Here is a 57,671-nt window from a genome sequence, read left to right as displayed (position 1 = left end):
CTGGAAGTGGGAAAACACGGGTACTTACATCTAGAGCGGGATATTTAATTACAATAAAAAAAGTAAGCCCAAAACAAATCATGCTAGTTACCTTTACAAAAAAAGCATCTGAGGAGATGAAACAACGAATCAGTCAACTATCCGGACTGAATGCGCAAATGGTAAATTCGATTACGATTGGTACATTTCATTCTATCTTTTTCAGACTTTTACGAAGTAAAGGTTTTAATCAACAAGTACTAAGTAATGAAAAACGAAAACAATTAGCAATCAAATTAATATTAAAAGAAAAACAACTACACGAAGCCTATGAGCCTGAAACATTACTAGCCATCCTGTCATCTTTTAAAAATAAATTGAAAACAGTAAGTGATATGCCATCAAAGACAGCGATAGAAAAAGAAATCAAAGACATCCTTAACCATTATGAGGACTGGAAAAAACAAAATAATTATATAGATTTTGATGATATGCTCACAGAATGCTATCACTTGCTCATTAACGATCAGCAACTGTTACAATCGATGCAAAAAAGATTTCAATATATTTTATGTGACGAATGGCAAGATACAAACCCAGTTCAATTCGAATTAATCAAATTAATTGCTAAACCACATAACAACTTATTCGTTGTTGGTGATGATGACCAAACCATATACAGTTTCAATGGAGCAGATAGTTCAATTATCCTTAACTATGAATCTCTGTATCCAACAGCAAATTGTCTAACACTAGATATAAACTATCGATCTACTGCAAGTATTCTTGGACTTGCCAACGAAGTAATTCAACTTAATACACAGCGCCATAAAAAGACCTTAAAAGCTACCAAAACGAGTGTGGAGTCACCACTTTATTCAAGACCAACTACAACGGACGATGAAGCGGTAGCTATTCTCAAAAAAATCACCGATGACGTTCAATCGGGAAGGCGTGACTATAGTGATTTTGCAATTCTACACCGCACAAACAGTAGTTCGCGTGCGATTTTCGATCAACTAGTTGTTCAAGGCATCCCATTCATTTCCTTTACAAAAGGAGAAACTTTTTATGAGCAACCGCTTGTAAAGCCTGTGATTGATTACTTAAGACTCTCCATACAACCTGACAACTTGAAGGCTTTACCTAGTATTTTACCTACTCTTTTTCTAAATCGTGAGAAAGCGATGTATCATATTGAGGCAGAGCAGTTGATTAATCCTAGACGTAACCCGCTTAAGCACCTCACTTCGCTTCGTGGGTTACAGCCGTTCCAAAAAAAGCAAGTGGAAGAACGGATTAGTATAATTAAAACACTTAAAGAAATTAAACCTACGCAAGCTATAAAAATGATTCGAAGATTTTATGATAATTACTTAGACGCAAATGAAAGAAAAAATGTCACGTTGCATAGGGAGATCATAATCGAAACGTTATCTGAGATTGAAGCGGCCTCTAGTAAATATACGACTGTAGCTGAATTCATTGAATTTGTTGATAATGTGATTGATAAAAATAAAGAAATGGAAACAATAAGAAGAACCCAAGACCCAAATGCTGTTTCGTTAATGACGATTCATCGCACAAAAGGACTTGAATATCCAGTGATTTTTTTAATTGGTGCTTCAGAAGGTATTCTGCCCCATAGTTCCGCAATAGAGGCAAGTGACCGAAAAGATTTAATTTCTGATCAAAAAGGTAAACATAAAATCGATGCAGCTATAGAGGAAGAACGGAGGCTAGCCTATGTTGCCATTACACGAGCTGAACAAGAACTGTATATAAGTTCCCCTAGTTACTACCGTGGTGAACAAGTCGAAGTCTCAAGGTTTCTTACAGATCCGTTTATGCCAAAAGCAGAGCAAACAAACAACAACACTAGTAAGAGTCAAGAATTAGTTTGGGATTGTACAAGCACTACTTGTAAATGTTGGATGCGTATCACAACGCAAGAGGAAACAGTACAAAACACAAGAGAGTGTCCCATGTGTAAAGGTGTCATGAAACACGCTGTTCGTAACCTTTAATTTACCACATAAATACTAGCAATAAATGAGCATAGAAAATCATTTCTATGCTCATTTTTTTAAATTAATAATTACTTTTATAAGTTATTTCGAAAACATCTGATTGACTAGGTTAGTATTTTTTCTATCCATGAATAATAAAACAACTATGGAAGAAAATATGACTAACTTACATAAAGGAGACAGTATTAATGAGAAAAACAACTTTATTATTTATCACATTAATTACGTTTAGCACATTGTTATTTGGTTTTAGCAATGAGACTTCCACGAATCAATATCATCCAGAAAAGGTGATGGAAGCAGAGGGCGATAAGGAGAATAAAACTAGTTTAGAAAAGGGAACAACAATTGTTTTGGCTACCATTAATGAGTTACACAACGTAGTAGAACGATCTCCTGAAAACACTAAAAAAATCAATACATTTGGCAAAGTATTAGATGAAAATTGGGACTTAATTGAGAAAAAGGTTGAAAAGAAATATCCTGAAGATTATAAAAACATTGAAGAAAGTCTTTACCCATTAATTGGGGAAGCACAGAAAGAAAAGCCTGACTTAACAAAGTTAACACAGTTAATTAAAGAAACAAGTGCAAAACTACTTACTTTCAAAGATAAAGTATCTGAATAAAGCAAACTTTAAAAACAGTGTGTGGCTATCCTCCTCGCACTGTTTTTTAGTACGTTAAAAAAAGCGCGGGGGGCCTTATAAACAAGGAAAAATCTTATTTTTGCGATGTCCGTCTATGTAGCAATCCTAAGACGAACATCTATGTGGTGCTCATTACCACATAGATGATTGACTCTAGGACTCAGTCGGGGTAGGCACTGGAAGCTTGATATCCCCCAAGATCAAATACTATCTCACTTGATTGCATCCTAGCTCAATACCGTTATTCTCCACATTCGACAAAACCATGTTTTTGTAAATTTTCTATTAAGAAAGCAGTTTTTGAGAGGGATTTCATATAATTAAAAGAAAGGTACAGTTGAAAGATTGATATAATCTGGGGGGGATTTCATTGAAAATATTAACATCTTTAAGGAAGCCTTTTATCATGAGAATATGGGAAAGTCATCCTAAGTTTTGGAAGTTTTTGATTGATTTTGGAATTTTAATTAAATATAAAACATTAAAAATACATAAGATTCCACAAAAAATTACGTTACCTAGTGCTCGTATCCTTTATGTAAATGCAAAAGAGAATCGTGGAAGAGCTCTGCTTATTAGCAACGGAACGACACAAAAAAGGCTACATCATTTTTGGACACATGCGGTAAAAGAATATAGGCCAGATTTAGTAATAGATGTCGGAGTTAATTACGGTGAGTGTATATTTTCTGCTACATATCCGTTAGAATCTAATATAATTGGTATTGAAGCAAACCGGAACCTTTTAAAGTATATTAACCGATCTAAAGACGCCCATCCTAACAAGGCACAAATATCAATCATAAATGCGATAGCATCAGATAAGGAACTAGATGAGAACTTTTTTTACATTGATAAGCATTGGTCCGGAACATCAACTGCTTCTTATATCCCTAAACATTCTTTAGTTGAAAAAGTTCCTGTCAGTTCTATAACTATTGATGGGTTCTTAGATAAAGATAAAAATAGATCCTACCGTTCTGTACTTTTCAAAGTAGATGTTGAAGGCTACGAAGCTTTTGTTCTAAAAGGAATGACAAACTTAATTACCAATAGTCCTTCTCTATTAGGTTTTATTGAATTTAATAGTGAATATATTACGAAATCTGGATATGATGTCGAAGTTTTTTTGAATTTTTTGCAAGAAATTTTACCGTTTATGTTTATAAAGAAAATGATACAGTTTTAAACGCAACTAATTTTAATTATCAAGACCTGATAAATTTGTTTGATACCAACTATATCCATACAGACTTTTTATTAATAAAAGACAATTCAATTCTTAGCAACCTTAAGCTTACAATTGACAAAAACTAACTAGAGTGTCATCTAGTTGATTTTTTCTATTTCCGAGTACATGTGATTTGTATCAATTCCATTCCACATCAAATAAAGATTAAGAAATGAACATAAACTAATCTAGATAAAACTCCAGTTAGATTCAATTTATTCACAATGCTCGCTATACTAATTAAATTCATATAAAAACTTAAAATTGCTAATCCTAAGCATAGTGTTCTAAGCAAATGATTGAATTGTTGTTGATTATTATTTTTTTCTTATTAAAAGAGTTTATACTCCATTTATACATGTGAATATAATAAGACTTTTGATTTGCTAACATCATATTCATCCTCCTAATATCAATGATTTACCCCTATATTTCACTAGGGGTAAATATAATAATGAAAGTTTTTCAAGTTTTCATTGTAAAAGTCAACCTATTTATGTTGAAATTAGTATACAATCATTTTAACTACCGTTTTAGAGAAAGGATGTAGATTGAATGGCGCGTTCTAATATGCATGTAATTTTACGGATTGAAATTGATAGACAACAAGTTACTTTTGGAAAGATCGCAACTGTAGTAAGTGAAGCAGGTGGTGATATGGTTGCTATTGATGTAATTAAAGAAGGACCTACGATAACCGTCAGGGACCTAACAATTCGTGTCAATGACGAAAATAATCAAAAACAAATCGTTAACGAAATCGATGCACTCCCCGGGGTAAGTGTAAAGCATGTATCAGACCGTACATTTTTAGTACATCTAGGTGGTAAGATTGAAATAAAATCTAAAATTTCTATTGACAACAGAGAACAACTCTCTCAAGTATATACTCCTGAAGTGGCAAGGGTTTCTAAAGCAATTGATGAAGACCCTATGCTTGCATATAACTTAACAATCAAAAAGAATTCAGTGGCAGTCATCTCAGATGGAACAGCTGTTTTAGGGTTAGGAAAAATTAAGCCCGAAGCAGCAATGCCTGTAATGGAAGGAAAGGCAATGTTATTCAAACAATTTGCGAATATAAATGCCTATCCTTTATGTTTAGATTCACATGATACCGAAGAAATAATTAGAATTGTTAAAGCACTAAGCCCTACTTTTGGTGGGATTAACTTAGAGGACATTGCTTCTCCCCAATGTTTTGAAATAGAAGAAAGATTAAAAAAAGAAATGAATATTCCAGTCTTTCACGATGATCAACATGGAACTGCAATTGTTGTTCTTGCAGGAATATTTAATGCTTTAAAGCTAACCAAAAAGAAATTAGAAGAGTGTAAAGTAGTCGTATGTGGAATTGGTGCTGCTGGGACAGCGATTACAAAAATGCTATTAAATGCTGGGGCGCGAAATGTAGTTGGTGTAGACCGAAATGGCGCAATTTCAAAAAAAGAAACATATGAAAATAAAATGTGGAACTGGTATGCGGAAAACACTAATCCATTTGAACAACAAGGTGATTTGTCTACTGTTATCGAAGATGCGGACATCTTTATTGGCGTTTCTTCGGCTGGGATACTGAAAGTAGAAGATGTTAAAAAAATGGCTAAAGAACCAATTGTCTTTGCATTAGCAAATCCTAATCCTGAAATTTCTCCTGAGGATGCAAGCCCATATGTAAGAATAATGGCAACAGGAAGATCAGACTATCCAAACCAAGTCAATAATGTCTTATGTTTTCCTGGAATTTTCAGCGGAGTCCTTGATTGCAGAGCAACATCAATTAATGAAGAAATGAAACTAGCCGCAGCGAAAGCAATCGCCTCGACGATTTCTGATGATGAACTAAATGAAGAATATATTATTCCGGGTGTGTTTAATACTCAGGTTGTACCGAAAATAAGGGATGCTGTAATACAGGCTGCATATGACACCGGTGTAGCACAAAAAGTCTAGCAGTCTAAATTAATCAATTGATATTGAATTTTGGATTGGATTTATCGTGGCCTTAATTGCTGTTTTCAGCATTTTCTTTAGAAATAGTTCACAATCTAGAAATAGAAAATTCTTATTCAGGATTGCTCTAATTGCTACCTTAATTGGGTTCGTTGGATTCACATTCTTTGGTTGGGGATTTTCTGAACTAATAGAGAAAGGGAAAATCGGTTTTATTATGCCGTCTTTCCCTTTTTTTCACTAAATTAATTTATACACTCTTGCCTCATACGGTCTTAAGCTAACCTCTCCTAATTTTTCCTGGGGATTAACTTCGTAATTACTTATTAGTAATTCATTATTCCTATCCGTTAAATGCTCTGGTAAGGTGAACGCAGCTTCTTCTGAAAACAGATTTGTTATAATTAGTATAATTTCACCTTCTAATGTCCTTGTATAAGCATAAATTTGATTATGGTCTTCCATTACCAAATCATAATTTCCATAAACAAGGGCATTTTCATTTTTTCTCATTTGTGCAAGCTTTTTATAATAGTGATAAATAGAATGTTCATCATTTAATGCAGTTTCTACATTGATTTCTGTGTAATTAGGATTCAACTTTAACCACGGTGTTCCTGAAGTGAAACCTGCATTTTCATTACCATTCCATTGCATTGGAGTTCTGGAATTATCACGTCCATTCTTCCAGATAACCTGCATCACTTCTTCATGTGTTTTACCTTCTTCTATTTCATTTCTATAAAGGTTTTTTATCGCTACATCATTATAATCGTCAATTGAATCAAACTTGACGTTAGTCATACCAATTTCTTGACCTTGATAAATAAAGGGGGTTCCTTGCATTAAAAAGTACATTGTCGCTAGACATTTAGCAGACTTTTCCCAATACTCCTTACTATCTCCCCAAGTAGAAACAGACCTTGGCTGATCATGATTTTCAAGGAATAGTGCATTCCATCCTAAATTTTCAAGTCCCTTTTGCCACTTTGTTAAAGTTTCTTTAAGCGTATGAATATCAAGACCACCATCTACGCTTTTCCCCCAAAGACCAAGATGTTCAAACTGAAAAATCATATTAAACTTTCCATTTTCTTGTCCTACCCATTCATCTGCTTGTTCAACTGTCACACCGTTTGCTTCCCCAACCGTCATGATGTCATACTTATCAAACGTTTCTCGTTTTAGTTCCTCAAGAAAAACTTGAATACCTTCACGATTCATATGCCCTTCAAAAGAAGGAGCATACTTTTTACACTCAGGATTAGGTACATCTGGAAATCCTGGAACTTTTTTTATATGTGAAATTGCATCGATGCGAAAACCATCAATACCTTTATCTAACCACCAATTAACCATTTCGTATAAATCATTTCGCACATGAGCATTTTCCCAGTTCAAGTCTGGCTGCTTCTTTGAAAATACGTGCATATAGTATTCTTCTGTTTTATTATCATACTCCCAAGCAGATCCACCAAAAATGGACTCCCAGTTATTTGGTTCCTTGCCTTTTTCACCAGGATGCCAAATATAGTAATCTCTATATGGATTATCAATAGAAGACCTAGATTCAATAAACCATGGATGTTCATCTGATGTATGGTTTATAACTAAATCCATAATTAGTTTCATACCACGACGATGTACTTCCTTTAACAATTGGTCAAAGTCTTCCATCGTTCCGAAGTCTTTCATAATACCTCTATAATCACTAATATCATATCCATTATCATCATTAGGAGAGCTATAAATTGGACAAACCCACAGTACATCGATACCTAAGTTTTTTAAATAATCCAATTTAGTTATAATACCTTGAATATCCCCTATTCCATCTCCATTTGAATCCATAAAACTTCGAGGATAAATTTGATAAGCTACTGCTTCTTTCCACCATATGCTGTTCATGATTTTCCTCCCTAACAAACCAAAACTGTTTTATAAAGCATTTTTGCAAAGTTATTAATTATTGTGACATTCTTTTTTTTATTCCCCAGTCACTCCTCTAGTGCAATCGATTGCACTATTTATTATCTTAACATCATATTGAATTCTGTCAATATATATTCTATATAAAATAAGATGTATATTTAAATTTATTTATTATCAAATAAAGGTACATATATATTAATCTCTTTTAGATTGATTAAATACCGCAATCGTTTGCATTATTACATTAAATAAAAGTGATGCAAACTTATCTATAAAATTATGCTTCGTTTATTACTTTATTCTTAAATTAATTTAATGCTACTCTTTCCATATAAAAAAGGAGATGTTGATACTAAATAGTATCAACATCTCCTTTTACATTAACATTATTTTGCTTTCTCTTTCTTTATTTGCTTACTTCTTAATTGTCCGCATGCTGCATCTATGTCAGAACCTTGTTCGACACGCACACCACAATTTATACCATTATTCAATAATGTTTCATAGAATTTAACAATCGATTCTTTTGTGCTACGTTGATATTGATTATGTTCATCAACAGGATTATAAGGAATTAAATTCACATAAGACAGATGACGTTTGTCCTTCAAAAGTTTTGCTAGTTGAATCGCTTCTTCTTTGTGATCATTAACATCCCGTAACAGTATATACTCAAAAGTAATTCTACGATTTGTTTTATCTAAATAATAATCTATTGCTGGCATTAGTTTTTCTAATGGAAATGCTTTGTTAATCTTCATAATTCTTGTTCGAAGTTCGTTATTTGGTGCATGCAAAGATACCGCCAAATTAATTTGAATCTCTTCATCTGCAAAATCGTAAATTTTATTGGCGAGGCCACTAGTTGAAACGGTAATATGACGAGCACCAATTGCAAGTCCATTTTGATCATTTACTACTCGGAAGAAATCCATCATATTTTTGTAATTATCAAAAGGCTCTCCAATACCCATAACCACAATATGACTAACTCGCTCATCTTTTTCCGCTTGATCAAGATGATGTTGAACTTTCATTATTTGTTCTACAATTTCACCAGATGATAAATCACGGTTTTTAGTTAATAAACCACTGGCGCAAAACGTACAGCCTATGTTACATCCCACCTGTGTTGTCACACAAACAGATAAGCCATAATTAAATCGCATTAATACCGTTTCAATTAGATTGCCATCCTCTAATTCGAATAGAAACTTAATTGTACCGTCTTTTGACTCTTGTTTTATCGCTTGCTTCAGTGTTTGTATAATAAAATTATCTTTCAATAATTCAGTGCATTCTTTATTCAGATTCTTCATGTCATCAAAATCTGTTACACGCTTTTTATATAGCCAATCCCATACTTGTTGTGCTCTGAATTTCTTTTGACCATGATCAACAATCCATGCTGTTAATTGATCAAAAGTCAATCCATATATAGACGTTTTTTCCATTTTAAAACCTCTTTTCAATCGTTCCCTATTAATTCTACCTATCTATACTACCTACATTGTGCCAATGTATCAACCCATTTATGACCAAAATATCAATATTACATAATCTAGACTTCATTAAATGGGCAATTGATTATCAGTTTTCACTTTTTTATAAGTCTGTTTTATAAATATATAAAACCAAATTGTGATTGGTTGTAGTGTTAAATAGTAAGTAAATGAATAGGATAAATGCCAACTTTTATAGCTAAAAACCTCTAACAACAAGTTTAAACCCTCGAACAACGTTCCAAATATTGTAAAGACAATAACATACAGTAACGTTCCATATCCAGAAATGTTAAATTTGTCATAAACATAAATAAACAAATAAGCAAAAGGACCATAAAATATATACGTTAATAGGTCGAATAATTCAAACTTTCCTGAATCCATTACATCATACATATCAAATAACAAACCAGACAATATATGATCTGATAGTCGAGCGATTACTGCAGGAAATGTTATCAATAAGATAGTTATACTCAGGGGAAAACGTTTTGGTAAAATAATTACCACACTGTATAATACGATTAGCCCAATCAATATAAAACTTTCGTTTAGATCAAAATTCTCAGGCAATATCATTTTTAGATTACTCCTTCTTTTATTAATACATTTCTAAAAATTATATAAGCAAAGAAAGCCAAAATTCCTGAAAGTGTTAATCCGACGATAGATTGCATTGGAAGCCAGTTAATATATTCAATTACTTTCCAACTCACTAATATATACTCAAAACCATATGCTATGATGTGTACAGAGCTAATAAAAGAGGTCTTATAAGCCCTTTTAAAGAAGTCATGTACTGAATAATAATTAAAAAAAGAAATGGTAAGATAATTTCCTCAAAAAGTAAAAACATTATTAATGATTGATTGCTTTCCCCAATTTTCCATACGTGTAAATTTACATAAAAAATCGAAAAATAACTCGTGAATAAAAACTGCAACACCATAAACAAAAAAATATTTTCAAGTGAACTTAACTTTTTTTTGAGACAAAAAAAGTAATTGTTACTATTATAGATACATTTAAAAAAATTAGAAATTTCATATAACCAGTCACCAAATCTTTTTAATTTTAATTATATGGTACCCTAGATAATTATTTCTTATGAAAAAAGCACTTAATTCCTTCGATAAAAATTTATAAAGAAACAACCATCAAAAAATTACTAAACACTATTTGCTATATTTAAATATTAATGCTATAATAAATTTAGCTATTTTGTTCGACAAAACACTTCAAGTAACAATGCAACGTGAAAGTTTTCGTTTTGGAAGCAAGAGCAAGAATAGTAATACATTGTGTGGAAGATCCACACTAGGAGGAAAAGTAATATGGTAACAGGTACAGTTAAATGGTTTAACGCAGACAAAGGTTTTGGATTTATCGAAGTTGAAGGACAAGACGACGTATTCGTTCACTTCTCTGCTATCCAAGGCGAAGGCTTTAAAACACTTGAAGAAGGTCAAACAGTTTCTTTCGAAATCGAAGAAGGTAACCGTGGACCACAAGCAGCAAACGTTGAAAAGAACTAATTTCAGCTAAGCTGTTAAAAAGCGAACTCTTTATGAGTTCGCTTTTTTGTTTATAATAAAATTATAAACTTTGCTACATAGGAATAATAGCCACATCCAAACCTCTAGGATAAATTAGTTTGGACCTCTTAATCATTTTATCTAAATTATATTTTTTACTCTGCCAACCTGTCCATCTTCTAACCGTACTTTAATTCCATGAGGATGGTTCGGTGATTTTGTTAAAATTTCTTTAACAATCCCACGCGTTAGCTTCCCACTCCGTTGATCTTGTTTTAATACGATATCCACACTAATTCCAGCTGCTATATTTTTACGTTCTGTTCCATTCATTGTATCAGTCCTCTTCTATGTTTTTTTCTTATGTTGCCATGTAGCATCGATATCCATGTGGACAAATGGAATTTCTGTATCTACCTCACCAGTAATTTTATTATAAGGTATATCTTCTCCCCTAAGCCAATTGGAGAAATTAAACTCTGCAGGCTGTTCATTACTACCTAAACCAATCCAAGCTACTTTTTGTTTTGGAAAATATGCTGATGTATGTATGGTCCCTGCCCAATTTCTATAATCCGTAGAAAAAATACCCTTATCAATATCATTCATTAACCGGTATGCTTGATATCCATCAGTCAAACTATCTTGTTTTTTTTCAATAATCTCCATTCTCCTTTTGGAATCAACCAGATAATTTCGATTTTCATGCTTCATTATTTCAAAGTGGTTGGTACAAACACTAGCCCGACGAACCTCAACTCCCCGAGGCGATGCTTCCACAATAATTGTTTCAGAAGTTTGGTCATAGACAGTGTAACTGAATGAATGACGGTGCGGAATTTCTTTTAGCATGTCAACCGCTTCATAAACGTTTGCACAACTTTCTAGTACTAGTCTACCTATCATCGCACAAATGAAACCATCCCCAGGCTTTTTTCGATGCATGAAATTGTACCCAAGTACCAATCCTTTTTCATTCATCCCATCAGGACGCCCAGTTATACGCTGACTCGGTCCCATACTTGCATAACCTTGATCTGTAGGTTGGTAAAAAACGCATCTCCCTTCATATGTTTTTGGATGATAATCATAATTACGAACGAAGTAATCCTTACCAGTAACTATAGAGCATCCAGACTTCACATAATCTAGCCGGTATCCACCAAACTCCTGTAAAACTTGCTCCATCGGCCACTTTAAAGCATCTCTGATTCCTATTAATTCGTCCCAGATACCCGGAGCAAATCTTGTTATTGCTTGTTTAGCCTCTTGCTCTTTAATTGTAAATCGAGGACGCCTTACCTTCCATTGCTTCTCCCGATTTATTAGAATAAGTGAGTCTTTTATTTCTATACCTTGCTTGTAGCCAAAATCATAATGATTACCCCGAAATTGTACGATATTGCTATATATTTGCTTCATTACCTGACCTCTTTTACTACAATTTAGTTTCCTGAAATTTAAGATTAACGGAAAGATCTACGAATAATCAACTAATCAAGCAGTTTGGAACAAATTTCATTGGAAGTTATCCATTAACCAGAGAATAATAAGAGCATTACCTAAAAAGGAGTGGCGTTAACTTGGCTAACGACTGTTTTTATTGTGATGATACCATAACAGATAATTCCTATCACCACATAAGTTTTTTCCATAATCAAAACGAACGCGAGGAAACACTTTGTGCTGATTGTTATAAAGAGTGGCTTCAAGGCATAAAAGAATAAGTTTTCTACTATAAGCGATTAACAAATTGTATTTTGCCTAATAACTAAAAGTACCTATCAAAAAATAGGATAGGCACTTTTAGTTAAAGATTCAACTATTCACTCATTTAAATGTAATGACTTTTTCTAAAAATGGCTTTGTATTTTCAACTACAGCTAAATTGGTAACAATCCAGTCCATTTCACTTGAAACAATTTCTCTAATAATTTGAACAGATTGAGTATGATTAGTAGGTGTTAAACATTCAAATACTTTTCTCACTTCCACTGACAATCGTTTAGTGAGAGAGTCTTCTATTATTTTTAACCCTAGTTGTGCTCGATTAGGTTTATAGCGATGGAGCAACACCCTGGCGAGATGAGTCATAGCATGATTAAGCATCACAACCGCCCAAATATCATTACCTCTTGAAACCGCTTTGTGATATCGAAAAAGAAACCATGCTACATCATTCACATCATCTTGAAATTCTTCTTTAGACAATGTTAAATTCTGTGTTTCACGATACTTATCCAGACGCTTATCTGGATCATATAGAACCTTGAAATAATCTTTTTCCAAAAAAGTCTCCTCTGTTACTGTAAATAAATCAATATGCAACAAGTTATCATAGACGGCAATGATTTGTGGTGCAATTATGAATATATCATCATAAAATAGCAACTGACGATAAGCCTGTAAATGGCCCAGGCGATGCTCAAGAAATTGACTTTTATCTTTGTCATCGATGAGACAATAAAGATCAATATCTGAATTCTCATCATGCTCATCTCTTCCCATCGAACCTTTTAAAAATAAAGATTTAACCAATTTATCCTTTTTCAAACTTGATACAATTTTGTCTAAAGCATCCTCTTGCTTCATATTAGCTCATCCTTTTCACAAACATTCTATAGGCTAAATTCAGCTATCAAAACTCAGGCTTTTTCAATTATTTTCATCAATTGTTCCGTCGTTAAGATTGTTGCAAATTCGTCATGTAGGGTAGCTATCGTTATATTGTGTATCGTTTTAGGATCATATTGATTTCCATGGTGGTCTTTCATAGCAAAAGCTGCTGTTGCATCTGAAACTAAGTACGTATCAAACCCAAGATTCCCACTCATTCTTGTCGTGGTTGATACACAATGCGGTGTCGTCAAACCAACTATAACAACTGTTGAAATATTATTGTTTTTAAGATACACTTCCAAATTTGTGCCAATAAAGCCACTGTTTACTTTCTTTGTAATAATCAGTTCGTTTTCATACGGTTTTACAATCTCCTTTATTTCAAAACTTTTTTTGCTTGGGTGAAATAATGAACTTAGATTCTCAGAACTATGTTGGATATGAATAACAGGTAAGCATTCCATTCTCCAAGTATTCAACAATTTTTTAATATTTTCCTCTGCATTTAAATTATTACGTTCTCCCCACTTTTCATCCTCGAACGCCTGTTGAACATCAACAATTATCAACGCTGCATTTTCCATATTCAATAGAACTTCCCCTTTAAAAGTATTTTTACAACTCTATTTAAATCACAATTAAAAAATCACTAACATACACTGCGTTCCCAGTAATCTCAACATCATACTTCCCATCAGTTTGCGAAACATTAACGACAACCCGGCCATCTTTTCCAATTTCATGACCTTGTTCTACAATGAGGTTAGTTGATTGACCATTGCTTATGTATTTAACATAGTATGCACCCATTACCCCAGAAGCTGTGCCAGTGACTGGATCTTCTTTAGTACCTGAAAAAGGAGAAGAAAAATGACGCGCATGCATCGATGCATTAGTATCATAAGTTTCTAGACAAAAAGGATGAACAGATGCTTTCGGTATCTCATTTAAGATAGAAGGAAATAGATTGTTTTTTGGATTCATTTTTTTGAAGCTTTTCAATTCCTTAATAGGAACTAACAATGTCCAAACTCCAGTACTTCCATATAAAACTGGCAACTCTTCTTCTATATGGTGCTTTTCCAATCCTAATGATTTTGCTAGTTCATTTATGGAGCCATTAAACTTTTCAAACTCCGATACCCCCTGACTCATTGTTATCCGAATATCATGATTTGTTAATGATTTTATGCTAATTCGTAAAATTCCCGCTTTGGTTTCGATTGTTACTTTATCTGGTTGATTAACCAGAAGACCATGCGACCATAACGCAGAAATTGTTGCCATGGTCGCATGACCACATAAGTTCATTTCATGACCTGGAGTGAAGAACCGAATTCTTAAATCAGCTACAGTAGAGTTAATTACAAAAGCTGTCTCATTAAAGCCAACCTTAAAAGCTATTTCTTGCATCTCATTCTCCGTTAAGTTCTCCCCATTTAATACAACTCCTGCCGGATTGCCTTTACCTGGAACCTCGCAAAATGCATCATAATGATATACCTTAACTGTTTTCACTTTTCATCTCCTCCACCGTGAAACGATTTTTTAATTCCTAGTTTAATAGTAGCAGAAATATAACATCTTAATAATAGATCTATATCATATTTACAAATAGTTTTTTGTTATTGCTCCGGTAATTCTCTTATTTACTTAGATTATATGCTACATTCAAAATAATTCCAGTCCTATCAAAATTAGATCCGTAATACGTTGTATATTCTCTTATTATATCGATTCCTTAAACTTCTATCTTTTAAAGACAATCAATCTAGCACACTTTCAATAGAATAATCCTACTATCACCGTTCGTGTCTTCCAGTATCAAAGCTAGTTATTAAATAGCAAGTTTCCTTAATCAATTATCGAAATCTTTCGGCGACTTAAGATTTTTTGACATTCCATTGGTAATTTCTCTAGATGAAAGGTAATAAGGTTTACACATATCTTATGCATATAGAAGCTACAATCACGTTGGGACATTACAACAGCATTACCTAGTTATACTCCTCTGATATTCAAGAAAGAAAGCAGTTTAGTTCCATTTAAAAACTAATTTCTAATATTTCGACAAATATTTCCCCGGAAATATAAAATCGATATTGAAACAAAAAATAACTTTCAACGCTGTATTTCTACAAATACAATTTCAAGAAATTAATGAGATACCTTTACCATATCCTACGACAATAATCGCCGTAGGTAATAGACAATAATTCAAAACATAATGTCTGCCGATACTTTATTTTAATACATCAAGTGGTACAGCATGCAATTCCCAAAGCAGGATAATCCATAAGATAGAAATCCCCCACGCTATAAGCGGCTTTTTAAAATGTAGTCGTAATACAATAAACATAACAATGTCAAAGATTACTGACCAACTAATACTCCAAGTATGATGATGATTGATTAATCCAATCTTCAAATTAATCATTTCCTTACTTATAAATAAAATCACCCAAATAGTAATCCATTGTACCTGCTTCACTTTGAATTTAGGGTAGTTACCAAGAAACAAAAGAATTAGTGCGGGATACACGATCAAATAATTCATTATAGATATATACGTATGTTTGGACAAAATACTTTTCCCAAAAACCGTTTCTTCAAATGACCACATTGGATAATCATAAAAAAGAAAATTATATAAGATATCAATCAATATTATAAATAAAATTGTTGGATAATAGGCTCGCCAATTTCGCCAGTCGCCCCACTTTAAGCCCGCAAGCAGAAAAGCGAATGAATATATAAAATACATTTTATCATTCCTACAGTTTTTTAATTAGTATGCCTTTAGGTGAAATAAATATAAATTTATATACAAATTAAATAAAAAGAGTCAGGAGAAATGTTCCCCTAACTCTTTTATCAATCTTTTAATCACTTAATATCTCCTCTAATTCAATGCACCATAAACAACATTTCTTATCCTCGGTTGATGATATGCCTCAAAGTTAGGTAACATTTGTTGCATATAAACAACAGACAATTCTTCTTTTGGATCTATAAAAACATATGTACCTGCTAATCCTGACCAACCGAACTCCCCAACCGAACTATTACTACCCCCAACTTGGCGGTTAATCATTACTCGAACACCGAGTCCATAACCATAACCATTTTCATAATTCCAAAAAACATCTGGTAACAATGCATCTGATAAATGATTAGAAGCCATTAATTCTATCGTCTTCTTACTCAATATTCTAACTCCGTCTAATGTTCCACCCATAGCAAGCATGTGTGCAAAACGACTATAATCATGAAGTGTAGATAATAAACCTGCTCCACCACTTTCAAATACAGCCATTGGCTCAGAGGAAGAGTCTATTTTTGTATTTTTCGTCATTGTACCATCCTCTGCACGATCATATATACTGCACAAACGCTCCTTTTTATCTTCAGGAATCTTAAAGAAAGTATCTTCCATACTAAGTGGTATGAAAATCTCTTCTTTCAAAAATTCGCCAAATGTTTTGCCTGTGATCACTTCGATGAGTGCCCCTAATACATCATGACTTAACCCATATTTCCAGTGCGTACCTGGGTCAAACTCTAATGGAACAGTTGCTAACGCTTTCGACAAGGTCCTAACTGCAGTTTGTTCTCCTTGTTTTTGTTCCTTATGAACTACCGCCATAACTTTACTTACTTGACGTTCCACTTCTGTATTATTTCCACCATACGTAATACCTGAAGTCATTGTAAATAGATCTTTAATTTGAATCGATTTACTAGCTGGAGAAGTTTCAATTGTTCCATTTTTCAGGGAACGAAAAACTTGAATCGATTTAAACTCAGGTAAGTACTCTTCTAAATTGTCAGTTAGCAGGAAGTGTCCACGCTCATATAACATTAGTGCTGCAACACAAGTTACAATTTTAGTCATTGAATATATTCGATAAATCGTATTTACTTCAATTGATTTTTTCGTTTCCAAATCAGCTACTCCAAAATAGCCCTCATACAACCTTTCATCACGTTGTATAACCGAAAGAGCACATCCAGATGGACCATTCGCTATAAACTTTTCTAATAATGGATTCAATCTATCTAATTTATTCATGTATTTTCCCCCTTTTTGTAAACGCTTTTTTTATATAATATCACATAATTTATAGTGAAAAACAATTAGATTACAAAACAAAAAGAGAATGAATATTATCATCCTCATTTTAATTTATAAATTATTTTCTTAAGAATAAATCCAATGACTACTCCTGGAATTACCGATAACATCGGTAACCAAACGGGTCCCAATAAAACGCCAAACAGCTTCACTTTAGAAGCATACATCAAGCCAACCGTTACAAAGTAAGCTGAAAAAACAAATGGCAGGAAATCATAAGCCCCTTTTCCTCCGCCCGCATCGTAAAAAGCATCCCACATCGCAAAAAAATATAAGCATGGATAGAACATAAGCCAGCCAAAATCAGTTTGAGCTAAAGCTAAGTGCGTTTCACCTAAAAAGCTAAAACGTATCACTTCATTAAAATTCGCTTGTACATTGACCAAGAATTCCAAACCAATGAACACAATTCCTTTTATATATTTTTGGTTTAAAATTTGACCAAACCCCGGAAGGGCAATACTCCAAAGCAACACTTCTTTTGCTTTCACATTCTTAAACCTTCCGCATTTTTATTAATAAAAGTGTCCATTAACTTTAGCTGTAAACTGATATTGATAATATATATAATCAGAGCGATTTTGCTAGTTACATAAAGATATTGGCATGGTTCATTTCTCAAAAAAACGCTTATCAGTTCTGGCTTTTTTATTTTCATGAGGTTACCTCCAATATATGTATAAAAGTATCATTCCCTTCACTCAATAATTTATTTAAAAAATCGGAGTATGATTTCTTGCTAAAATTTAACTGCTTACATTGCATTTCTTATTTATTACGGTACAGTAAAATAATAAGTTATATTCTTGAAAGTAGGCTTTTGCATGAATAATATTACGTCTAAAAAAACAAATAGACCTTTAGTACTAAGTGCATTAGTAATAGCTATGTTTATGGCTGCAATTGAAGGTACCATTGTCGCTACAGCTATGCCTAACATCGTTGGAGATCTTGGCGGCTTTTCATATTATAGTTGGGTATTTTCAGCTTTTTTATTAATGCAAGCTGTCACAACACTTATTTATGGAAAACTTTCTGATTTATTTGGCAGAAAGCCAATATTTGTTTTTGGGGTGATTATCTTTTTAATTGGCTCCTTTCTTTGTGGAATTGCCACTACAATGACAATGCTCGTTATTTTTCGAATTATTCAAGGTATTGGAGCTGGTGCTATTCATCCCATCGTCACAACAATTGTTGGTGACATGTACACGATGGAAGAAAGAGCAAAGGTTCAAGGATACCTAGCAAGTGTTTGGGGAATATCTTCAGTTCTAGGGCCATTGGCCGGTGGGTTTATCATTCAGTACGTTGATTGGGCTTGGATTTTCTGGATGAATATACCACTAGGTATTATTGGTATTTTTGGTGTTGTATTATTCTTACACGAAGAAGTTACTACAGAGAAAAAATCAATAGATTACATAGGTTCAAGTTTGTCTTTTATCACTATTTCATCGCTCATCATTGTGTTGGTTCAGGGTGGAGTTGCTTGGTCATGGATTTCTCCACAAATACTCCTTTTGCTTACTACATTTATAATTAGCTTGATCCTATTTATATGGCAAGAGAAAAGAACTATCGCACCCATGATGCCATTGCATCTATGGAAAAATAAACTTATTACAATCGCAAATTTAGCAACCTTAACTTCCGGAATGATTATCATTGGATTATCAAGCTTCTTACCGACCTATGTTCAAACTGTCATGGGACATTCAGCTATCGTTGCCGGCTTTACACTTTGTACGTTATCGGTTGGTTGGCCTATTGCTGCAACAATTGCAGGACACTTAGTCTTAAAAATCGGTTTCAGACCCACCGCAATACTTGGCGGAACATTCTTGTTAATCGGAGGTATCTTATTTCTTTTTCTTGATCCTACTAAGGGTCCGATTTATGCAGGCTTTAGTTCTTTTGTAGTTGGAATCGGTATGGGGTTATCTAGTACTACTTTTATTGTATCTATACAAAACAGTGTTAGTTGGAAAATTCGAGGTGTTGCTACATCATTAAATATGTTCATGCGAATAATAGGAAGTGCACTAGGTGCCGCTATCTTAGGTGGAGTTCTTAATACACGCTTACAGCAGGTATTGGTCAAAAACAGTACTGTCGTAGGTGGTAACCTCGAATTAAGTAGCCCCGATGTATTATTAGATGAAACAGCTAGAAATACGTTATCTCCAGAAGTCTTAGACATATTAAGTAATTCATTGAATCAAGGATTACACGCGGTATTTATTGGCTTATTTATCATTGCCGTTATTACTTTTACAATTACAATATTTTTTCCAAATTTAAAGGGAAATAGCTAGTCTCATCAAATAGAGGTACATATTTGCAAAAATACGAGGTCATTTCCCCATACTGTGTTTTTGAATCAAATATCAAACTATAACATCTATTTCATAGTTAGCTGATTGATTCGTTAATTGTATCTATTCGTGGCTTAAACAATATCAAAGATGTCTTTTATGATTTTCCCTATCCCTCTCATTAACCACACAACCATTCTAATCGGAAATAATAATAATTCAGGTATCCAAAAAAGCATTTCTAAAAAAAATTCAGCTATATTGCCTCTCCCATCATTCTTTTTTCTTTTTATTTTTCTTCTCAAGATAACACCTCATTTCCGATTATTAACTGGATGTATTATTAGAAGCGACAGATACGGCTGCGACTCCAGCTATCATAGTAGCCTGCTGTGCTTGTATAATTGTTTCAATCGTTGTATAAAGACCTGTTTCTAGTAACTCATTATTTGTTAATTTTTCGCTAATCACCAAGTTAACAGCCATCATAAAATTAATTTCCTTATGCCATTTAAAGGTCTTATCTTGATTAAGTTGATCGACAGTTTTTACGACTAAACTAACTTCTGCTCTACTATCTTCTAATAAAGAGAGCATGCCTATTTGAGGATAGTTAGCTGCTTTTGGTTTAATGCCTTGTCGTTTTAATTCACCATAAATATTCTCACACCTTTCAATAAGCACTTTAGCTTCTGCATTTGAATCAATCGATAATATATGACTAAGAAATTGTAAATCGTTTCCTTTCGTAAAGCTTAATTGACTAAGTTCGTTATAATATTTTTCCACCCGTATCATTAAATCTTCAACCGAACCATCTAACTGAGATAATAAAACTGCTAAAGGATAATCATTTTGTGTAGTGAGAAAAACATGCTCTTGTTTCATCCCCTTATAGATTGCCAGGGCTTTCTCGATTTGATTTTGTCTATTAGATGACTCTTCTCCATTACCAAGTAACACGAGCGCAGCTATATATGTAAATGAGCCTCTTTTAAATTTACTATCTACTAGTTGCTCATATAACATAATCATTTCTTGAAATTTTTCTGTTGGATTTTGGTAACGAACATCTAACATTGCTGCTGTTGTATAACGTTGCTGTGATTTAAGCGTAGAAAACATGCCTACATTTCGTTTTATATATTCACTTACATCATTAAACTGATTAAATTCAAATCGACGGTTATTTACCACGTACAATGCAGAAATCATCATTAAAATTCGATTATCAGAAACACGCCATTTTAGTTCTTTTTTTAACTGCGCATACGTTTGTTTGTATTGATCAAGTTTCGCTTGGACTTTTTGCATTGTGTTCATCCTCTCTAAATCCTGATACTAATTATTACGGTAAAGATAGAAAAAAGTTTCGTTTAAAAAAGAAAAGCGCAACTCAGCTTTTACTGGATTGTGTACTGTAACATTTTAAAACTCAGGCGCTGCAATTGCCCCCTTGTTGGGAATCGTTTTCATTAAAACCCACCGTAAAAACAGTGATTTTATTAACAAACCTAATATAGCCTTTTTCAAAGTAAATCTCCTAGAATTCCAAAAACAGTTAACCGCTTACACTTATATGAGCAAATAAAGGTGTTCATTATTTATAATCAATAAATTCGTTAATGATTGGATTTAATAATATTGTGTATTTAAAATTAGTTAGATTATTCAGTTTTCAATAAGGTTAACGATATATTTGTAACTTATTAAGGTTGACTGTTGAATCTAATTCTCTTAATGCTTAATTCCCATTTTCATTATCAAATGGGATTTTTAGTTCTTTAATTTCTTTTATCAACTCGATTATTATTACCCCCCCTCAAATCATTTTTTTAAAATTATATATTAGTTTGGCTTAACAATTTTTCCACTCTTTTTTTCACTTCAATCGGTAAAGACTGTTGCAATGCTTCTTCTAACAGTTGTGGATATACAACCCCATTAGCTCTTAAAAAATCTTCAATAAGCAACGCTTTTTCTTGTTTATATGGAATTAACCAATATAAGATATACCAATCTTCTAGTGTACATAAAGGGACAATCATCCCGTTTATGTCTTTATGAGTTATATTGGCTTCTTTTTGCAGTGATAATTTATAAATCCCTTCGTCATGTTGTATTGTAAATCCACCCATGACATCAATATCAATCCCATTAATCCTATATTTAGAAAAGTCTATTGTACGAAAAGGATAAAAACTAAATGCATTTTTCGGTTCACCAATCGATGACAATATTTCGTTTAATTTGGTGACATTAGTTTCATCTACCAAGATATCTATATCATTTGGTTTATCAATTATTTCATAAAAACTAAGTAGAAGTGAACCACCAACTGCCCACGTGATATTCATGTGTTTTAATCGGTCGACGATAAAAGATAATGTATTTAGCATATTACTTCTTCCTCTCAGTATTTCTAAGTACCATTCACACCATTATGCCCAAGACTATAACAGCATTTTTTTAACAAAAAATGTCTTTCCAATTAATATACAATTGGAGAGACATTTTATTATTTGAACGATGTAACAGAATCCTGTGCCTATTTACATCACTTATTATCTTTACTTTCAATATTCATTTATTCACTTATACTTCAGATTGTTTATAAGAGCTCGCTAACTCAATAACCATCGCACCCATTTTAGGATTTTCTGGTTCGATAATCCGTTTAACACCATTTTTCTCTAACTCTTTGGATGTTACACTACCTATAGATACTGCTTTTACCTTTGTTTGAAAAGCATTTACAATACTACCCTTATCTTCTAGTCCACCAAATAGATTTTCAACTTGAGTTTTACTCGTAAAAAGAACTGCGTCCAATGTAAGTTTTGATATTTTGCTTCTTAAGCTTTCAAGCGTATCTTTTTCTGGCTCCACGTAATAATAAGGTGTGGATCGGTATAATGAAATTGGTAATGTATTAAGTTTTTCAATTAAGTTGTCCTCATTCTTATTGTATTCTTGCAAAAAAAACTTACTTCCTGTAATCTCCTCATCACGCAGTCCTTCAATCAATTGATCCATCGTACCATTAGGGGAAACAAAATCCGGCTTTAAACTCCATCCCTTCAGCCATTTGATCGTTTTACTTCCACGAATCGCAAGCTTTGTTTCTTTTAGTTTTTCGATAAAATCATTGCGAATTCCTAATCTTGTCGCTGCGTCTTCCAATGCTTGTGCTCCTATTCCTGTTGTAAGCATAACCCAATCAAATTCATGATCAATTAAATATTGTACTTCTTCTTCTGCTTGCCGCTCATTTAGTAGACGTTGTCCTTGAATCGATTGAATTACGGGGATACCACCTTTTTTACGAATAATTTCACTGATTGCTTCTGACTTTCTATCCGCTGCTATTCCTATCCTTTTGCCTTCTAGTTCTTTCATATCAACTACTCCTTTATCGCTGATTAGCCACTCTACAAGAGCGTGACGTGTTTCGTATTCCTTTCATTTAAAGCGTTAGATAAAATTATATAACTATTGTTTTTAATCATCTTACTAGACATGTTCTTTAAAAATAAATTCTTAATACTCGTGACATTGCTTCCTATAGTATACGATACCCATTAGATAAGTTAAAGAAATGATCATTCTATTTTTCTATCAGCATAGAAAAATTTTACCTGTTAAAATCAAGGGGAAGATGCTTGTTTTTGCAAATATCGTATTAATAATTTTATATTTTTTATATTTTACTATTGAAACACCGTATAATTTAGTGTAAAGTACTAACAAATGCTTTACCATTAAATTACATACAAATAATCTTATAACTTATCAAGAGAGGTTTAGGGACTGGCCCGATGAAACCTCAGCAACCAGCTATTAAAAGCCCGGTGCTAATTCCAGAAGGTGAATATCGCCTAACAGATAAGAAGAATGTTATCTATTAAAGAGCCTTCTTCTTATGAAAGGTTCTTTTTTTAATGTTTACAAGACCCTTACAGTACAGTGTTGAGTAGTTAGACTATAACTGGAGCGTTAATTTCTAAGGAGGAATTTTTAAATATGGTTGCATTTGATGATCATTTAGAAACAAAACTAGTCCACGGAGCGAAAAAACAAACGTCACAATCTGAAACCGGTGCTGTAAATGTACCCATCCATCTATCATCTACTTTTCATCAGAAAAGCTTTGATTCGTTTGGACCTTATGATTATAGCAGATCAGGAAACCCTACTAGAGACGCATTAGAAGAGATTATCGCGGATTTAGAAGAAGGAACAACCGGATTAGCATTTGCTTCTGGCATGGCGGCTATTTCTGCTGCATTCATGCTCGTTTCAGCTGGTGACCATGTACTCGTTTCTAAAGATGTTTATGGTGGAACTTACAGACTTACTACAGAATTACTGACACGCTTTAATATTGATCATACCTTTGTTGATATGACAAATTTAGAAGAAACGGCAAAGGCAGTCCAACCAAATACAAAAGTAATTTATGTTGAAACTCCAGCAAACCCTTTAATGAATATAACCGATATTGAGGGTATCGTAAAAATTGCCAAAGCAAACAATTGTCTAACCTTTGTTGATAACACCTTTATGACACCTTTATACCAAAAGCCATTAAATTTAGGAGTAGATATTGTCTTGCATAGCGCAACTAAGTTTTTATCTGGTCATAGTGATGTTGTTGCAGGTCTTGCAGTAACTAGAGATAAACAGCTAGGTGAAAGGCTTAAATTTATCCAAAACACGTTAGGGTCTATCCTTGGACCTCAAGATTCTTGGCTATTAATTCGGGGAATAAAGACGTTAAGTGCACGTTTAGATAGATCGACAGAATCAGCGAAGAAAATTACTGACTTTTTATTAAAACAGTCAATTGTTGAAAAGGTATATTATCCAGGATTAGAAAGTCATCCAGGTTTTTCAATCCACCAACGACAGTCAACAAGTGGCGGCGCTCTCTTATCTTTTCGTTTACCCGATAGAGAAACTACAAAAGCATTTGTTGAAGCAATAAAGTATCCTGTTTTTGCTGTTAGTCTTGGGGCAGTTGAATCGATTCTATCATACCCTGCCACAATGTCCCATGCAGCAATGCCAAAGGAAGAACGTGAAGCCCGGGGAATTACAGACGGTTTGTTAAGACTTTCTGTTGGCTTAGAAAATGTTGATGACCTAATAGCAGATATCAAGCAAGCATTACAAGTTGCAGTTAATCAACATACTCCTGAAACATCTATTTAAGCGCTAAATTTTGTATGACAAAACATTAATGAAAGAAGGAATTATAAATGACTCAAACACAACAATCCAATAAAGTTAATAACAAAATAGGTCCATTCCGCGCTGACCATGTAGGTAGTATCCTACGTCCTGAATCACTTAAAAAGGCACGCAAACAACGGGCTGCTGGTGAAATTACTGCCGAACAACTAAGAAATATTGAAGATGAAGAGATTATTAGAATTGTTGAAAAGCAAAAGGAAGTCGGCTTACAAGCTATAACAGATGGCGAATTCAGAAGAACATGGTGGCACCATGATTTTCTTGAAGGGTTTGACGGAGTAGAAGGCTTTGAAACCGACCAAGGAATTGCATTTCATGACGTAGAAACGAAACCACGCGCAATTAAAGTAAACGGAAAAATAGACTTCACAAATCATCCGATGATTGAAGACTATAAATTTTTACATCAAGTTGCTGGATCTCACACGGCTAAATTTACTATTCCTAGTCCAAATATGTTGTTTTTTAGAGAAAAAAATGAAGAAGATTATTATACAGATGAAAAAGACTTAGTACAAGATTTAGTAAAGGCCTATCAGAAAGCGATTCAAGCTTTTTATAATGCCGGTTGTAGATATTTGCAATTAGATGATACATCTTGGTCTCTGTTCTTCTCAGAAAATGGTAATAACCTTGTGCGGTCATGGGGATATGAACCAGAAGAGTTACGCCAACTATTTGCGAATAATATAAACGAAGCAATCGCTCATCGACCGGATGATTTAACAATAACCATGCATATATGTCGTGGTAACTTTCGATCAAGTTGGGTAGCCTCTGGCGGTTATGACCCTGCTTCAGAAACAATTTTCAACGGCATTAATGTTGACGGCCTTTTCCTTGAATATGATGATGAAAGATCTGGTGGGTTCGAGCCGCTTCGTTATGTTAAACGAAATGATTTACAAATCGTCCTTGGATTAATTACATCTAAATTCGGTGAATTGGAAGATGCCCAAACTATAAAAGACCGAATCAAAGAAGCTTCCAATTATGTTAACCTTAATCAATTATGCTTAAGTCCACAATGTGGATTTGCTTCTACAGAAGAAGGGAATATAATTACAGAAGAAGACCAATGGGCAAAACTAGAACATGTTGTTAAGATTGCAAAGGACGTTTGGAAATAATGAATATTGTTTACCAATCACAAATTAAATAAACTTATCTAGAGAGACGGAGGGAATTGGCCCGAAAATGTCTCAGCAACCAGCTTAATAAGCATGGTGCTAATTCCAAAAGATAAGAAGTTGTAAACCAGCTGTTAATTGGGGCCCTCTTCTTTAGAGGGCTTTTATTTAAAAACACAGTACAGATTTTTTCAAGTATTCATTTGCATATAAAAAGCTATCCTTTTACTAGTCAATGTTACTATACAGGAGTTTTGAACAAAATTGGGGAGATGAAGCATATGACAAACAGAGACATAGAAACAAAATTGGTTCAACTTGGTAACAAAAGCGACCCTAAAACAGGTGCCGTCAGTCCACCAATATACCTTTCTACCGCCTATCAACACGAAAGTCTGGAAGTGAATACTGGATATGACTATACACGAACAAAAAATCCAACGCGCTCTCTCTTACAAGAAGGAATTGCAGACCTAGAGGGTGGCGATTATGGATATGCGTGCAGCTCCGGTATGGCAGCTATTCAACTTGTTCTATCATTATTTAAATCTGGTGATGAAATTATAGCTACTGAAGATGTATATGGTGGTACGTACCGTATTTTAGAACAGTACACGAATAGCTATAATATTAAAACCACTTACACTGTCTTAGATGACAGTGAGTTGACAGAAAAATACATTACAAACAAAACCAAAGCTATTTTTATTGAAACACCAACGAATCCATTAATGGAAGAAATCAATATTGAAGAATTAGCCAAATTAGCACGTAAATACAATTTATTATTAATTGTTGATAACACATTTTTAACACCATTCCTACAACGCCCCATCGAACTAGGAGCGGACATTGTTATTCATAGTGCAACAAAGTATATCGGGGGCCATAATGACGTCTTAGCTGGACTAGTTGTCGCCAAAGGAGATGCTCTTTGTGAAAGACTTGCATTAATGCATAACGCAGCAGGAGCAGTTCTATCTCCATTCGATTCTTGGCTGTTAATTCGCGGATTAAAAACACTTCCTTTACGGATGAGACAGCATCAGGAAAATGCTAAAAAAATAGCTGCGTTTTTAGAAGAGGAATCAGTTGTCACAGACGTCTTATATCCTAATAAAGGTGGCATGCTGTCTTTTCGATTAAAAGATAGTAACTGGATAGATACCTTCCTTAAAAATCTTCAACTCATTGTTTTTGCTGAAAGCCTTGGTGGGGTTGAAAGTTTTATAACTTATCCAACTACACAGACTCATGCAGATATACCTGAAGAGGAACGTGAACGACGCGGTATTGATAGCCGATTACTACGGTTTTCGGTAGGAATTGAACAAGTTGATGATTTAATTACTGATTTGAAACATGCATTTTCAAAATTACAGTAAATGTAAAAGGCTGGTCCTTGTTGGAACAGCCTTTTTACTATATAGAAATTCGCTCTTTCATTAAAGCCAATACTTGTACTATTTCATCTTTAGTAGTATATCTTCCTAAACTAAATCGGATTGTTCCCATTCCAACATGTTTCGTAATCCCCATTGCTTCAAGAACTGAGGAAAGTTCAACAGTACCGGAATGACAAGCTGAACCAGTAGAAGCAGCTATTTCTGGAATTTGTTCTAGTATCTTAGCCCCTTCTTGTCCTACAAAACTGACATTCAATGTATTCGGCAAACATTGTTTTAAATCGCCATTTACAACTATCTGCTCTTTAAACATATCGTTTAGTTCTTTCCAAAAATAATCTCGAAGCTGCACTATTTTATTATCTGTCATATAAGAATCAGCTAATTCACAGGCTTTACCAAGAGCAACGATATATGGTGTATTTTCCGTTCCCGCACGTAGTCCATCTTCATGCCCAGCACCATGAATAAACGAAGCTATCTTTGTCCCTTTTCTTACATATAGCGCTCCTACCCCTTTAGGTGCATACAATTTATGACCTGCCACAGATAATAAATCAACACCAAGTTTATCCACATTAGCAGTAATCTTACCGATGGATTGAGCAGCATCTGTATGAAGTAGAACATTGTATTTTTTAGCGATTTCACTAATTTCTTCTATCGGTTGGATGGTACCAACTTCATTATTCGCGTGCATAATAGAAATTAAAATAGTAGTGTCTTTCATTTCTTTTTCAACATCTTTAGGATTCACTTTTCCATATTGATCTACATCCACATAACTTATCTCTGCTCCAATTGATTCTAAATAATGACAAGGTTGCATGATTGCAGGGTGCTCTATTTTAGATGTAATAATATGGTTTCCTTTAGCACTTAGTTGCGTGTACACTCCTTTAAGAGCATGATTATTTGACTCACTACCACCACTTGTAAAGATCACCTCATCAGGTTGACAACCTAGCAAACTAGCAACCTGACTTCTTGCTGTAATTATTAATTGTTTGGCATCCTTACTTGCCCAATGACTAGAGGAAGGATTCCCGTAAACTTTCGAAAAATAAGGAACCATTTCACTAATTACTTGTGAATCTATTGGCGTACTAGCATTGTAATCTAAATAAATATTTTGCAATTGTCTCCCTACTTTACGTATGATTTTTTTAAGATTATATATTATATGTTAACGGAACATGGTTAAGATATAAAGATAATTTCTGTTAAAGTAACACTATTTTATTACTAACAAAAATTATCTTTTTTAAATAGTGATAATTTTTTGACTTTTTACCCTGTAAATTGTTACCATTGTTAAGGATGTAAACGAATTAAAACATGGAAAGAGGAGCATAATGAGGGAAACATGGTATTTTTTAGACTCCGGACATTGTACACCTGCTTATAACATGGCAATGGATGAAGCATTATTGAATTGGCATAGCAAAGGATTAATTCCACCAGTTATTAGATTCTATGGGTGGTTACCTGCAGGCCTTTCCGTGGGATATTTTCAAAAAGTAAAAGGTAAAATTGATTTAGATGGTGTAAAAAAACATGGTATTGACCTTGTAAGAAGACAAACAGGAGGACGTGCGGTTCTACACGATCAAGAACTTACATATAGTGTCATCGTATCGGAAGACAAAATGCCCAAAACAGTAAAAGATGCTTATTTAGTGATTTCAAACGGACTATTAGAAGGTTTTAAAAAACTAAACGTCAATGCCGAATTTGCTATCCCAGAAGGTAAATTACAGACGACTGATTCAGCTGTATGTTTTGAAGAACCTTCTTGGTACGAACTAATCGTCGAAGGAAAAAAGGCTGCTGGCAGTGCACAAACACGTCAAAAAGGAGTAATTCTTCAGCACGGATCAATTCCGATTGATGTAGATCCAGTTAAGTTGTTCGATTTGTTTATTTATCCTAACGATCGTGTAAAACAACGTGCAAAACGAGCTTTTGGAGATAAAGCAGTAGCAATTAATGAAGTATCGCAACAACTAATTAGTTTTGATGATGCAAGAGTGGCCTTTAAAAAAGGATTTGAACGAGGTCTAGACATTAATCTTGAACCCTTTATACTTTCAACAGATCAACTCAATGAAGTGAATGACCTCGCTACAAATAAGTACAAAAGTGACACATGGAACTATTCACGCTAAAGGAGTGTTAGAACTTGGCCAAAGAACAGGAACATTTACGTAAACCAGAGTGGTTAAAAATTAAAATTAATACGAACAAATCCTACAATCGACTTAAGAACCTGATGCGAGACAAAAAACTCAACACGGTTTGTGAGGAAGCTCGTTGTCCTAATATTCACGAATGTTGGAGCGAAAGAAAGACAGCCACGTTCATGATCTTAGGTGATACGTGTACACGTGGCTGCCGTTTTTGTGCAGTAAAAACAGGTTTACCTAATGAACTCGATTGGGACGAACCACAAAGGGTTGCTGAGTCTGTACAAATAATGGGGTTAAAGCATGTTGTCGTAACCTCTGTTGCTAGAGACGACCTTAAGGATGGTGGTGCAGCAGTGTTTGCTGAAACAGTCCGTCAGATACGAAAGCTTGCACCGGGCTGTACAGTAGAAATACTACCTTCCGACATGAAGGGAGACTATGAAAGTTTACACACATTAATGGATAGCGCACCAGATATTTTCAATCATAATATCGAAACAGTAAGAAGACTAACGAAACGTGTAAGGGCAATTGCTATGTACGACAGATCACTTGAACTGTTAAGAAGAGTGAAAGAGATCGCACCAAATACACCAACAAAATCTAGTATCATGGTTGGTCTTGGTGAAACAAAAGAAGAAGTAATTCAAGTGATGGATGATTTAAGAGCAAACAACGTCGACATTATGACGATTGGGCAATACTTACAACCAACCAAAAAACACTTAAATGTAGAGCGCTATTACCACCCAGATGAATTTGATGAACTACGAGAAATTGCAATGACAAAAGGATTTACACACTGTGAGGCTGGACCTCTTGTTCGTTCTTCCTATCATGCTGACGAACAAGTCAACAAGACTGCTGCTCAACGTAGAATAAAGTACATGCAAGGCTATGAAGAAACTAATAACGAAATACTAAATAAAGTAAACTTTTAATTCAAAATCCCTCACCTAGTTGAGGGATTTTGAATTACATCATTATATTAGCGATGATCCATATGAGTATGAAGCTAATTACGATAGTTAAATTGGAGGTAGTACCTACAAATCTTTTATCATAATCAAATTCTACCGAATATGGCACAACAGACATCGAAGTTGGCAGGATAAAACTGATCAACAAAGTAAATCTAAACATTTCATTAAAAGGTAGCGTTACAAATAAAAGTACACCCAGAGCTAGCCCTATGATATATCGTAAAGACAAATATTTGATGATTAGATTCACATATATCCTGTCAAAAGAGAAATTCAGATAGATACCTAACAATAGTAGAGACAACGGCATATTAGCAGCTGAGATTATTTGTGAAACATCTAATACAACAGGTGGTAGATGTAATCCAATAATACTCAGTGTGCAGACAATGATGTATGTCATCAATGGAATTGATCTTGATAACTTTACTATCACAGACTTAAAATCTAAGTTGACTTGTTCACCTGAAAAGTAGCTTCCAATCAAGTAACTTAAACCAAATACAATAAATGCATTACCCACATCAAACATCCCAAAGTATTTTAACCCTTCTTGTCCCCAAATCCCTTCTACTAATGGATAAGCAAATAGCCCAATGTTAAATCCAGGTACCATCATTGCTAACATACCTTTAGTCTGTCTATCTTCTTTCCTAAATACAATCAGACCCAATAAACCCAAGAATAAGCCATAGACAATTGCTATAGCTATAAGCATGAAGAGAGAATATTCTATTTGGATACCATTGAACGTAACAATAATTAGAGCCGGAAGCGTAATATTAAAAATAATTCTAGCAAGTCCTTCTCCATCTTTCTCTTTCATAATATTCGAACGTTTGAGTACATACCCTAAAGCGATAATGATAATGGAATATAAAAATTGCTGATTAAAACTATCCAAAAGATGAGTCCCCTTAAAACATTTTATCTAAAAACTTTACTATTTCTATAAGATTGTTGTTACTAATAAATATAAAGCCTGCACTAAGTATTCTTTCCTTTTGTGCTTTCCGTTTCAATGGATTACGTGGTAAGAATCCTTTCCGGCAGAAAACTCCGCTTTCCACGGGCACGGCTTCAGCTAACTCAGAAGAAGATCGCTTTTGAGTGGACCTTCAGCTCGCGCTGTTCCCGTAGGACAAGGAAAGCTACTTGAATCCACATCGCACGATGAAAATCGATTTATATTTTCGAGGAGTCTGCACATTCTGCCTTCACTAATAATAGTTTCAAACTAAATCTATGAGCTGAATTCTAATAACAAATCTACATTTCAAGGAGGAACTATTTCGAGTTTTTAAAATAAATCATACTAGCGAAGGAAATTCACGGAGATTCCTGTGGGAAAAGCGAAGACGAGGAGACTCAGCGCAAGCCCGTGGAAAGCGTAGTGAATTTCCGCAGTACCTCACTATATGTCATTTTGAAAAGAAAATATATCGCGTTAGAGTTAATGCACACTTTACATCAAGTGCTAATTTACAAATAACAAAATTTAAAAACAATATATCTAATATACCATACAAAAATATTCAGTTTAATTGATTACTTCTTAAAACTTGTATTGTATTGTCATTCGTTATCAGTAAAGTAATTTGGAAGAATACATTAAATTATTATTCCAGTTAATACTAAAACGAACTTTTCTTTTGCACAAAGTAGGTTCATTAAAAAGTAATCAACAGGAGTATATTATGAATCAATATATTAACTTTCATCTCAGTATTGAATTTTATATTTACCTCACTATCACTATAATCGGTTCCATTTTGCTCTATTATTTTTTGAAGATTGATTGGAAAAGGTACGGGTTATTATTTATTTTGGCGACAATCATTGGGAACGGACTTTGTTATCTTTTCGTTAGTCTAGGTTTTTACTCCTATCCTTATTTGTTATTCCCAGCGTTAACTGTCATGCCTTTCACCACAGTTACACTTTCTTTCCCAATCCTTGTTTTAATGACAATAAGGTATAGTCCAAGCATATGGGCATGGAAAATTCCATTTTACTGGACAATTATTCACATTGGAATGTTTTGGGAAACTTATGCTTTAAATAAAACTCAGATTATTGAGTATAACTTTAAATGGGACTTGTGGGATTCCTATACGTGGTGGTGGATATTCTTCCTTCTATTTGAATGGATTGGTAGTCTAATAATTCCTGATAATCTAAGAAAACCACTTGATATTAGACATTTACGATATGGAAAAATGGGTTGGGCTATTATACATATAGTTTTAATCATTACCATCTTTTTAGCAGGATATTATCTTGGTTCTCTGAGATAATACAGAACAAAAGCGCAGTCGCCTTGCTCACCCTAGGGCAATTAAGACGAACATCTATATTAAAAAACGAACAGGAATGTTGTCTCCTGTTCGTCCACTATCCTTTCTACTACATATATTTTTCCGCTGGTGTAACACCAAATACATTTGCTAAATCTAATAACTGTTGATCTGTAATGGCTTGCTTCATACCACCTTGATGCGAACTAACAAGCATGTACACTTGTGCAGCTTTTTCAGCAGTTTCGATTAATCCAAATGCATCATCAATGGATTCTCCTGCGCTAAAGATCCCGTGATGTGGCCAGACAACTAAACGATGTTCGTTCATTTTTTTAGCAGTTTCTTTTCCAATTAAGTCCGTACCAGGGACCATCCAAGGTAAGATACCAACACCTTCTGGGAAAACCACAATACATTCTGTGCACATTCTCCACAATGTTTTAGTAAACGCTTTTTCATCTAATTCATGCGTAAAAGTCATTGCGATAACATTTGTTGTGTGTGTGTGCATAATCACTCTATGTTTTGGATCTTTCTTGAGACGGATAATGTGACTCATAAAATGTGAAGCTAATTCACTTGTTGGTTTTGCATCTTTTTCAAGTCCCCATAGTAGATCTATACTATTGCCATCAGCGTTAACACGGATGATTCCTAAACAGTCTTCTGGCTTTTCGATTACATTTTTGAAATATTTACCTGATCCAGTAACGATAAAGTACTTATTTGCCAACTCTGTTACAGGAAAATCAAGTGGAATTGTACGTAATACTCGGTGAGTGTCTATAAAAGGAGCAATTTCCTCTTCTGTTAGTAAATAACTAATGTTACCACCGTTCCGTTCATCCCACCCAAACTTCCACATGTTATAAGTTGTATCCATCATTTCTTTAACGAAGGGTGCCATCAACACATGTTCATTTTCAACCTCTTGTAATATTTTCATTTTTATCTTCCTTTCATTTATTTAATGTATTTTAATTTATATTCATTAAATGAGTATCTGTTTATACTTTTATTTTAACTCCATTACATCAAATACTCAACAACAAACAAACATTTTACTTTTTGTTTGTTTTTGTTTATTTGATTTTCGTTCACAATTAATACTAAATACAATAGAAAGTAAATCACCATACTGATGAATTACTTGCTATTTTTTAACTTATTATCTATAAAATCTCTTTGAACATAGCGATAACCTCTTCTTTTGTAGGTTGAAATGGATTACCAGGTGCACAGGCATCTTTCATAGCATTGTTTGCTAATTTATCAAGATCGACTGTATCCACCCCTAACTCAGAAAGTTTGCTTGGAATTCCCACTTCTTCTGATAACATCTTTATTGCTTCAATTACGTGTGTGGCACATTGTTCATCCGTTTTGTCAGAAATATCAACTCCACATGCTTTAGCAATAGCACGGAATTTTTTCGGATTACGCTTCGCATTTTCTCTTTCAACAATTGGCAACAACATCGCGTTACAAACACCATGAGGCAAATCATAGACTCCACCAAGCTGATGAGCCATTGCATGAACATAACCAAGACCTGCATTGTTAAATGCCACACCACCTAGAAACATGACGTACACCATTTGTTCACGTGCTTCGATATCATGTCCATCTTTTACAGCTCTCGGTAAATAATTGAAGATTAATTCTACAGCTGCAAGTGCAGTTGCATCAGTAATCGGATAGGCACCTGGAGTCACAATTGCTTCAATGGCATGTGTTAATGCGTCCATACCAGTTGCAGCAGTTAAATCTGCTGGTTTATCTACCATTAATTCCGGGTCATTTACAGTTACTGTAACTAAGCTATTTTTATCGACCATAACCATTTTCACTTCGCGCTCTTCATCTGTTATGACGTAGTTAATCGTATATTCGGCAGAAGTACCTGCAGTTGTATTTATAGCTATCGTAGGAATTGCCTTATGTTTTGTTTTGTTCACACCTTCAAAATCACGAACATTACCTTCATTTGTAACAACTAAACCAATTCCTTTAGCTGCATCTTGTGGAGATCCACCACCAACAGATATGATGAAATCGCACGTATTATCTTTAAAAACAGCGACACCATCATGGACATTTTTTGTTGTTGGATTTGGCTTCACTTCGTCGTAAACAATGTATTCTATTTCTGCCTTTGCTAATTGATCTAATACCCTTTTAACGATTCCGCGTTTATTTAAGAATTTATCTGTAACTACCAATGCCTTCGTGAATCCTAACTCCTCCAAAAATGGACCAACTTCTGTTAAGCACCCTCTGCCGATTAAATTCGTACTTGGTACATACAATACTTTTGACATATTTATCTCCTCCATCTTCATAATTGATCATCACTTCACAGTTAACATTATAAATACTCTAACTGATTGTCTGACTAAGAACTAATTAAATTATGCTCAATAATTCACATTGTGTACTTCCATTATATTCATCACCAACTCAAAAGTAAACATAAACAAATGTATAATTTTTGTTTATGTTTACTTTTGAGTTATTTGTTCATGAGTTTGTCACTAATCAAGTATTTCAAGAAGGAAGTTTTCATAAGGTCAGTATTGTAGCCTATAAATCTATACAATCTGTTGTTGCTGAATACGTCGATTCTTTAAGCGACAAAGCTTGTAAAAGAACCTTATAAAAAACACACGAAAACTGAACTGCACCCCAATTATTGGACACCCGACAATTGGAGGTGTAGTCTTTCTATGGCTAAATATACGTTTGAGGAAAAACTATCAGCAGTTAGACAGTATTTGGACGGAGTAGAAAGTTTTGCTTCTATAGGAAGGTCAATAGGGACATCTGAGAGTGTTATTATGAACTGGGTTAAACAATATCAATATCATGGTGCTGAAGGGCTTTTTATAAAAACATATACAAACTACTCAACACAGTTTAAACTAAACGTACTTAATTATATGAATGATAATGGGACGTCATCAAATACAACAGCTGTTATTTTTAAAATCTCTTCTCCAAGCATGATTAGAAAAAGGAGGATTCTTTATGAAAAAGGAGGAGTAGACGCCCTTAAACCGAAGAAAAAGGAGCGTACACTCATGAAAAAGGATGATAAGAGAGAAGCTAAAAAACAAGCACCAACTGGTAACTCTATTGAAGCTCTTAAAGCTGCAGTAAAACAGCTTCGAATGGAGAATGAATATCTAAAAAAGTTGAACACCTTAGTTCAAAACAAGGAAAAATCACCAAACAAGACAAAGCGAAAGTAGTCTATGAACTAAGGAATGATTTCTCGGTGAAAGCACTTATAAAGTTAGCAGATATTCCACGTAGCACATATTATTACTGGATACGAACATTCAATCGTCCTGACAAAGATGCGGAGTTAAAAACATTAGTTGAGTCGATATATCACGAACATAAAGGGCGTTATGGTTACCGTCGTATTAATGATGAATTGGAGAATCAAGGGCATAAAGTGAATCACAAAAAAGTTCAAAGGTTAATGAAGGAGTTAGGCTTAAAAAGCATCGTCCGTATGAAGAAATATCGCTCGTATAAAGGGAAAGTCGGTAAGGCGGCACCCAATATTTTGGATCGCAATTTCAAAGCGGAGAAGCCGAACGAAAAATGGGTAACGGACATTACAGAGTTTAAATTATTTGGAGAGAAACTCTACCTATCTACTATACTAGATTTATTTAATGGTGAAATCATTACGTACACAATTGGTTCCAGACCAACCTACTCCCTTGTTTCAGAAATGTTAGAGGAGTCTTTTCAACGATTATCAGCAAATGATGAGCTAATTATTCACTCAGATCAGGGCTGGCATTACCAAATGAGCCAATATCGCCATGCCCTCAAGGAACAAGGGATAACACAAAGTATGTCCCGTAAAGGAAACTGTTATGACAACGCTATGATTGAGAATTTCTTTGGAATTATGAAATCTGAATTTCTTTACCTAAACGAATTTGAAAGTATTGAACACTTTAAAAAAGAACTTGAAGAATATATGTATTACTATAACAACAAACGTATTAAATCAAAATTAAAAGGCAAGAGTCCAATACAATACCGAACTCTTGCCCAACAAGCTGCTTAAAATAAAATGTCTAACTTTTTGGGGTCACTTCAAACATTTCGTGTGTTTTTAGTCATGCTTTATTTATCTTTTAGACAATACATCCTTCTCATAGCTTTTTACTTCCTCTAGCCATGATTCTCTTACTGGTACACCCATCTCTTGACAATAGTAATCCCATATTGCTCCAAATGGATATGTTTTAAATTCCTCCATTAATGCTAAACGATCCGTAAAATTACCTTCTTCTTGTAATTGTTTTAGATAATCATTCGGTACTAGCATTGCATAAAGTAAAGACTTAATCATGTTCCGTGTTCCGATTGTCCATGCAGCAACACGGTTAATACTTGCATCAAAAAAGTCCAGACCAATCATTACTTTATCTAAGGCATCATTACGTACAATTTCTAAACCAATTTCTTTTAACTCATCGTCTAATATAACAACGTGATCACTGTCCCAACGAACTGGACGAGATACATGAAGTGCTAACTTTTCACTATAAAGCAACATTGCAGAAATCTTATTCGAGACTACTTCCGTTGGATGATAATGCCCGGTATCTAGCAAACATAGTTTATCATTTTTCAAAGCATATCCCATATAAAACTCATGGGAACCGACTACATAGGCCTCAGAACCAATACCAAACAGTTTACTCTCAACTGCATCAATATTGTATTTTTCATCAATTTTCTCTGCAAAGATTTTGTCTAAAGAATCTTTCAATCTTTTCCTTGGCGTTAAACGATCACTTGGAATATCTTTATAACCATCTGGAATCCAAACATTTGTCAGTGTTGGTGTGCCAAGTTCTTTACCAAAGTATGCAGCAATTTTACGACTAGCTATACAATGCTTAATCCAGAAGTCTCTTATTTCTTTATCTGGGTGAGCTAATGTTAAACCATCGTCTGCTTTTGGATGAGAAAATAGTGTCGGATTAAAGTCTAAACCTAAACCATGTTCCTTTGCCCAGTTCACCCAATTTTCAAAATGTTTCGGTTCTAACTCATCTCTCTCCACAACTTTCCCGTCCGTCTCAGCATATATTGCATGCAAATTAACGCGGTGCTTCCCAGGTATAAGAGATAACGCCTTTTCTAAATCGTTTCTTAGTTCTTCTGGTGTCGTTGCTTTACCCAGATAATTACCTGTTACATCTATGCCACCTGATAACTCTTTTTGATCTGCTTCAAATCCTGCTACATCGTCACCCTGCCAGCAATGAATTGAAATAGGAACGGTCTTCAACTTAGCAAAGACTTCTTCAACATTTATTCCCCATTTTTCATACATTTGTTTTGCTTGTTGGTAGTTTTCGTTTACGCTCATGACAATTCCTCCATTTTATCTTTTGCTACAAATTTTTTAACGTAAAAGGATTCTTTAATAATGATCCTGGCCTGATAAATATCTTTTAACTCACCTAATGTCATTAACTGTGCTACGATATTTCCGATTGCTGTTGCCTCTATAGGACCTGCAAACACTTGCTTTTTTGTTGTATCTGCGATTAGTTGGTTAAGCATTTCATTTTGAGCTCCGCCACCAATTACATTAATTCTATCGAATTTCTTCTCATAAATTTCTTCAATTTGATTAATTGCTGTTTGATAACTAACCGCTAAACTATCAAATACACACTTTGCTACCTCACCAGGTTTTTTCGGAATTTGTTGATTTGTTTCCATACAATGTTTCTGAATTTCTTCAATCATATTATCTGGCTTTAAAAAACGGTCATCATCCACATTTACTTTCCCATCATAATGTTCTGACTCATTAGCCAAGTCTACTAGTTCCGCAAAAGAAAACTGATCTTGATAATTCCTCTTCACTTCTTGGATCATCCATAGTCCCATAATGTTCTTCAAAAAACGAAATCGATAATCAATTCCACCTTCATTGGTGAAATTATAATCTAATGCCTTTGTAACACATATTGGAAATGTATTTTCGCCCCCAATTAAAGACCATGTACCCGAACTAATATAAATCGTATCTTCTACCTCAGGAACTGCAATTACTGCCGATCCAGTGTCATGGGTTGCAGGTAATAACACTTTCATATCAAACCCAAACTCAGCAACCAACTCTTTTCTTAAACTGCCTAATTCTGTGTTTGGTGGATGAATTTCCTGAAACATCTCTTTGTTTATCGCTAACTGATCTAAGAGTTCCTCATCCCACTTTTTTGTGAACGCATTGACCAGTTGTGTTGATGTTGCATTTGTGTACTCATTCGCTTTTTTACCTGATAATAAATAATTAAAATAATCTGGAATCATTAGAAAGGATTTGGCTTTCTCTAGTATTTCTGGATTTGATTTTTTAATAGAATATAATTGATAAATGGTATTAAACTTTTGAAATTGGATACCTGTTTCTAAATATAATCGTTCTTTGCTTATTGTTTTAAATACTTCTTCCATCATCCCGTCTGTTCTTGGATCGCGATATGCCACGGCATCTGTTAGAGGTTGATCATATTCATCAAGCAAAACAAAATCAACTGCCCACGTATCTATTCCAATACTTTCCGGCTTCAATCCTTGTTTCAAACTCAGATGGATCCCCTCTTTAATCTCACTAAATAGACCTTCAACATCCCAGCAAAAGTGGTTATTTTTTTCAACAAGTTTGTTTTCAAATCGATGTACTTCATCTAATTGTAATTTGCCATTCTTCATGTATCCGGCAATAAGCCTGCCACTTGATGCACCAATATCCACTGCCAAACTGCATTTACCCATTTTTTCACCTCATCTTGAAAACGTTTGCTTATTTATAATCATAATGATTAATAAACTTTTTGAAAATATCGTAATTAATTTATTTATTGTCCTTATTTGCCAAATCAAAAAGAGCAGTTAACGAATTTATCTATTCATCAACTGCTCTCGATATTTTTTTGGTGTTAATCCATACTTACTTTTGAAAATTCGATAAAAGTAACTAATATTATCATAGCCGACTTGCTCTACGATGGTTGAAATAGGCATACTTGTATTTTTAAGTAATTCCTTAGCCTCTCGAAGTCGTTTCTCTTGCAATAGCTCTTTAAATGTTTGACTGGTTACCTTTTTAATATTTTTACTAAGCCAATAATGCGGTTGTTTCAACTTTGCTGCCAATTCATACAAAGTAGCATCTTTAAAATGTTCTTCAATATAATTTAAAGACTCCATAATCAATTGATGCTGCACAAACCCGTCCATTTGTTTCTCTATTTTATCCGAGTGTTTAATTAACTCAATCATTAATAAACCCATATATAATTTTATAGTCGAATCTGATAACACAGATGGTTCCATAATCTCTAAAATGATTTTATGAATTAATTCTTGGATAGCATTCACATCAGAAACAGCAAAATACAAAAATTGTCCAATTTGGGAGTGATTAAATAGACTATTTATTAAGAAATCACCTATATTATTTTCAATATTATCAGCACTTAAGTAGGAGAAAATATAATCAAAAAATTGAGGTTGAATAATAAAATTAATAACAATATCTTCACGACTACAAGCTTTTATTTCATGTTCAATATATTGATTTAAAAGTAATAGCTCTCCTTTTTTAAGCGTTATTTCCTGATTTCCTACTTTTTGTTTAAGTTCTCCATTGTACACATAATTAATTTCTATATAGTCATGTTTATGTTTAGGAAAATCTACAAACCGTGTATGTTTTCGAACCATTATCATTTTCTCTTTGCTTAGAAATTTTTCACTTTCAATGATGAAATCTGCCCTGTCCGTGTATAAATCCTTTTTCACATGGTTGTTTCTTAGTAAGATTGTTTTCTCTTCTTCTGTTTCTTGGATAAGTTCATTGAATAGATTCATTGACAAAGTAGCTCCTCTCTCTTTTATTATAGCACGCATATACTTTAACTACTGAAAAAGTCAGCGGACTTACGACTGTTTCATCTACTTTTCATCTCGGATGATTTATTCGATTTTGTACACACTATAAGTGGGCATATCTATGATAATGCTCAAGTAGTCAGCTAACTTTGATGGGAGGATTTACGAGTGGATATTCGTGAAGGTGTCATACCAACCGCATTAGGTACAGCAGTTACTGCAACAGGCTATGCATTAAAACAAAGACGTGGTTCAAATAAGATGGTAGCGAACACTGTTTTTGGCTTTGGGTTAGCCCATGTTGTATTAGGTACAATTGACCTCGTTCAACATCAGCGTTAGTTACTATGTATTAAAAAGTGATTATCCTAAAAGAGTTAAATCTTTTAGGATAGTCTTTTAGGTTTAAATTATATGTTTACCGTCACTTTCAACTAATTCTCAATACCAATTAAACTTGGTGATTTGTTTATATAATCCTTTTTCCATTATTATGACAATCACCATAAAGGTCACCAATCTTTCTTTGTTTCTCAATTAAAACACTTGCAAAATCAGTCATCCCTTGGAAGTACACTAGATGATTGCTTTGAATCCTTCGATTAATTTTCCTGCCCCATTTAGATGCTTCTAATAGAAGAATAACTAGCTTACCTCAAAATTACTCATAACTTAATTGCTTTCGATGAAAAGAAGAGTTAATGAATCCTAACTATATTACTTAAGTTTTTAGTGCTAAACTAATAGAAGACAGATGAGTCACTTTCATAATTACCTTACTCATCCACATAATACAATATATAGTTTGGAAATGGTTTTATCCAACTATATATTGTTGTAGGTGACGACAAGATTGGTATTATGAAATTGATTAAGATACAAAATAAACAAAATTTTATCATGGGATAAGGAGAACTTATTTATGAAGTTATTCGCTACTGATTTGGACGGTACATTATTAAACGAGAAACATGAGGTTAGTCAAGAAAATGCGGAGGCAATCCGTAAGGCGCAAGCACATGGAATTGAAATTGTAGTTGCAACGGGCCGATCTTTCAACGCTGCTCGTAAACCGCTTGATGCAGTCGGTCTAGATTGTCCTGTTATTTGCTTAAATGGCGCCAAAGTACACGATAAAGACGGTAAAGTTACTAGTACTATTCCCCTGGATAAAGCAATGTGCCATAAAATTAAAAATGCATGTCAAAACGAAGGTATATATTTTGAGGTATTTACTAATGAAGGTGGATTTTCATCTAGCAGGGAAAAGTTCTTAGAAGTAATGATTGATATAGCTATCTCAGCTTATCCTGACTTAGACGAGGACATGGTTAGAGAAAGAGGTAAACAACGTTTTCAGGATGAAGATATCCAAGTAACAAATGATTTTCAAGCATTGTTTGCACGAAATGATATTGATGTCTATAAGATTCTTGCATTTTCGATTGTTGAAGGTGAACTAATTAATGTCAATCGTCAATTACAATCAGAAACTGGAATTGCGATTACCTCTTCTGGTGATTCTAACCTTGAATTTAATCATCCAGATGCACAAAAAGGAATTGCTTTAAAACTATTTGCCGCAGAACGAGGTATTGAAATGAAGGATGTTATGGCTATCGGTGATAATTATAATGATGTTTCTATGCTAAAAATGGCCGGGCGTGGTGTGGCCATGGGAAATTCTGATGAAGCAATTAAAAAAGTGTGTAATTATTCGACAAAATCAAATTCCGAACACGGAGTAGCTTATGCCATAGAAGAAATGTTAGAAGAAATTTATCAATGAAGTATGAAGGGAGTTATCAATGTTGATAACTCCCTTTGCTACGTTTGATTGATTCTTTTGACAATTAGAGGTATCAAAGTATGATCAAAACCAGTAGGCTCACAATGGATTATACTTGTATTTGGCATTTGTTTTTGATAACTCTGCGTTACTTCCTCTATTTCTTTTTCAAAACCACCCGAGAACAAAAAATGTGGTACAACATATATTTCTTGATAGTTGTAAATTTTTAGATTGTCTAGTTGTTCTTCTAACGAAGGAACTGTCATTTTTAAGTAGGCTGTATAGACATCATATTGATTACTAATTTCATTTTTGCAAGCAATAGCTAATTGCTCAAATTCTTCAACTGCCTGTTGATTTCGACTGCCATGAGAGACTAATAAAACCGCTTTTTTCAATTCTTTGAATACATCCCGTTCTACCACTCTGTTTCGAATCATTTCCACAATAACACCATCGCTACCTAAGGGCTTAGCATAATTGATTATTAACTCTGGATGCTGTTTTTTACCCTTACTTATTTCTAGAGGTATATCTTCTGAAACATGAATACCTGGTAACAATAAGATTGGCACTACAGTTATTTCTGTTGCTCCTTTTTCCACGCATGTATCTATCGCATTTGTAATCGTTGGAGTAGCTAACTCTAAAAATGCTGGCTCTTGAATCAAACAACGAACTTGCTTGATTATTTGATTAGTGAATTGTATAAATTGTTCATTTCTTTCTTCTACAGAACTTCCATGACCTACATATATGATTGCTTTCACCCGCGCTTTAACCTCCTAACCCTTTGCCTAATTTAATCTAGTTAGATGTGTGATAAAAGCTTCGGTATCAGGTGTTTCAGGCATAACATCCACCTTAAGTCTTTCTTTCACAAGTGCTTGTCTTGTATGATTTCCTAGACAACCAATCGTTAAATTTTCCAAAAACCGATCTTTATCTAATTCACAAATTTTTAACCACTCAAGTAAAGCATCAACTGACCTACTACTCGGAAATATGGCTGTATCCAAAGTTATATTATCAAGTAACTGATGGAAAATCAGGTTGTATCTTTCATCAACTTGTAAATAATTAGTAATTAATACATCATAATCCTTATTGTCTATGCCAGTTTCCTTATTTCCGACTACTTCTTTGACAACTAACAATTTATTATGCTTAATCTCTCCTAGGTCTGTGATTCTTCCCTGGAATCCACGCTGATTTAGAAGGCTTTGCGACTTGGTTGATTGCACACAAAATACTGCTTTTATATCTCGTAAATCTAAGCCATTTGATGTGACGATAGCAAAGAATTTATTAATACTCTCTGGCGAACTAAAGAAAATTGAATCATAGGAAGTAAGTTTTTTTATAACTTCTAAATTCACTGGAGCGTCCACTGTCTTCCATTTAGGAAATTCAATTACTTCAGCTCCTTGTTCAATTAACTTACTTGCCAATTTACTTTCTCCATTACTTGTTCTTGCTAGTACAATTTGCCGACCAAATAATGGCTTTGTCTCAAACCAATTCATCTTTTGTCTAAATGTTACAATTTCTCCCACTAAAATAATAGCCGGATTTTGAAACTTAACGGCACTTGCTTTGTTTGTAATTGTTGCTAGCGTACCCTCCAGTGTTTTCTGACGACTATACGTTCCCCATTGCAATAAAATAATCGGAGTATCAGGAGACTTTCCATAATGAATAAGGTTCTCACATATATATGAAAGATTAGCAATTCCCATATAAAATGCAATCGTATCGATGCCTTTTAAACTTTGCCAATCTACTTCCGGCTGACCATTAACCGCTTTTCCATGGGCAGTAACAACAGTAAAAGATGTCCCAAATTCCCTATGAGTAACTGGAATACCTGCATATAGAGGTGCTGCAATCCCAGATGTAATACCAGGCACAATTTCAAACTCTATATTCTCGCTTTTAAGTTGTTCTGCTTCTTCGCCTACGCGACCAAAAACACTTGGATCACCGCCTTTTAAACGAACAACAACTTTACCTTCACGGGCTTTGGAAACAAGTAAGTCATTGAGCTGCTCTTGTCTCATCACATGACGTTTAGGGAGTTTTCCACCATAAATGAACTCGCACTCCGAATGTGCAAAGTCAAGTAACTTTGGATTTACAAGACGATCATACACAATCACATCTGCCTCTCCCAACACTTCTTTGCCTTTTACTGTTACAAGTTTTACATCCCCTGGTCCACCACCAACTAAATACACCTTGCCCTTATTCATGCTGTTCATCCTCCACCCAATGTTTATATTAAAAATTATATAATTATGACTATTTTACCATCTTCTTGTTGAACTTCATATGTTCTTACTTGTCCATAATCTGGTGCCTGTACCTTACCATCAATTAATGAAATTTTCCAATCATATACAGGACAAAAAACATAATCACCACTTACAAGTCCTTCTGAAAGTACCCCACCTTTTGGATGAGGACTTTTATCTTCTATCGCATAAACTTCGCCACTTGTTACTTTAAATAGAGCTATGTTTTCTTCTGCTATTTTCACTTTACGACCTATTCGCATTGGAAGTTCATTATATCGAGCAACTTCAATCTTTGTATTTGTAGTCATCTATTGTCTTCCTCCCCTTCTAATTAATAAGTTGTTACTTGATAATATTTCTCTTTAATTTCATCGTTTTCAATTGCTTCTTTCCAAGGTTCATTATACCTGGCCAAGGTTTTGTCCAAACGTTCTAATAATAATGTTCGTTGTGTTTCATCTTCTAAAACTTTCTTAATATTTTCTAAGCCCATTCGCTCCACCCATTTAGAAGTCCGCTCCAGATACGTACCCGTTTCACGGTAATATTGTAAAAAGACACTTGCAAACTCAATTACTTCTTCCTTTGTTTTCACCGTATAAACTAAGTCTCCTGCTCGTAGGTCTGTACCGCCATTACCAGCGACATAAATTTCCCATCCACCATCAACTCCAACGATACCAATATCTTTTATACCAGCTTCAGCACAGTTTCGTGGACAAGCAGACACGCCCATTTTAAATTTGTGTGGTGTATCAATCCGTTCAAATTTCTTTTCTAATTCAATACCTAATCCCATTGAATCCTGGGTTCCGAATCGACAGAACGTCTTTCCAACACACGTTTTAACCGTTCGCAATGTTTTTCCGTAAGCATAACCAGACGGCATATCTAACTCTTCCCAAATAGCAGTTAGATTTTCTTTTTTTATTCCAAACAAGCCAATCCTTTGTCCTCCAGTTAATTTAACAAGTGGTACATCATATTTTGTAGCAACTTCTGCTAATTTCTTTAAATCCTCTGCAGTTGTAACACCACCATACATTCTAGGTACGACAGAGTATGTTCCATCTTTTTGTATGTTGGCATGCATTTTTTCATTTACTAGACGTGCCACGCGCTCATCCTTGTATTCAGGATAAACCATGCCTAGGTAATAATTAAGTGCTGGGTTACATTTCGAACAACCTTCGTCATTTTCCCAATCCAATACATTCATAACTTCCTTTACGTTTGTTAATCCTTTTGCTCTAATTTCTGTTACAACTTCTTCTCTACTTAATGTTGTACATCCACAAATTGCTTCTTTTTGTTGTGAAGAATCAAAACTATCTCCAAGTGTATGTTCGAGAATTTCACCAATCATTGGCTTACATCGTCCACAAGACCTACCTGCATTCGTACAAGCTCCAACTTCATTAACGGTTGTGAGGTTTTGAGCATGTATAGCTTCAACAATTGTTCCCTTTGACACACCATTACAACCACATACAAGTTCTTCATCAGGCATGGACGCAACATCACTCTCTTCTGCTTCGCCTGCTGGTTGTAAGATAGATAAACTAGTCATTTGGCTAATATCTTCTTTTTGCGTTAGCATCCGAAACAATCTGGTGCTCTCTGCAGTTTCACCATATAATACCGTGCCAACTACTTGGTTGTCTCTAATTAATACTTTTTTGTATACACCTTCGTATTCATTTTCTACTCTAATTGCTTTTGTATCTGGGCCTGATTCTATTTCACCTGCTGAATATAAATCTACCCCAGCTACTTTTAATTGCGTACCTGTTACCGAACCTTGGTATCCTTCTGTTTCCTTGTTACATATATGTTTTGCTAACACTTTCGCTTGTTCGTATAATGGAGCGACAAGCCCATATGCAATTCCACGATGTTCCGCACACTCACCTATTGCATACACATCTTTTGAATTTGTTTTCATGAAATCATTAACAATAATGCCACGGTTCGCATCGATCCCCACTTGTTCTGCTAAAGCTTTGTTAGGTAAAATCCCAATTGCCATGACAACAAGATCTGCATCAACTGTTGATCCATCTTTAAAACGCAAGCCTGATACTCTTTTTTCTCCAGTAATCTCAACCGTTTGTTTTTCCATTAGAAAAGATATGCCTTGTCTTTCAAGTTCTTGTTTTAGCATCGTGGAAGCAGTTGCATCCAATTGCCTCTCCATTAGATATGGCATCAGGTGTACTACCTTAACACTCATACCAAGATTTGTTAGTCCTTTAGCAGCCTCAAGTCCTAACAACCCACCACCAATAACAACTGCATTTTTATACTGTTCAGAACAATTGATCATTGTTTCACAATCACTAATATCTCTAAAACCTGTAATTCCCTGTTTCTCTACACCTGGTATTGGTATCATTAATGGTGAAGATCCAGTAGCAAAAATCAATTTGTCATACACTACTACTCTATCTTTATCTGTTCTTACATATTTCTTTTTTAAATCTAAATCGATGACAGATTCACCTGTAAATAGTCTGATATTATTATTCTCATACCATTTCCAATCATTTAAAATAATATCATTTACTGTTGTATCTCCTTGCAAAACGGTTGATAACTGGATTCTATTATAATTTGGATGAGGCTCTTGACCAAAAATCGTAATGTCATATAGATTAGGATTTTCTCTAAGTATTTCTTCTATCGCACGAACCCCGGCCATTCCATTCCCAATCATAACTAGTTTTTGCTTATCCATATTAAATCCTCCTATGTGTTGTTTAATTTTGTCTATATTATATGTTTACTATTTTACGCACTGTAACCAATATAGGTTGTGATTAAAATCACAAGGAAGACTACTTTGATAATTCCTTCACAATCTTTTGTACAATTACAACAGAAATAACCCCTTGGCATATTTTCCAAGGGGTTATAACAATCTCGACCAAAAGGAACTAACAAATTACTGGAATTCGCTCAAATAATCGTTTTAAAAAATAGGTACTATTAACCCTATTACAAATTCAGAATTTTCCTGCCGAACAGTAAAAATTCATTATACTCTTAAATCCTCAAAACGTTCCAAATCTGTATTTTTTCCAATTGTTACTAAAATATCATTTAAATCAATAACAGTGTCTAATGAAGGAATAATTGAGATGTCATTTTCATTTTTTTTAATTGCAACGATTGTACAATGAAACTTATCTTGGACATCCAACTGGTTTAATGTTTTGCCTGCCAGTTTGTTACTTGCTATAATCTCCACAATACTATAATGTTTTGATATTTCTATGTAGTCCGTAACTTTATCAGAACCAATATGATGTGCGATTCTTCTCGCCATATCACGTTCTGGATGAATAATTCTATCTGCACCAATTTTCTCTAACACTTTTTGATGATATTCATTTCGTGCTTTGACCCATACTTGTTTGATATCCATTTCCTTCAAGATGAGCGTGATCAAAATACTTGCTTGTAAATCTTCCCCAATACTTACAACAACACAATCAAAGTTTCGAATTCCTATTGATTTTAATGATTCTTCATCAATCGCATCAATTTCTACCGCATGACTTACAATGGAGGAATACTCTTGAATTCTTTCTGGATCTTTATCAATAGCTACCACTTCTACTCCTGTATCGGTTAACTCTTTACACAAATTACCGCCAAACCTTCCTAAACCAATGACAACAAACTCTTTTTTTTGCTTCACTATTTATTTCCCTTTCTTACATAGATAGTATAGTGTTAACTAGTAAGTTATATATTATTATAGCATCTAACATTTGTACCACATCTTGAATTTTTTATCCAACATTTTTTTATGTTAAAATTTCATGTAGATAAAAATACTATACTACTACATATCATAAGGAGAATATAATGACCAATTATAAGATTATTTTTCTAGACATTGATGGAACTATTTTACAAGAAGACCATACGATTGAACAATCAACAAAAGAGGCAATCAAACAATTACAAGCGCAGGAATTAGAAGTATTTCTAGCAACAGGAAGACCACTCCATGAAGTCTATGATATTGCTAAAGAATTGAATGTGCATTCTTTTATTGGATACAATGGAGCTTATGCAGTATATAAAGATAAAGTAATTTTAAATGAGCCTATGCCAAGTGAAACAATTGAACATTATTTACAAGTAGCAAAGAAACATCAACACGAAATGGTTTTATACACGAAAGACAAAAATACTTTTACATCGATGGATACACCTGCTGTAAAACAATTCATTGAGTACTTTGATCTAAAAGAAAATAAATTATATACGAACGATAATAAAGATGAAATACTTGGAATTACTGTTATGAATGTTAAAGAGGATGAGCCTTTACTGTACGATATTCCTGAAGAAAATATTTATTTCTCACAAGTAAATGTAAAAGGCCTAGAGCACAGCTATGATGTTATTAGAGAAAATGTCAATAAAGGGCGTGCTATTAAAACCGTGTTAGATCTTCTACAATTCCCACAGAAAAGTGCCATCGCATTTGGAGATGGAATGAATGATAAACAAATGCTACAGTATGTTGGGGAAAGTTTTGCTATGGGAAATGGTCACCCCGACCTTTTTCAATATGCTAAACATAGAACCACTTCAGTCACTGATTCAGGAATTTTTAATGGATTGAAGTCACTTGGATTAGTTAAATAAAAAAAAGAAGTTACACAAAACAATAACTCCCCTTGTTTGTTGATGATTTTGTGATACGCTTTCCGTTGATTTCTACTCATCCTTAGAAAGATAAGACAAGACTCGTCTTAAGAACTCAGGTTTGATAGGTCGCTTGCTTAGAAAATCTGACTAATTCAGTTATACAGGCAATCACTTTTTATATTATTAGACAATAAAAAGGCATAAAAAAACCAAAACACAGGGGGTATTTTGGTTTTTTTACGCTAGTTTGTAGCAGACACCTTAAAAATAAACGGAGAGCAAATGAATTCTCATAAGCATCTTAAATACCTATAAGTTTTATGGTTTAAATTTATCATAACTTTCTATAGGTATCTCCCTTTTTGTAAGAACATCTTCCATACTTTTTTTAATAAACAACGTTGACTTCCTTCCCTTTCTCTACCCTCATCAATTAACAGATTACAATTGTCCTGCCCATATTCTAAAACATAGCCTATAGCCCTCAACATTAAGTTAATTTGCCATACGATATATCATCACGGTAAAAGGTGGTGAATTATCTTGGGTTATTATGGAGGTTATGGAGCAGCACCTGTAGGTGGAGCTGGTTATGGAGTAGCACCCGCAGCTGGTGGAGGCTTTGCCTTGATCGTTGTTCTATTTATACTATTGATCATCGTCGGAGCATCTTTTTATTAAGTTAAATTGTTTCTAAATGTCACGCAGAGGAAGAACCGCATGCTTTCTCTGCGCCATTTTACATACTTCATTTAGAATTTTAGTTCATCTTAAAATAGAATTATGTTTTGTGTGATACCTTATTTCCACTGAAGTGTCGAGCTTTCCTGTTGAAGACTCAAAAGTAACAGGTGGATATCTGTTAAGTTTCAAACTACTAAGGAGAAAGTTATTCAGAATTTCAAAAGAAATAATGTTGATGGTTTCTCTAACATAAATGAAATATACAAAAAATTTAAGTTACTCTTTAACAGAGTCCCTTCCTCACCTATTATTTTTCACATTCAGTTCAAATTAATATTTCCCAACTGTATCTTTGTGTTACATTGCTTATAATTACAATTATTAGCCAGAAACAATAGCTATATTTTTTTAAGGAGGGTCCTTCATGGGTTCAATCAAAACAATTATTTTTGACGCATATGGCACATTATATGATGTACAATCTGTCACAACTACCCTGGATAACTTTTATCCTAAAAAAGGCGCTGAAATCAGCAAATCTTGGAGAGAAAAGCAAATTGAGTATTCTTTGCTTAGAGAGTTAATGGGAAATTATTTAAGCTTTTATGAAATTACGAAAGATGCACTTCTATATGCTATAGAGAAACACGGAGAAACCGTAAATAAACAACAGACTAAGACTTTACTTGAGGTATATTTACATCTAAAACCCTATCCAGAAGTCAAAGGTGTCTTAAGTCAGCTTAACCACCAGCAATTGGCAATTTTTTCGAATGGTTCACACAATATGCTTGATCCACTTGTTAAAAATACTGGTATGAAAAATTATTTCGAACAAGTTATAAGTGTCGATGAAATCAAACATTTCAAACCTACTATTGCAGCTTATGACTACGCCACAAAGAAACTAGGAATAAGAAAAGATGAAATATTGTTTGTCTCTTCTAACGGTTGGGACATATCTGGTGCCAAAAATTATGGGTTCCATACGGCATGGATTAACCGGAAACAACTTCCGATTGAAAAACTAAACCTTACTCCCGATTCCATTTATACTGATTTGACTGGTATATTATAGTAGATTTAGGTGTTTATAATCTAGGCTATTTTCATCTTTGCAGTTTATAGTTATCAACAATCTTATAGGTAACATCCAAATAAAAGCAAAGGGTGGAATAACAACTGCTTGTTATTCCACCCTTTTACATTTGTTAATTTACCGCTTTTTTACGATTATACAACCATATTCCTACGGCTAACACTAATAAAAATGACCCTAACAGCAATATATTATAGATGGATGTTGCTGTATCAGGCAAATCACTTTTAGAACCTTTTTCACTCACCTTTTCATCAATATCTGTACCGTTATTTGTATTGTCATCTTTATCTTTTAAGCTATCATCATCCTTGTCGTCTTCTGTAATTGGGTCACCCTGACTTTCATCATCATTTCCATTGTCTTGACCATTACCACCTGTGGCTGGATTTTCGTTGTCATCTTCCGTTTCATCCGGGGCATCCTGACCATTATCTTTTTCTTCATCCGTCTTGTCTCCATCATCATTTTCTGAATCTGGATCATCACCTCCACCTGATGGATCTCCATCGTTATCATCTTCGTCTGGTTCATTATTTTTAGTTACATCTACTACATCGATGTTTGGCATCGGTGGCTCAGCCATACCTTCACCAATGAAGAAACTCGGATGTGGTGGCTGGTTGTAAGCAACGTTCTGCCAAGCAATTGCGGTTCTGTATTGCGCATCATGCATTAGCATATAAATTTTATGATTTGTCGGTTCTGTTGTCATATATACACGTAATGCTGTACTATCTTCTGTTCTCCAGATTGCTTCTTCACGCCAATCACCAAACAAATCTGCCTGCAATGCAGGTGTACCTTTCGTGCCGTTATTCGAAAAAGTTCCATCTGCCTTTAGAATGTTCTCTGATTGATTGTTCTCATAGTCCCACTTATCAATCGTTCCTACTCCAACACCTGCATCGTCACCCCAATCGTGATCAAGCAGTTCACGTTGGAGGTCACCATCCCACCAAATTGCAAAGTTAGAGCTAGGAATCGATTCAGATATCTTCTCCCCTTCTGCTGTGTACAAGCCACCTGTTGTACTGTTCCAAGCACCGTCTACGGCCCAAGACTCTGATCCATCATGTGTAGGATCAACATCAGCTGTAAGTCCTCGACCAGTATCTAACCCGGTTTCTACACCCCAAATAATTTCGCCAGTTTCTGCATCACGCATGTCAAAACCATAAGGTGAATCTGTATGCTCTTGCACAGAGAATATCTCCAAGCCATCACGACTAGGAATAAGATCACTAACATGCAGTGCATCTCCATGCCCTAATCCTGAGTTGTATAGTCCTGACCCATCATCATCAATCGTTATTTGACCATAAATTACTTCATCCTTTTGGTCATGATCCACATCCGCTATACTTAGTGAATGATATCCTTGACCTGCCCAATCACTATAACCTTCATCATTAGAATCAAATTTCCACTGTTTTTCTAATTTTCCATCTTCAAAATTGTATGCTACTAATACCGTCCTTGTATAATAACCACGTGCCATAACAAGACTTGGTTTTTCACCATCTAGATACGCAACACCAGCTAAGAAACGATCTACTCTGTTTCCATAACTGTCTCCCCAAGCGGATACATCTCCACGTGGTGGATCATAGTCTACTGTATCAATAGCTGCACCTGTTTCACCATTGAATATAGTTAGGTATTCATCACCTTGTAATACATAACCACTCGTGTACCGGTGGTCGGCATCTGCTCTTCCAATGACATTTCCTTCACCATCAATCGTGCCATCTGCGGTTTTCAAGGCTACTTCAGCTTTACCATTCCCATCAAAGTCATAGACAATAAACTGGGTATAGTGTGCACCTGCCCGAATATTAACGCCTAAGTCCATTCGCCAGAGCTGCGTTCCGTCCATTTCATATGCATCTATATAGACATTTCCTGTATAGCCAGATTGTGATGAATCCCTGGAGTTTGATGGATCCCATTTCACAATAAGTTCATACTCGCCATCACCATCTAAATCACCAACACTTGCATCATTTGCACGATACGTATATGGATCACCGAGTGGCGTTTGGCCAGCCTCTGGTTTGTTCAAAGGTATATCCAAATAATTGTTTTCTAACACTTCTGTAATATTACGCTCATTTCGTTCTTCACCATTAATTACCGGATGAATCTCATATACAGCATCCACTGTACCTGTTTCATCCACATAGTTTGTGCGATCAGAAATTGGATCTTCGTTTAGAAGCTGTCCATCTCTATAAATATTGAATCCAATATCTCCTGGATCTGTACCTAGCATTCTCCAGCTAACAAGTACACCTTCACTTGTTTTCACTGCTATAGGTGCTCGGTCAAGATCTTCCATTTGTTTTTGCAATACTGTGTCTGCTGGTGTTTCTAAAGCATCTGATTTTTCAGAGACCCCACCAGCATTTACTGCGGCAACTTTATAGAAATACGGAATTGTTGTAAGCACCGTTGTATCAGTAAAACTTGTCTCCGTAGCTTGTCCTACGAGTTTGTATTCACCATCTTGTTTCTCCGCTCTATAAATATTGTAAGAGATAGCTGTCTCTGTCTCATTCCAGTTAAGTGTAAGATCGTTTTTATTCACTGCACCAAGCGTTAGATTTTCAGGAGCATCTGGTACAGACTGCTCGTCATCAATCATCTTAACCGTTAATGGAACAGAAGGAACTGTTTCTGTACCGATATTATCCATCGTTGTTACTGAATATTCGTACTCTAGTCCAACAGATACAAATGTATCTGTATAAGTAGTATCCGAAGTTGTACCTATCTGTTCTGTTTTATCAGACCCTTTTATTTGCCGATAGATTTTATATGAATCTCCACCGTCAGCTTCATCCCATGAAATCGTTGCTGATACATTACTAGTTTCAAAGGATTGATTATCTAAAGTTAAATTAGACGGCGCTAGTAAAATTGGAGTCAATTCAACACCATTAGCAATACCTGTAGATCCTCCGAAGCGAAAATTCATTTGTCCATCTGTAACCGCTACTTCTGGTATAACTTTTTCCGTAGAACCTTTACTAGGGGCATTTACTGCACCATAACCTTGGTCTTCAATGGTAAGGTCTGTACGTGCACTACCGAGAAAGTCTGCTACATAAACTTTAACTGCATACAAACCATTCGGTACGTCCACATTGAAGTCCCAGCCTACAGAGAAATAACCAATCCAATCACGTAGCACATTATCCCCACCACGATCACGGACAATTACCCCTTCATTACTAGCCAATCCATACCCTCTCTCTTTTGTATATAGTACCGATGGATTTACATCTGTGTACCCTTCAGCAACAGTAGAACCTTCAGGGCCAAAGTCGTATTTATACATTGCTTCTTTTGTTGTAATACTTGCAACAGCTGACTGCTCAGATTCACCTTTTCCATTAACTGCAGTTACAACAACATCATAGGTTTTACCTTCTTCCATCCCTGTCATACTTAGCTGTGGTGATGTAGAAGAACTAACCAATTGGTAGTCTGTTTCATCCGCTAGTTTACGATAAATTCGGTAAATATCAGTATTGTCTACTGCATTCCATGATAAAACTGCTCCTGCATTACTTACACCGGATACAGTAATACCTGCTGGTTGACCTGGAACCGAATCGGGAGTTTCAATATCTGACACATAACTTGCAAGTGGGGTTTCCAATTCTTTTATACCACTAGAAAGTAACCTAGCAATTTGAATGGCACCATACTCTTGGAAATGTGTATCATCTGCTTTTCCATCCGGATAAGCTTCATATACATTTGCATCTACATGTAAAAATATGGAGCGTGTTTCTTCTGGTCCAACTTCATTGTAATACTCTCGACTAAGTGTATTTAAATCCACTAGCAAGACATCTAAATCTTCTGCCACTTCTTCCATTCCCTTTTTATACTCAGGAAAGCTTACATTAAATTCACCTGTGTTTGGATTAAAGCTACGTCTTCCAACAGGCGTAACTAGTATTGGATTCCCACCGCGCTGACGGACACCTTCCACATACGTTTCTAGGTATTCTTTATAATCCTCCACAGATGTGTATCGCTCAGGCACACTCACTGTTGCATCATTATGTCCAAATTGAATTAATAAATAGTCATCCGGATTTATCTCTCGTAAAATATTGTCTAAACGCCCTTCAGTAAAGAACGTTTTTGAACTACGTCCTCCAATTGCTTGGTTGTCAACGGTCACCTCTTCATTGAAGAAACGTTCTAACATTTGTCCCCAACCCGCCTGTGGTTTCCAATAAGGATCGTATGTTTGTGCTGTTGAATCACTAGCCACATAAACGGTAGGATCAGCACCAGCAGAACGGGACGGCATCTCTGATATGGAGATCGCATTAATTTTTGAACTTGTCCCAGTTAACTCAATCGTTAACTGTCCATCAATAAGCGCAATTTCAAAATCGCGATTTACAAACTCCCCAGCGCTTAAAGATGTGTCTTGGATTTTCTGGATTGTTTCAGCTTTCACTCCAACGTTTGTAGTTGCATTTGAGTCACCTACAACTACTGAGACTACATAATCCGCATTTGGTAAATCCACTTGAAATGAAGTACCTGAATAGGACACAAAGTCAGTTTTTAACTTATCTGAACCCTCATGGCTAGTTGCAGTCACGTTTTGTGTATCTACAAAACCATACCCCAATTCCTCGCTATATTCGGTCTCCGGTGATACTTGTAAATGGTTATCCGCTACACTACTATCCTTTGTACCAAAATCAAAGTACTTCTCTGTAAGTGTATCTTCCGCATGAACATTAATTGTCATAAACGGAATGTTTGTAGCCACCAATAATACACTAAGAAAAAGTATAAAAAAACGTTTGGATTCAGTTACCATTTGCCCAATCCTCCCCAATCTTCTTTACGAATTTTTCAAATATGTAAATTACTTCATGAAGTATGAGTACAATTTTTCATTTTTTAAATGCTATTTTTAGGTTTTGTTATATTTCACTCTTTACGGATATAAAAAATTCGCACCTCCTTTTTTAAAACCTAAAAATAAAGCGCTTACAATTCTGTATGTTAGCATAAAGAATTTCTTTTATACCTAGTTAAAACCGTTGTGTTTGTTTATAAAACAGAGTGAGTTTCGACTCTCTATGTCTTTATACACGTTACATTTCAACACTTTTTGTCGAAGCTAGTACTTCCTTCTTACCTTAATAAATTTCACAATTAATACTAATTAGTATTCAAAAAAAGCAAAAAGCCTAATGCTTTTTTAGCATTAGGCTTTCTATTATTTGATTAGACTTTTTACTATTCTTCACGCTCATTAATTATTCTTAAACCATACACACCACCAGCAGCCTTGCCTTGTTTAGAGGTGAATTTTACTTCTACCTTGTCTTTACCTTTTGTTACACTAGTTGGAATTTCATAACAAATATCAAATAATTCTCCAGGCTTGTTCGCTTGTAGTTGTTGATTAGCAATTATTTGATCATCTATTAGAATGTCAAAGTCACGATCATATGATTTTCCGTCTACATGTAATCTAGCATCACTTCCATAGTATGTTACCAACAAATACATTGGTCTATCTTGCTGAACAGACATTTTATAACTAAAATACCCTTCATCACGACTATCACGCCAACCTTTATGCACAACATTCAAATAGCCTGAGTTTGAGTTATGTGATTGGATATCATGATCAACTTCAGGTTGTTGTTCACTTGGGGTAACTTCATCTACCGTAATCTTTCTTCTCCGATTTTGTAGCTGTTTCTCTTCATCTACAAAGGTACTAAATTCTGTTTCATTCATTATTTTCCAATACAATGAGTAACGCTGATGATGAAGTTCATAAAACGGAATTAATGTAACCTTAACATTTCCTGGCTGACCAACCGCCTTTGTTTCAAATGTTAAGACTTTATCTGCAACTGGCTTAACCCATTGGTTTATATCTTGCTCATTGGTTACTAATACAGGAACATCGATTAACTCGTGATTATTTAACTCTTGATGATCTGCTAATATATCCGTTTCAGGAAAGTTTTCTTT

General features: G+C 34.6%; 47 protein-coding genes and 2 riboswitches (2 of these 49 only partly in view). Of the genes, 18 read left to right on the top strand and 29 right to left on the bottom strand.

Annotation, left to right across the window (positions count from 1 at the left end; all coding sequences use genetic code 11):
* From QQS35_RS21795 to QQS35_RS21780, 4 genes are all read left to right on the top strand, one after another.
* On the top strand, positions 1 to 2,006 hold the 3' portion of the coding sequence (locus QQS35_RS21795) for a UvrD-helicase domain-containing protein (RefSeq protein WP_285934366.1). The gene continues 220 nt to the left of window position 1, outside the view; 2,006 of the gene's 2,226 nt are visible here — the last part of the coding sequence; its start codon lies beyond the left edge, outside the window; the stop codon is at positions 2,004 to 2,006.
* A gap of 191 nt (positions 2,007 to 2,197) precedes the next feature.
* Positions 2,198 to 2,638, top strand: a complete 441-nt coding sequence (locus QQS35_RS21790) for a hypothetical protein (RefSeq protein ID WP_285934365.1) — start codon at positions 2,198 to 2,200, stop codon at positions 2,636 to 2,638.
* A 391-nt stretch (positions 2,639 to 3,029) separates the two neighbouring features.
* Positions 3,030 to 3,848 carry an FkbM family methyltransferase gene (locus QQS35_RS21785; protein WP_285934364.1) on the top strand — a complete coding sequence of 273 codons (819 nt, stop codon included), beginning with the start codon at positions 3,030 to 3,032 and terminating at the stop codon, positions 3,846 to 3,848.
* A 597-nt stretch (positions 3,849 to 4,445) separates the two neighbouring features.
* Complete coding sequence (locus tag QQS35_RS21780) at positions 4,446 to 5,843, top strand: NAD-dependent malic enzyme (RefSeq protein ID WP_285934363.1); 1,398 nt, start codon at positions 4,446 to 4,448, stop codon at positions 5,841 to 5,843.
* Positions 5,844 to 6,083: 240 nt separating this feature from the next.
* On the opposite strand, the gene QQS35_RS21775 is transcribed toward QQS35_RS21780, so the two are convergent.
* The 3 genes from QQS35_RS21775 to QQS35_RS21765 all read right to left on the bottom strand — a co-directional run bounded on the left by QQS35_RS21775 (position 6,084) and on the right by QQS35_RS21765 (position 9,859).
* Positions 6,084 to 7,751 (bottom strand): glycoside hydrolase family 13 protein, encoded by a 1,668-nt coding sequence (locus tag QQS35_RS21775; RefSeq protein WP_285934362.1) that lies wholly within the window; start codon positions 7,749 to 7,751, stop codon positions 6,084 to 6,086.
* 410 nt (positions 7,752 to 8,161) lie between these two features.
* Positions 8,162 to 9,229, bottom strand: a complete 1,068-nt coding sequence (rlmN, locus tag QQS35_RS21770; protein WP_285934361.1) for a 23S rRNA (adenine(2503)-C(2))-methyltransferase RlmN — start codon at positions 9,227 to 9,229, stop codon at positions 8,162 to 8,164.
* A gap of 117 nt (positions 9,230 to 9,346) precedes the next feature.
* Positions 9,347 to 9,859, bottom strand: coding sequence for a hypothetical protein (locus QQS35_RS21765; RefSeq protein WP_285934360.1), 513 nt, complete (start codon positions 9,857 to 9,859; stop codon positions 9,347 to 9,349).
* Positions 9,860 to 10,614: 755 nt separating this feature from the next.
* On the opposite strand from QQS35_RS21765, the gene QQS35_RS21760 reads away from it, so the two are divergent.
* A complete protein-coding gene (locus QQS35_RS21760; protein WP_285934359.1) occupies positions 10,615 to 10,815 on the top strand; it encodes a cold-shock protein in 201 nt (66 codons plus the stop codon).
* 141 nt (positions 10,816 to 10,956) lie between these two features.
* Here the strand turns inward: QQS35_RS21760 and QQS35_RS21755 are convergent, their stop codons facing one another.
* The 8 genes from QQS35_RS21755 to QQS35_RS21720 form a co-directional block, all read right to left on the bottom strand.
* Complete coding sequence (locus QQS35_RS21755; protein ID WP_285934358.1) at positions 10,957 to 11,148, bottom strand: YwbE family protein; 192 nt, start codon at positions 11,146 to 11,148, stop codon at positions 10,957 to 10,959.
* 15 nt (positions 11,149 to 11,163) lie between these two features.
* On the bottom strand, positions 11,164 to 12,237 hold the full coding sequence (locus QQS35_RS21750; protein ID WP_285934357.1) for a C45 family autoproteolytic acyltransferase/hydolase: 1,074 nt from the start codon (positions 12,235 to 12,237) through the stop codon (positions 11,164 to 11,166).
* A gap of 408 nt (positions 12,238 to 12,645) precedes the next feature.
* Positions 12,646 to 13,407 (bottom strand): nucleotidyltransferase domain-containing protein, encoded by a 762-nt coding sequence (locus QQS35_RS21745; RefSeq protein ID WP_285934356.1) that lies wholly within the window; start codon positions 13,405 to 13,407, stop codon positions 12,646 to 12,648.
* Positions 13,408 to 13,460: 53 nt separating this feature from the next.
* The gene (locus QQS35_RS21740) at positions 13,461 to 14,018 is read right to left on the bottom strand and encodes a cysteine hydrolase family protein (protein ID WP_285934569.1); all 558 of its coding nucleotides are present in this window, start codon (positions 14,016 to 14,018) and stop codon (positions 13,461 to 13,463) included.
* Positions 14,019 to 14,061: 43 nt separating this feature from the next.
* Positions 14,062 to 14,952, bottom strand: coding sequence for a PhzF family phenazine biosynthesis protein (locus QQS35_RS21735; RefSeq protein WP_285934355.1), 891 nt, complete (start codon positions 14,950 to 14,952; stop codon positions 14,062 to 14,064).
* A gap of 724 nt (positions 14,953 to 15,676) precedes the next feature.
* Entirely contained in the window at positions 15,677 to 16,198 is a 522-nt protein-coding gene (locus tag QQS35_RS21730) for a CBO0543 family protein (protein ID WP_285934354.1), read from the bottom strand.
* A 138-nt stretch (positions 16,199 to 16,336) separates the two neighbouring features.
* Positions 16,337 to 17,506 (bottom strand): serine hydrolase domain-containing protein, encoded by a 1,170-nt coding sequence (locus QQS35_RS21725; RefSeq protein ID WP_285934353.1) that lies wholly within the window; start codon positions 17,504 to 17,506, stop codon positions 16,337 to 16,339.
* Positions 17,507 to 17,610: 104 nt separating this feature from the next.
* A complete protein-coding gene (locus QQS35_RS21720) occupies positions 17,611 to 18,060 on the bottom strand; it encodes a hypothetical protein (RefSeq protein WP_285934352.1) in 450 nt (149 codons plus the stop codon).
* Positions 18,061 to 18,393: 333 nt separating this feature from the next.
* On the opposite strand from QQS35_RS21720, the gene QQS35_RS21715 reads away from it, so the two are divergent.
* The gene (locus QQS35_RS21715; RefSeq protein WP_285934351.1) at positions 18,394 to 19,887 is read left to right on the top strand and encodes an MDR family MFS transporter; all 1,494 of its coding nucleotides are present in this window, start codon (positions 18,394 to 18,396) and stop codon (positions 19,885 to 19,887) included.
* A 134-nt stretch (positions 19,888 to 20,021) separates the two neighbouring features.
* Here QQS35_RS21715 and QQS35_RS21710 read toward each other — a convergent pair whose 3' ends face one another.
* From QQS35_RS21710 to QQS35_RS21695, 4 genes are all read right to left on the bottom strand, one after another.
* Entirely contained in the window at positions 20,022 to 20,192 is a 171-nt protein-coding gene (locus tag QQS35_RS21710) for a hypothetical protein (protein ID WP_285934350.1), read from the bottom strand.
* A 22-nt stretch (positions 20,193 to 20,214) separates the two neighbouring features.
* Positions 20,215 to 21,201, bottom strand: a complete 987-nt coding sequence (locus QQS35_RS21705) for a DUF4003 family protein (RefSeq protein ID WP_285934349.1) — start codon at positions 21,199 to 21,201, stop codon at positions 20,215 to 20,217.
* Between the two features lie 527 nt (positions 21,202 to 21,728).
* The gene (locus QQS35_RS21700) at positions 21,729 to 22,286 is read right to left on the bottom strand and encodes a nucleotidyltransferase domain-containing protein (RefSeq protein WP_285934348.1); all 558 of its coding nucleotides are present in this window, start codon (positions 22,284 to 22,286) and stop codon (positions 21,729 to 21,731) included.
* 196 nt (positions 22,287 to 22,482) lie between these two features.
* Positions 22,483 to 23,286, bottom strand: coding sequence for a uroporphyrinogen-III synthase (locus tag QQS35_RS21695; protein WP_285934347.1), 804 nt, complete (start codon positions 23,284 to 23,286; stop codon positions 22,483 to 22,485).
* Between the two features lie 387 nt (positions 23,287 to 23,673).
* Positions 23,674 to 23,779: riboswitch (SAM riboswitch) on the top strand.
* Between the two features lie 131 nt (positions 23,780 to 23,910).
* Here QQS35_RS21695 and metC point away from each other — a divergent pair.
* From metC to QQS35_RS21680, 3 genes are all read left to right on the top strand, one after another.
* Positions 23,911 to 25,101, top strand: a complete 1,191-nt coding sequence (gene metC / locus QQS35_RS21690; protein ID WP_285934346.1) for a cystathionine beta-lyase — start codon at positions 23,911 to 23,913, stop codon at positions 25,099 to 25,101.
* A 47-nt stretch (positions 25,102 to 25,148) separates the two neighbouring features.
* The gene (locus tag QQS35_RS21685) at positions 25,149 to 26,273 is read left to right on the top strand and encodes a 5-methyltetrahydropteroyltriglutamate--homocysteine S-methyltransferase (RefSeq protein ID WP_285934345.1); all 1,125 of its coding nucleotides are present in this window, start codon (positions 25,149 to 25,151) and stop codon (positions 26,271 to 26,273) included.
* A 31-nt stretch (positions 26,274 to 26,304) separates the two neighbouring features.
* A riboswitch (SAM riboswitch) is annotated at positions 26,305 to 26,392 on the top strand.
* Positions 26,393 to 26,554: 162 nt separating this feature from the next.
* Positions 26,555 to 27,658 (top strand): methionine biosynthesis PLP-dependent protein, encoded by a 1,104-nt coding sequence (locus tag QQS35_RS21680; RefSeq protein WP_285934344.1) that lies wholly within the window; start codon positions 26,555 to 26,557, stop codon positions 27,656 to 27,658.
* Positions 27,659 to 27,695: 37 nt separating this feature from the next.
* Here QQS35_RS21680 and QQS35_RS21675 read toward each other — a convergent pair whose 3' ends face one another.
* Complete coding sequence (locus tag QQS35_RS21675) at positions 27,696 to 28,817, bottom strand: cysteine desulfurase family protein (RefSeq protein ID WP_285934343.1); 1,122 nt, start codon at positions 28,815 to 28,817, stop codon at positions 27,696 to 27,698.
* Positions 28,818 to 29,031: 214 nt separating this feature from the next.
* Between QQS35_RS21675 and QQS35_RS21670 the strand changes: the two genes are divergently transcribed.
* Together QQS35_RS21670 and lipA are read left to right on the top strand one after the other, a co-directional pair.
* Positions 29,032 to 29,847 (top strand): lipoate--protein ligase family protein, encoded by an 816-nt coding sequence (locus QQS35_RS21670; protein ID WP_285934568.1) that lies wholly within the window; start codon positions 29,032 to 29,034, stop codon positions 29,845 to 29,847.
* Between the two features lie 14 nt (positions 29,848 to 29,861).
* On the top strand, positions 29,862 to 30,809 hold the full coding sequence (gene lipA, locus QQS35_RS21665) for a lipoyl synthase (RefSeq protein WP_285934342.1): 948 nt from the start codon (positions 29,862 to 29,864) through the stop codon (positions 30,807 to 30,809).
* Positions 30,810 to 30,843: 34 nt separating this feature from the next.
* Here the strand turns inward: lipA and QQS35_RS21660 are convergent, their stop codons facing one another.
* On the bottom strand, positions 30,844 to 31,755 hold the full coding sequence (locus tag QQS35_RS21660) for an AEC family transporter (RefSeq protein WP_285934341.1): 912 nt from the start codon (positions 31,753 to 31,755) through the stop codon (positions 30,844 to 30,846).
* A gap of 793 nt (positions 31,756 to 32,548) precedes the next feature.
* Between QQS35_RS21660 and QQS35_RS21655 the strand changes: the two genes are divergently transcribed.
* Entirely contained in the window at positions 32,549 to 33,148 is a 600-nt protein-coding gene (locus tag QQS35_RS21655; protein ID WP_285934340.1) for a CBO0543 family protein, read from the top strand.
* 109 nt (positions 33,149 to 33,257) lie between these two features.
* Here the strand turns inward: QQS35_RS21655 and rhaD are convergent, their stop codons facing one another.
* The gene (gene rhaD, locus QQS35_RS21650; RefSeq protein WP_285934339.1) at positions 33,258 to 34,097 is read right to left on the bottom strand and encodes a rhamnulose-1-phosphate aldolase; all 840 of its coding nucleotides are present in this window, start codon (positions 34,095 to 34,097) and stop codon (positions 33,258 to 33,260) included.
* 226 nt (positions 34,098 to 34,323) lie between these two features.
* Positions 34,324 to 35,472 (bottom strand): iron-containing alcohol dehydrogenase, encoded by a 1,149-nt coding sequence (locus QQS35_RS21645; RefSeq protein ID WP_285934338.1) that lies wholly within the window; start codon positions 35,470 to 35,472, stop codon positions 34,324 to 34,326.
* Between the two features lie 405 nt (positions 35,473 to 35,877).
* Between QQS35_RS21645 and QQS35_RS21640 the strand changes: the two genes are divergently transcribed.
* Positions 35,878 to 37,241, top strand: a protein-coding gene (locus QQS35_RS21640) for an IS3 family transposase (RefSeq protein ID WP_285934337.1) whose coding sequence is annotated in 2 segments (ribosomal slippage) — positions 35,878 to 36,337 and positions 36,337 to 37,241 — 1,365 coding nt in all. Because the reading frame shifts where the segments join, the coding sequence is not laid out codon by codon here.
* A 63-nt stretch (positions 37,242 to 37,304) separates the two neighbouring features.
* On the opposite strand, the gene rhaA is transcribed toward QQS35_RS21640, so the two are convergent.
* The 3 genes from rhaA to QQS35_RS21625 all read right to left on the bottom strand — a co-directional run bounded on the left by rhaA (position 37,305) and on the right by QQS35_RS21625 (position 41,077).
* Entirely contained in the window at positions 37,305 to 38,558 is a 1,254-nt protein-coding gene (gene rhaA / locus QQS35_RS21635) for an L-rhamnose isomerase (protein ID WP_285934336.1), read from the bottom strand.
* On the bottom strand, positions 38,555 to 39,979 hold the full coding sequence (gene rhaB / locus QQS35_RS21630; RefSeq protein ID WP_285934335.1) for a rhamnulokinase: 1,425 nt from the start codon (positions 39,977 to 39,979) through the stop codon (positions 38,555 to 38,557). The genes rhaA and rhaB overlap by 4 nt, the downstream gene beginning before the upstream one ends.
* 126 nt (positions 39,980 to 40,105) lie before the next feature.
* Complete coding sequence (locus QQS35_RS21625; RefSeq protein ID WP_285934334.1) at positions 40,106 to 41,077, bottom strand: AraC family transcriptional regulator; 972 nt, start codon at positions 41,075 to 41,077, stop codon at positions 40,106 to 40,108.
* 189 nt (positions 41,078 to 41,266) lie between these two features.
* On the opposite strand from QQS35_RS21625, the gene QQS35_RS21620 reads away from it, so the two are divergent.
* Positions 41,267 to 41,440, top strand: a complete 174-nt coding sequence (locus tag QQS35_RS21620) for an asparagine synthase (RefSeq protein WP_285934333.1) — start codon at positions 41,267 to 41,269, stop codon at positions 41,438 to 41,440.
* A gap of 580 nt (positions 41,441 to 42,020) precedes the next feature.
* Entirely contained in the window at positions 42,021 to 42,887 is an 867-nt protein-coding gene (locus tag QQS35_RS21615; protein WP_285934332.1) for a Cof-type HAD-IIB family hydrolase, read from the top strand.
* 38 nt (positions 42,888 to 42,925) lie between these two features.
* Here the strand turns inward: QQS35_RS21615 and QQS35_RS21610 are convergent, their stop codons facing one another.
* The 5 genes from QQS35_RS21610 to QQS35_RS21590 form a co-directional block, all read right to left on the bottom strand.
* Positions 42,926 to 43,660, bottom strand: a complete 735-nt coding sequence (locus tag QQS35_RS21610; RefSeq protein ID WP_285934331.1) for a sirohydrochlorin chelatase — start codon at positions 43,658 to 43,660, stop codon at positions 42,926 to 42,928.
* A gap of 27 nt (positions 43,661 to 43,687) precedes the next feature.
* Positions 43,688 to 45,142, bottom strand: a complete 1,455-nt coding sequence (gene cobA / locus QQS35_RS21605; protein ID WP_285934328.1) for a uroporphyrinogen-III C-methyltransferase — start codon at positions 45,140 to 45,142, stop codon at positions 43,688 to 43,690.
* A 35-nt stretch (positions 45,143 to 45,177) separates the two neighbouring features.
* Positions 45,178 to 45,495, bottom strand: a complete 318-nt coding sequence (gene nirD / locus QQS35_RS21600) for a nitrite reductase small subunit NirD (RefSeq protein WP_285934327.1) — start codon at positions 45,493 to 45,495, stop codon at positions 45,178 to 45,180.
* Positions 45,496 to 45,518: 23 nt separating this feature from the next.
* Entirely contained in the window at positions 45,519 to 47,924 is a 2,406-nt protein-coding gene (nirB, locus tag QQS35_RS21595; RefSeq protein ID WP_285934326.1) for a nitrite reductase large subunit NirB, read from the bottom strand.
* A 300-nt stretch (positions 47,925 to 48,224) separates the two neighbouring features.
* Positions 48,225 to 48,890: a potassium channel family protein gene (locus tag QQS35_RS21590; protein WP_285934325.1), complete on the bottom strand. Its 666-nt coding sequence runs from the start codon at positions 48,888 to 48,890 to the stop codon at positions 48,225 to 48,227.
* 170 nt (positions 48,891 to 49,060) lie between these two features.
* Here QQS35_RS21590 and QQS35_RS21585 point away from each other — a divergent pair, with 170 nt between their 5' ends.
* The 3 genes from QQS35_RS21585 to QQS35_RS21575 all read left to right on the top strand — a co-directional run bounded on the left by QQS35_RS21585 (position 49,061) and on the right by QQS35_RS21575 (position 51,617).
* Entirely contained in the window at positions 49,061 to 49,852 is a 792-nt protein-coding gene (locus tag QQS35_RS21585) for an HAD family hydrolase (protein ID WP_285934324.1), read from the top strand.
* Between the two features lie 546 nt (positions 49,853 to 50,398).
* Positions 50,399 to 50,536 carry a YjcZ family sporulation protein gene (locus tag QQS35_RS21580; protein WP_285934323.1) on the top strand — a complete coding sequence of 46 codons (138 nt, stop codon included), beginning with the start codon at positions 50,399 to 50,401 and terminating at the stop codon, positions 50,534 to 50,536.
* Between the two features lie 427 nt (positions 50,537 to 50,963).
* Entirely contained in the window at positions 50,964 to 51,617 is a 654-nt protein-coding gene (locus QQS35_RS21575; protein WP_285934322.1) for a haloacid dehalogenase type II, read from the top strand.
* Positions 51,618 to 51,750: 133 nt separating this feature from the next.
* Here QQS35_RS21575 and QQS35_RS21570 read toward each other — a convergent pair whose 3' ends face one another.
* Both QQS35_RS21570 and QQS35_RS21565 read right to left on the bottom strand, forming a co-directional pair.
* Complete coding sequence (locus QQS35_RS21570) at positions 51,751 to 56,496, bottom strand: rhamnogalacturonan lyase family protein (RefSeq protein ID WP_285934321.1); 4,746 nt, start codon at positions 56,494 to 56,496, stop codon at positions 51,751 to 51,753.
* A gap of 425 nt (positions 56,497 to 56,921) precedes the next feature.
* A protein-coding gene (locus QQS35_RS21565; protein ID WP_285934320.1) for a glycoside hydrolase family 127 protein crosses the window boundary here: on the bottom strand, positions 56,922 to 57,671 show its 3' end. Its footprint extends 1,530 nt past the window's final position; the window shows 750 of its 2,280 coding nt (coding positions 1,531-2,280); its start codon lies beyond the right edge, outside the window — the gene reads right to left on this strand; it ends in the stop codon at positions 56,922 to 56,924.

Origin of the sequence: Aquibacillus rhizosphaerae, assembly GCF_030282825.1 — a bacterium.
GTDB lineage: Bacteria > Bacillota > Bacilli > Bacillales > Amphibacillaceae > Aquibacillus_C > Aquibacillus_C rhizosphaerae.
The sequence above is the reverse complement of the archived record's forward strand: the minus strand, read 5'-3'. Positions and strand labels throughout refer to the sequence as shown.

Excerpts from the sequence above, each read along its gene's own strand:
- QQS35_RS21740 (WP_285934569.1), bottom strand. The coding sequence starts at position 14,018 with ATGGAAAATGCAGCGTTGATAATTGTTGATGTTCAACAGGCGTTCGAG.
- QQS35_RS21705 (WP_285934349.1), bottom strand. The coding sequence starts at position 21,201 with ATGCAAAAAGTCCAAGCGAAACTTGATCAATACAAACAAACGTATGCG.
- QQS35_RS21780 (WP_285934363.1), top strand. The coding sequence starts at position 4,446 with ATGGCGCGTTCTAATATGCATGTAATTTTACGGATTGAAATTGATAGA.
- rhaA (WP_285934336.1), bottom strand. The coding sequence starts at position 38,558 with ATGAGCGTAAACGAAAACTACCAACAAGCAAAACAAATGTATGAAAAA.
- QQS35_RS21715 (WP_285934351.1), top strand. The coding sequence starts at position 18,394 with ATGAATAATATTACGTCTAAAAAAACAAATAGACCTTTAGTACTAAGT.
- nirB (WP_285934326.1), bottom strand. The coding sequence starts at position 47,924 with ATGGATAAGCAAAAACTAGTTATGATTGGGAATGGAATGGCCGGGGTT.
- QQS35_RS21685 (WP_285934345.1), top strand. The coding sequence starts at position 25,149 with ATGACTCAAACACAACAATCCAATAAAGTTAATAACAAAATAGGTCCA.
- QQS35_RS21750 (WP_285934357.1), bottom strand. The coding sequence starts at position 12,237 with ATGAAGCAAATATATAGCAATATCGTACAATTTCGGGGTAATCATTAT.
- QQS35_RS21760 (WP_285934359.1), top strand. The coding sequence starts at position 10,615 with ATGGTAACAGGTACAGTTAAATGGTTTAACGCAGACAAAGGTTTTGGA.
- QQS35_RS21700 (WP_285934348.1), bottom strand. The coding sequence starts at position 22,286 with ATGCTAAATACATTATCTTTTATCGTCGACCGATTAAAACACATGAAT.
- QQS35_RS21570 (WP_285934321.1), bottom strand. The coding sequence starts at position 56,496 with ATGGTAACTGAATCCAAACGTTTTTTTATACTTTTTCTTAGTGTATTA.
- QQS35_RS21645 (WP_285934338.1), bottom strand. The coding sequence starts at position 35,472 with ATGTCAAAAGTATTGTATGTACCAAGTACGAATTTAATCGGCAGAGGG.
- cobA (WP_285934328.1), bottom strand. The coding sequence starts at position 45,142 with ATGAATAAGGGCAAGGTGTATTTAGTTGGTGGTGGACCAGGGGATGTA.
- QQS35_RS21745 (WP_285934356.1), bottom strand. The coding sequence starts at position 13,407 with ATGAAGCAAGAGGATGCTTTAGACAAAATTGTATCAAGTTTGAAAAAG.
- QQS35_RS21790 (WP_285934365.1), top strand. The coding sequence starts at position 2,198 with ATGAGAAAAACAACTTTATTATTTATCACATTAATTACGTTTAGCACA.
- metC (WP_285934346.1), top strand. The coding sequence starts at position 23,911 with ATGGTTGCATTTGATGATCATTTAGAAACAAAACTAGTCCACGGAGCG.
- QQS35_RS21730 (WP_285934354.1), bottom strand. The coding sequence starts at position 16,198 with ATGTATTTTATATATTCATTCGCTTTTCTGCTTGCGGGCTTAAAGTGG.
- nirD (WP_285934327.1), bottom strand. The coding sequence starts at position 45,495 with ATGACTACAAATACAAAGATTGAAGTTGCTCGATATAATGAACTTCCA.
- QQS35_RS21625 (WP_285934334.1), bottom strand. The coding sequence starts at position 41,077 with ATGAATCTATTCAATGAACTTATCCAAGAAACAGAAGAAGAGAAAACA.
- rhaD (WP_285934339.1), bottom strand. The coding sequence starts at position 34,097 with ATGAAAATATTACAAGAGGTTGAAAATGAACATGTGTTGATGGCACCC.
- QQS35_RS21585 (WP_285934324.1), top strand. The coding sequence starts at position 49,061 with ATGACCAATTATAAGATTATTTTTCTAGACATTGATGGAACTATTTTA.
- QQS35_RS21775 (WP_285934362.1), bottom strand. The coding sequence starts at position 7,751 with ATGAACAGCATATGGTGGAAAGAAGCAGTAGCTTATCAAATTTATCCT.
- QQS35_RS21575 (WP_285934322.1), top strand. The coding sequence starts at position 50,964 with ATGGGTTCAATCAAAACAATTATTTTTGACGCATATGGCACATTATAT.
- rhaB (WP_285934335.1), bottom strand. The coding sequence starts at position 39,979 with ATGGGTAAATGCAGTTTGGCAGTGGATATTGGTGCATCAAGTGGCAGG.
- QQS35_RS21725 (WP_285934353.1), bottom strand. The coding sequence starts at position 17,506 with ATGAATAAATTAGATAGATTGAATCCATTATTAGAAAAGTTTATAGCG.
- rlmN (WP_285934361.1), bottom strand. The coding sequence starts at position 9,229 with ATGGAAAAAACGTCTATATATGGATTGACTTTTGATCAATTAACAGCA.
- QQS35_RS21655 (WP_285934340.1), top strand. The coding sequence starts at position 32,549 with ATGAATCAATATATTAACTTTCATCTCAGTATTGAATTTTATATTTAC.
- QQS35_RS21695 (WP_285934347.1), bottom strand. The coding sequence starts at position 23,286 with ATGAAAGAACTAGAAGGCAAAAGGATAGGAATAGCAGCGGATAGAAAG.
- QQS35_RS21680 (WP_285934344.1), top strand. The coding sequence starts at position 26,555 with ATGACAAACAGAGACATAGAAACAAAATTGGTTCAACTTGGTAACAAA.
- QQS35_RS21755 (WP_285934358.1), bottom strand. The coding sequence starts at position 11,148 with ATGAATGGAACAGAACGTAAAAATATAGCAGCTGGAATTAGTGTGGAT.
- QQS35_RS21615 (WP_285934332.1), top strand. The coding sequence starts at position 42,021 with ATGAAGTTATTCGCTACTGATTTGGACGGTACATTATTAAACGAGAAA.
- QQS35_RS21765 (WP_285934360.1), bottom strand. The coding sequence starts at position 9,859 with ATGATATTGCCTGAGAATTTTGATCTAAACGAAAGTTTTATATTGATT.